This window comes from Streptomyces sp. NPDC037290 (genome assembly GCF_055603245.1).
Genome location: NZ_JBVJVZ010000004.1, coordinates 214,568 through 269,158 on the forward strand (window position 1 = coordinate 214,568; position 54,591 = coordinate 269,158).

54 protein-coding genes and 6 pseudogenes (1 of these 60 running past the window's edge) are annotated in these 54,591 nt (G+C 71.7%); 31 read left to right on the forward strand and 29 right to left on the reverse strand.

The features are described 5' to 3' along the window. Positions 1–298 precede the first annotated feature (298 nt). Positions 299–658: a DUF779 domain-containing protein gene (locus tag ACZ7HQ_RS15915; RefSeq protein ID WP_470989588.1), complete on the reverse strand. Its 360-nt coding sequence runs from the start codon at positions 656–658 to the stop codon at positions 299–301. A 142-nt stretch (positions 659–800) separates the two neighbouring features. On the opposite strand from ACZ7HQ_RS15915, the gene ACZ7HQ_RS15920 reads away from it, so the two are divergent. Further along, positions 801–1,301 carry a hypothetical protein gene (locus ACZ7HQ_RS15920; protein ID WP_470989591.1) on the forward strand — a complete coding sequence of 167 codons (501 nt, stop codon included), beginning with the start codon at positions 801–803 and terminating at the stop codon, positions 1,299–1,301. Between the two features lie 84 nt (positions 1,302–1,385). On the opposite strand, the pseudogene ACZ7HQ_RS15925 reads toward ACZ7HQ_RS15920, so the two are convergent. Then, positions 1,386–1,852 (reverse strand): annotated as a pseudogene (locus ACZ7HQ_RS15925) (nitrate reductase); the annotation flags it as partial. A gap of 159 nt (positions 1,853–2,011) precedes the next feature. Here ACZ7HQ_RS15925 and ACZ7HQ_RS15930 point away from each other — a divergent pair. Beyond that, positions 2,012–2,530 (forward strand): annotated as a pseudogene (locus ACZ7HQ_RS15930) (amidohydrolase); the annotation flags it as partial. A 26-nt stretch (positions 2,531–2,556) separates the two neighbouring features. Then, entirely contained in the window at positions 2,557–2,835 is a 279-nt protein-coding gene (locus tag ACZ7HQ_RS15935) for a hypothetical protein (protein WP_470990720.1), read from the forward strand. A gap of 63 nt (positions 2,836–2,898) precedes the next feature. Here ACZ7HQ_RS15935 and ACZ7HQ_RS15940 read toward each other — a convergent pair whose 3' ends face one another. Then, positions 2,899–3,537 (reverse strand): DedA family protein, encoded by a 639-nt coding sequence (locus tag ACZ7HQ_RS15940; RefSeq protein WP_470990675.1) that lies wholly within the window; start codon positions 3,535–3,537, stop codon positions 2,899–2,901. Positions 3,538–3,730: 193 nt separating this feature from the next. Continuing rightward, a complete protein-coding gene (locus ACZ7HQ_RS15945) occupies positions 3,731–4,189 on the reverse strand; it encodes a DUF3237 domain-containing protein (RefSeq protein WP_470989594.1) in 459 nt (152 codons plus the stop codon). 51 nt (positions 4,190–4,240) lie between these two features. On the opposite strand from ACZ7HQ_RS15945, the gene ACZ7HQ_RS15950 reads away from it, so the two are divergent. Then, complete coding sequence (locus ACZ7HQ_RS15950; RefSeq protein ID WP_470989596.1) at positions 4,241–4,621, forward strand: winged helix-turn-helix transcriptional regulator; 381 nt, start codon at positions 4,241–4,243, stop codon at positions 4,619–4,621. Here ACZ7HQ_RS15950 and ACZ7HQ_RS15955 read toward each other — a convergent pair. After that, positions 4,547–5,122, reverse strand: coding sequence for a nuclear transport factor 2 family protein (locus ACZ7HQ_RS15955; RefSeq protein WP_470989598.1), 576 nt, complete (start codon positions 5,120–5,122; stop codon positions 4,547–4,549). The genes ACZ7HQ_RS15950 and ACZ7HQ_RS15955 overlap by 75 nt on opposite strands. Positions 5,123–5,231: 109 nt before the next feature. On the opposite strand from ACZ7HQ_RS15955, the gene ACZ7HQ_RS15960 reads away from it, so the two are divergent. After that, positions 5,232–5,828: a TetR/AcrR family transcriptional regulator gene (locus tag ACZ7HQ_RS15960; protein ID WP_470989600.1), complete on the forward strand. Its 597-nt coding sequence runs from the start codon at positions 5,232–5,234 to the stop codon at positions 5,826–5,828. 118 nt (positions 5,829–5,946) lie between these two features. On the opposite strand, the gene ACZ7HQ_RS15965 is transcribed toward ACZ7HQ_RS15960, so the two are convergent. Continuing rightward, entirely contained in the window at positions 5,947–6,555 is a 609-nt protein-coding gene (locus tag ACZ7HQ_RS15965; RefSeq protein ID WP_470989603.1) for a TetR/AcrR family transcriptional regulator, read from the reverse strand. A 46-nt stretch (positions 6,556–6,601) separates the two neighbouring features. Here ACZ7HQ_RS15965 and ACZ7HQ_RS15970 point away from each other — a divergent pair, with 46 nt between their 5' ends. Further along, positions 6,602–7,093 carry an SRPBCC family protein gene (locus ACZ7HQ_RS15970; RefSeq protein ID WP_470989605.1) on the forward strand — a complete coding sequence of 164 codons (492 nt, stop codon included), beginning with the start codon at positions 6,602–6,604 and terminating at the stop codon, positions 7,091–7,093. A gap of 231 nt (positions 7,094–7,324) precedes the next feature. Next, positions 7,325–7,552 carry a hypothetical protein gene (locus tag ACZ7HQ_RS15975; RefSeq protein ID WP_470989608.1) on the forward strand — a complete coding sequence of 76 codons (228 nt, stop codon included), beginning with the start codon at positions 7,325–7,327 and terminating at the stop codon, positions 7,550–7,552. A gap of 272 nt (positions 7,553–7,824) precedes the next feature. On the opposite strand, the gene ACZ7HQ_RS15980 is transcribed toward ACZ7HQ_RS15975, so the two are convergent. Then, the gene (locus tag ACZ7HQ_RS15980; protein ID WP_470989611.1) at positions 7,825–8,559 is read right to left on the reverse strand and encodes an SDR family oxidoreductase; all 735 of its coding nucleotides are present in this window, start codon (positions 8,557–8,559) and stop codon (positions 7,825–7,827) included. 71 nt (positions 8,560–8,630) lie between these two features. On the opposite strand from ACZ7HQ_RS15980, the gene ACZ7HQ_RS15985 reads away from it, so the two are divergent. Beyond that, entirely contained in the window at positions 8,631–9,578 is a 948-nt protein-coding gene (locus ACZ7HQ_RS15985; protein WP_470989614.1) for a LysR family transcriptional regulator, read from the forward strand. Positions 9,579–9,611: 33 nt separating this feature from the next. Beyond that, positions 9,612–9,773, forward strand: a pseudogene (rpsR, locus tag ACZ7HQ_RS15990) (30S ribosomal protein S18); the annotation flags it as partial. Positions 9,774–9,820: 47 nt separating this feature from the next. Here rpsR and ACZ7HQ_RS15995 read toward each other — a convergent pair. Continuing rightward, positions 9,821–11,803: a heavy metal translocating P-type ATPase gene (locus tag ACZ7HQ_RS15995; protein WP_470989616.1), complete on the reverse strand. Its 1,983-nt coding sequence runs from the start codon at positions 11,801–11,803 to the stop codon at positions 9,821–9,823. Positions 11,804–11,899: 96 nt separating this feature from the next. On the opposite strand from ACZ7HQ_RS15995, the gene ACZ7HQ_RS16000 reads away from it, so the two are divergent. Next, a complete protein-coding gene (locus ACZ7HQ_RS16000) occupies positions 11,900–12,298 on the forward strand; it encodes an ArsR/SmtB family transcription factor (protein ID WP_470989619.1) in 399 nt (132 codons plus the stop codon). Positions 12,299–12,329: 31 nt separating this feature from the next. Here the strand turns inward: ACZ7HQ_RS16000 and ACZ7HQ_RS16005 are convergent, their stop codons facing one another. Further along, positions 12,330–13,292, reverse strand: coding sequence for an alpha/beta hydrolase family protein (locus tag ACZ7HQ_RS16005; RefSeq protein WP_470989621.1), 963 nt, complete (start codon positions 13,290–13,292; stop codon positions 12,330–12,332). 162 nt (positions 13,293–13,454) lie between these two features. On the opposite strand from ACZ7HQ_RS16005, the gene ACZ7HQ_RS16010 reads away from it, so the two are divergent. Further along, positions 13,455–14,051, forward strand: a complete 597-nt coding sequence (locus ACZ7HQ_RS16010) for a TetR/AcrR family transcriptional regulator (RefSeq protein WP_470989624.1) — start codon at positions 13,455–13,457, stop codon at positions 14,049–14,051. A 41-nt stretch (positions 14,052–14,092) separates the two neighbouring features. Here the strand turns inward: ACZ7HQ_RS16010 and ACZ7HQ_RS16015 are convergent, their stop codons facing one another. Continuing rightward, entirely contained in the window at positions 14,093–14,470 is a 378-nt protein-coding gene (locus tag ACZ7HQ_RS16015) for a winged helix-turn-helix transcriptional regulator (RefSeq protein WP_470989627.1), read from the reverse strand. Positions 14,471–14,611: 141 nt separating this feature from the next. Here ACZ7HQ_RS16015 and ACZ7HQ_RS16020 point away from each other — a divergent pair, with 141 nt between their 5' ends. From ACZ7HQ_RS16020 to ACZ7HQ_RS16050, 7 genes and pseudogenes are all read left to right on the forward strand, one after another. Beyond that, on the forward strand, positions 14,612–15,583 hold the full coding sequence (locus ACZ7HQ_RS16020) for an NADP-dependent oxidoreductase (protein WP_470989630.1): 972 nt from the start codon (positions 14,612–14,614) through the stop codon (positions 15,581–15,583). Between the two features lie 53 nt (positions 15,584–15,636). Next, the gene (locus ACZ7HQ_RS16025) at positions 15,637–15,957 is read left to right on the forward strand and encodes an NIPSNAP family protein (RefSeq protein WP_470989633.1); all 321 of its coding nucleotides are present in this window, start codon (positions 15,637–15,639) and stop codon (positions 15,955–15,957) included. Between the two features lie 23 nt (positions 15,958–15,980). After that, on the forward strand, positions 15,981–16,424 hold the full coding sequence (locus ACZ7HQ_RS16030; protein WP_470989636.1) for a GlcG/HbpS family heme-binding protein: 444 nt from the start codon (positions 15,981–15,983) through the stop codon (positions 16,422–16,424). A 433-nt stretch (positions 16,425–16,857) separates the two neighbouring features. Next, positions 16,858–19,804: pseudogene (locus tag ACZ7HQ_RS16035) on the forward strand (Tn3 family transposase). Positions 19,805–20,132: 328 nt separating this feature from the next. Beyond that, complete coding sequence (locus ACZ7HQ_RS16040) at positions 20,133–20,687, forward strand: EF-hand domain-containing protein (protein WP_470989639.1); 555 nt, start codon at positions 20,133–20,135, stop codon at positions 20,685–20,687. A 387-nt stretch (positions 20,688–21,074) separates the two neighbouring features. Beyond that, positions 21,075–21,296: a zinc finger domain-containing protein gene (locus tag ACZ7HQ_RS16045; RefSeq protein WP_470989641.1), complete on the forward strand. Its 222-nt coding sequence runs from the start codon at positions 21,075–21,077 to the stop codon at positions 21,294–21,296. A gap of 60 nt (positions 21,297–21,356) precedes the next feature. After that, on the forward strand, positions 21,357–22,079 hold the full coding sequence (locus ACZ7HQ_RS16050; protein ID WP_470990677.1) for a recombinase family protein: 723 nt from the start codon (positions 21,357–21,359) through the stop codon (positions 22,077–22,079). Between the two features lie 36 nt (positions 22,080–22,115). Here the strand turns inward: ACZ7HQ_RS16050 and ACZ7HQ_RS16055 are convergent. Then, positions 22,116–22,421, reverse strand: a pseudogene (locus ACZ7HQ_RS16055) (VOC family protein); the annotation flags it as partial. An 81-nt stretch (positions 22,422–22,502) separates the two neighbouring features. On the opposite strand from ACZ7HQ_RS16055, the gene ACZ7HQ_RS16060 reads away from it, so the two are divergent. Further along, positions 22,503–22,808 (forward strand): WCX domain-containing protein, encoded by a 306-nt coding sequence (locus ACZ7HQ_RS16060; protein WP_470989643.1) that lies wholly within the window; start codon positions 22,503–22,505, stop codon positions 22,806–22,808. Between the two features lie 22 nt (positions 22,809–22,830). Here the strand turns inward: ACZ7HQ_RS16060 and ACZ7HQ_RS16065 are convergent, their stop codons facing one another. Both ACZ7HQ_RS16065 and ACZ7HQ_RS16070 read right to left on the reverse strand, forming a co-directional pair. After that, positions 22,831–23,643, reverse strand: coding sequence for an alpha/beta fold hydrolase (locus tag ACZ7HQ_RS16065; protein WP_470989646.1), 813 nt, complete (start codon positions 23,641–23,643; stop codon positions 22,831–22,833). A 49-nt stretch (positions 23,644–23,692) separates the two neighbouring features. Further along, positions 23,693–24,151, reverse strand: coding sequence for a cupin domain-containing protein (locus ACZ7HQ_RS16070; RefSeq protein WP_470989648.1), 459 nt, complete (start codon positions 24,149–24,151; stop codon positions 23,693–23,695). Between the two features lie 137 nt (positions 24,152–24,288). Here ACZ7HQ_RS16070 and ACZ7HQ_RS16075 point away from each other — a divergent pair, with 137 nt between their 5' ends. Beyond that, on the forward strand, positions 24,289–24,906 hold the full coding sequence (locus tag ACZ7HQ_RS16075; RefSeq protein ID WP_470989651.1) for a TetR/AcrR family transcriptional regulator: 618 nt from the start codon (positions 24,289–24,291) through the stop codon (positions 24,904–24,906). 364 nt (positions 24,907–25,270) lie between these two features. Here ACZ7HQ_RS16075 and exaC read toward each other — a convergent pair whose 3' ends face one another. From exaC to xylB, 7 genes are all read right to left on the reverse strand, one after another. After that, entirely contained in the window at positions 25,271–26,794 is a 1,524-nt protein-coding gene (gene exaC / locus ACZ7HQ_RS16080; protein ID WP_470989654.1) for an acetaldehyde dehydrogenase ExaC, read from the reverse strand. Between the two features lie 57 nt (positions 26,795–26,851). After that, positions 26,852–28,159: a winged helix-turn-helix domain-containing protein gene (locus tag ACZ7HQ_RS16085; RefSeq protein ID WP_470989657.1), complete on the reverse strand. Its 1,308-nt coding sequence runs from the start codon at positions 28,157–28,159 to the stop codon at positions 26,852–26,854. A gap of 57 nt (positions 28,160–28,216) precedes the next feature. Next, positions 28,217–28,864, reverse strand: coding sequence for an N-acetylmuramoyl-L-alanine amidase (locus ACZ7HQ_RS16090; RefSeq protein ID WP_470990679.1), 648 nt, complete (start codon positions 28,862–28,864; stop codon positions 28,217–28,219). A 125-nt stretch (positions 28,865–28,989) separates the two neighbouring features. Next, positions 28,990–30,003, reverse strand: a complete 1,014-nt coding sequence (locus tag ACZ7HQ_RS16095; RefSeq protein WP_470989660.1) for an acetamidase/formamidase family protein — start codon at positions 30,001–30,003, stop codon at positions 28,990–28,992. Between the two features lie 79 nt (positions 30,004–30,082). After that, positions 30,083–31,567: an APC family permease gene (locus tag ACZ7HQ_RS16100; protein ID WP_470989663.1), complete on the reverse strand. Its 1,485-nt coding sequence runs from the start codon at positions 31,565–31,567 to the stop codon at positions 30,083–30,085. A gap of 281 nt (positions 31,568–31,848) precedes the next feature. Continuing rightward, positions 31,849–33,057, reverse strand: a complete 1,209-nt coding sequence (locus ACZ7HQ_RS16105) for an ROK family protein (protein WP_470989666.1) — start codon at positions 33,055–33,057, stop codon at positions 31,849–31,851. Positions 33,058–33,091: 34 nt separating this feature from the next. Then, positions 33,092–34,546, reverse strand: a complete 1,455-nt coding sequence (xylB, locus tag ACZ7HQ_RS16110) for a xylulokinase (RefSeq protein WP_470989668.1) — start codon at positions 34,544–34,546, stop codon at positions 33,092–33,094. A gap of 163 nt (positions 34,547–34,709) precedes the next feature. On the opposite strand from xylB, the gene xylA reads away from it, so the two are divergent. Further along, on the forward strand, positions 34,710–35,876 hold the full coding sequence (gene xylA, locus ACZ7HQ_RS16115) for a xylose isomerase (protein WP_470989672.1): 1,167 nt from the start codon (positions 34,710–34,712) through the stop codon (positions 35,874–35,876). 46 nt (positions 35,877–35,922) lie between these two features. On the opposite strand, the gene ACZ7HQ_RS16120 is transcribed toward xylA, so the two are convergent. Both ACZ7HQ_RS16120 and ACZ7HQ_RS16125 read right to left on the reverse strand, forming a co-directional pair. Continuing rightward, entirely contained in the window at positions 35,923–37,266 is a 1,344-nt protein-coding gene (locus ACZ7HQ_RS16120; protein ID WP_470989676.1) for an SWIM zinc finger family protein, read from the reverse strand. Then, positions 37,263–40,136, reverse strand: coding sequence for a DEAD/DEAH box helicase (locus tag ACZ7HQ_RS16125; protein WP_470989680.1), 2,874 nt, complete (start codon positions 40,134–40,136; stop codon positions 37,263–37,265). Before ACZ7HQ_RS16125 ends, ACZ7HQ_RS16120 begins: the two co-directional genes overlap by 4 nt. Positions 40,137–40,395: 259 nt before the next feature. Between ACZ7HQ_RS16125 and ACZ7HQ_RS16130 the strand changes: the two genes are divergently transcribed. Further along, positions 40,396–40,578 (forward strand): hypothetical protein, encoded by a 183-nt coding sequence (locus ACZ7HQ_RS16130; RefSeq protein ID WP_470989685.1) that lies wholly within the window; start codon positions 40,396–40,398, stop codon positions 40,576–40,578. A gap of 252 nt (positions 40,579–40,830) precedes the next feature. Here the strand turns inward: ACZ7HQ_RS16130 and ACZ7HQ_RS16135 are convergent, their stop codons facing one another. Together ACZ7HQ_RS16135 and ACZ7HQ_RS16140 are read right to left on the reverse strand one after the other, a co-directional pair. After that, complete coding sequence (locus tag ACZ7HQ_RS16135) at positions 40,831–41,709, reverse strand: hypothetical protein (protein WP_470990680.1); 879 nt, start codon at positions 41,707–41,709, stop codon at positions 40,831–40,833. Between the two features lie 138 nt (positions 41,710–41,847). After that, complete coding sequence (locus tag ACZ7HQ_RS16140) at positions 41,848–42,144, reverse strand: hypothetical protein (RefSeq protein ID WP_470990682.1); 297 nt, start codon at positions 42,142–42,144, stop codon at positions 41,848–41,850. A gap of 99 nt (positions 42,145–42,243) precedes the next feature. Between ACZ7HQ_RS16140 and ACZ7HQ_RS16145 the strand changes: the two genes are divergently transcribed. Then, complete coding sequence (locus tag ACZ7HQ_RS16145) at positions 42,244–43,152, forward strand: oxygenase MpaB family protein (protein WP_470989688.1); 909 nt, start codon at positions 42,244–42,246, stop codon at positions 43,150–43,152. Here the strand turns inward: ACZ7HQ_RS16145 and ACZ7HQ_RS16150 are convergent. Further along, a complete protein-coding gene (locus tag ACZ7HQ_RS16150) occupies positions 43,129–43,662 on the reverse strand; it encodes a PadR family transcriptional regulator (RefSeq protein WP_470990683.1) in 534 nt (177 codons plus the stop codon). The two genes, ACZ7HQ_RS16145 and ACZ7HQ_RS16150, sit on opposite strands and share 24 nt — an antisense overlap. Before the next feature lie 113 nt (positions 43,663–43,775). Here ACZ7HQ_RS16150 and ACZ7HQ_RS16155 point away from each other — a divergent pair, with 113 nt between their 5' ends. Continuing rightward, a complete protein-coding gene (locus ACZ7HQ_RS16155; protein ID WP_470989691.1) occupies positions 43,776–44,531 on the forward strand; it encodes an alpha/beta fold hydrolase in 756 nt (251 codons plus the stop codon). Positions 44,532–44,558: 27 nt separating this feature from the next. Here the strand turns inward: ACZ7HQ_RS16155 and ACZ7HQ_RS16160 are convergent, their stop codons facing one another. Beyond that, a complete protein-coding gene (locus ACZ7HQ_RS16160; RefSeq protein ID WP_470989695.1) occupies positions 44,559–45,158 on the reverse strand; it encodes a class I SAM-dependent methyltransferase in 600 nt (199 codons plus the stop codon). A gap of 150 nt (positions 45,159–45,308) precedes the next feature. On the opposite strand from ACZ7HQ_RS16160, the gene ACZ7HQ_RS16165 reads away from it, so the two are divergent. From ACZ7HQ_RS16165 to ACZ7HQ_RS16185, 5 genes are all read left to right on the forward strand, one after another. Then, the gene (locus ACZ7HQ_RS16165; protein ID WP_470989697.1) at positions 45,309–46,082 is read left to right on the forward strand and encodes an MHYT domain-containing protein; all 774 of its coding nucleotides are present in this window, start codon (positions 45,309–45,311) and stop codon (positions 46,080–46,082) included. A gap of 48 nt (positions 46,083–46,130) precedes the next feature. Next, positions 46,131–48,668, forward strand: coding sequence for a sensor histidine kinase (locus tag ACZ7HQ_RS16170; protein ID WP_470989699.1), 2,538 nt, complete (start codon positions 46,131–46,133; stop codon positions 48,666–48,668). After that, the gene (locus ACZ7HQ_RS16175) at positions 48,665–49,102 is read left to right on the forward strand and encodes a roadblock/LC7 domain-containing protein (protein ID WP_470989703.1); all 438 of its coding nucleotides are present in this window, start codon (positions 48,665–48,667) and stop codon (positions 49,100–49,102) included. The genes ACZ7HQ_RS16170 and ACZ7HQ_RS16175 overlap by 4 nt, the downstream gene beginning before the upstream one ends. Positions 49,103–49,121: 19 nt before the next feature. Further along, a complete protein-coding gene (locus tag ACZ7HQ_RS16180) occupies positions 49,122–49,532 on the forward strand; it encodes a DUF742 domain-containing protein (protein WP_470989706.1) in 411 nt (136 codons plus the stop codon). 218 nt (positions 49,533–49,750) lie between these two features. Then, positions 49,751–50,353, forward strand: a complete 603-nt coding sequence (locus ACZ7HQ_RS16185) for a GTP-binding protein (protein ID WP_470989708.1) — start codon at positions 49,751–49,753, stop codon at positions 50,351–50,353. A gap of 9 nt (positions 50,354–50,362) precedes the next feature. Here ACZ7HQ_RS16185 and ACZ7HQ_RS16190 read toward each other — a convergent pair whose 3' ends face one another. Continuing rightward, positions 50,363–50,791: a PPOX class F420-dependent oxidoreductase gene (locus ACZ7HQ_RS16190; protein WP_470989711.1), complete on the reverse strand. Its 429-nt coding sequence runs from the start codon at positions 50,789–50,791 to the stop codon at positions 50,363–50,365. Between the two features lie 91 nt (positions 50,792–50,882). On the opposite strand from ACZ7HQ_RS16190, the gene ACZ7HQ_RS16195 reads away from it, so the two are divergent. Both ACZ7HQ_RS16195 and ACZ7HQ_RS16200 read left to right on the forward strand, forming a co-directional pair. Then, a complete protein-coding gene (locus tag ACZ7HQ_RS16195; protein ID WP_470989715.1) occupies positions 50,883–51,296 on the forward strand; it encodes a roadblock/LC7 domain-containing protein in 414 nt (137 codons plus the stop codon). A gap of 126 nt (positions 51,297–51,422) precedes the next feature. Then, positions 51,423–52,256: pseudogene (locus ACZ7HQ_RS16200) on the forward strand (DUF6397 family protein); the annotation flags it as partial. A gap of 417 nt (positions 52,257–52,673) precedes the next feature. On the opposite strand, the gene ACZ7HQ_RS16205 reads toward ACZ7HQ_RS16200, so the two are convergent. Both ACZ7HQ_RS16205 and ACZ7HQ_RS16210 read right to left on the reverse strand, forming a co-directional pair. After that, entirely contained in the window at positions 52,674–53,540 is an 867-nt protein-coding gene (locus ACZ7HQ_RS16205) for an acyl-CoA thioesterase (protein WP_470989717.1), read from the reverse strand. A 40-nt stretch (positions 53,541–53,580) separates the two neighbouring features. Then, a protein-coding gene (locus tag ACZ7HQ_RS16210) for a DEAD/DEAH box helicase (protein WP_470989722.1) crosses the window boundary here: on the reverse strand, positions 53,581–54,591 show its final stretch. Its footprint extends 1,503 nt past the window's final position; 1,011 of the gene's 2,514 nt are visible here — the last part of the coding sequence; the start codon falls outside the window, past its right edge; it ends in the stop codon at positions 53,581–53,583.

A 54,591-nucleotide genomic window follows, 5' to 3' on the forward strand; every position in this document is an offset into this window, starting at 1 on the left:
ACGGCTGTGTTCTGTTCATCCACCCGCGCGCCGAGTGCGACGACGCTGGGGGGCGTTCCCCGTTCTGCCCCCCCTTTCCCTAGGCGCAAACCCCCCCCCCCCCCCCCCCCCCCCAGGGCCGCACCGGCCAGCACACCGAAGGCCGTGACAACCGTGAGAACCGCTCTGCCCGCTGCCGAACGCCTGCGACGTCTGGTCACCGTGCCCCCTGATGTCTCGTCAACTGTTCCCTGCCGTACGGGATGTGCCGTACGCGCTTCCAGGGCAGTGGACCAGAGTGCGGCGACCGCCGGGCCGACTAGGCGTCGACTACGCGAGAACGGGTGAGAAAACGCACCCCCTCGGGTGCTTCCAGCGAGAAGCCGCTGCCCCGTCCGGGTACGACGTCCACGATCAGCCGGGTGTGGCTCCACGCCTGGTACTGACTCCGGGACATCCAGAACGTGACGGGCTCGGTCACACCGTCCACCGCCAGCTCCGCCAGCAGCACGTCCGAGTCGCCGGTACGGAACTCGCCGTCCGGGTAGCACATGGGCGCGCTGCCGTCACAGCAGCCGCCGGACTGGTGGAACATCAGCGGACCGTGCTCGGCGTTCAGCCGTCGCACCAGGTCCGCGGCACGCGGGGTGAGTTCGACGCGGGGGACTTCCTCGTCCATGGGTCACCGTCCTGAAGAGCCGGGCACGGGGCGTCGGGCCCGACCAGTCTCACGGCTCGTCACCGCCCCGTCCAGAACACGTCGTCGCTCCACTCCGCGGCGGCGCCTGGGTGGTCCGGGGGCCGGCTGAGAGAATGGGCCCATGACCGCCTCGCCCTTCAGACCGCCCGAGCCTCGCTTCGTCACGACGGGCGAACATCCGCTCTGGGAAGGGGCGCTGGCCGCGGTCAACCGGGACCTGGCCGTGACCGTGCCCGAGCAGCGCCCGCTGTGCCTCGTCGCGTATCCGGGCTGGGAGGAGGACGAGGGAGAGGCCGAGCGGGTGTACGTGGCCCTCGCGAACGGCGACTCGCACGGCAACTCCCTGGGGCCGGAGCCGTCCGCCGCAGCAGCCCTCCGGGCCGTCGCCGAGGCCGCCCAGGACACGGTCATGGAGTTCCTCTGGCAGGCCTGGCCCGTCTGCACCCTGCACGGGCTCGGGATGCACGTGGTCGAGACCGCCGGGCTCCCGTCGTGGTGGTGTGCCGGGGGCTCCCGGCCGGGCGATCCCGCCCATGTCCGCGCCGCGATAGGGGAGATGGACACGGTCCACCGCCCCCGCCGCCCGAACCGCAAGCGTCGCAAGGGCCGGGGGCTGCGCTGACGGGCCTGGTGCCCGGCAGCGCGGCCGGCGCGAGCGCCACGCCTGTACGAGCCTGGTGACACGGTAAGTCCTCGCAGCCGCCGCCTACATCAGCAGTGCGTACGCCGTCGAGGACACCACCGGACCCGCCGGGAGGGCCAGGTCGATGCCACCGAGCGCGGCGGCCACGGGCCCGGCGCGGGATTTGTCGCCGAGGGCGGCGCCGTCATGGCGGTGGCGGCGCAGCACGATGTCGGGGCGTAGACGGCCGAGCTCGGGCCGAGCAGGACCACGGCCGGCTGCAGCACCGTGCCGACGGTGCCGAGGAAGTTCGAGACGAGCAGCGCGTACAGGGTCAGTGGGACGGAGGCGGTGCCGTCGACGAGGACGCTCGGCGACCGCCGGATGCGGACGCCGACGGCCTGGAGGGCGAGGCCCGCGCTGTAGGCGGTCAGGGCGTTCAGGGCGACCGTGCCGAGGACCGGCGCGAGCAGGAACAGCGGGCTGAACCAGCCCGGCAGCAGCGGCTGCGGCGAGGCCTCCGGGTCGCTCATGTCGACGGCGGTCGCGGCGAGCTCCTTCCGCACACCGCACTCGCCGCGGAGCACGGGCGGATCAGCTTCCTCGGCGACGGCCCGGAGGCCCGTGCCCTCGCCGGGCCCGGCAGCACGGTCGTGGACCTGCAGGGGGGCGTGGTGACCGCGGGCCTCACCGACGGGCATCTGCACCCGGTGTCCGGCGCCGAACGCACCATGGGCGTCGACCTCTCCGGCTGCCGGGACCTGGCCGCCGTACGGACCGCGCCGGCCACGGCCGTACGGGAGCTGCCGCCGGGCTCCTGGCTGCGCGTCTGGGGTCTGGACCCCAACGCCTTCGGCACCACCCCCGGTCGCGACCGCGGCCCTCGGTCCGGCCCTGGAGGGCGTACCCGTCCTCATCGACCTGTCCGACGCCCATTCCGCGCCGGCCGGCGAGCGCGCGCTGGAACCCGCGGGCATCGACGGTCCGCGCCGGTTCGAGCAGGGCTCGGAGATCGTGTGCGACGCCGACGGCCGGCCCCCGGACTGCTGCTGGAGGACGCGGCCTGCGAACGCGTCGAGGCCGTCGCACCCCGGCCCGCCGAGGCCGAGGTACGGGCCAGGACCGCCGAGGTGCTGCACGCCATGGCCGCGAACGCCCTGCCCGTGCGGCTGCGGATAGCGCCCTGGTGCCGGCCCGAGGCGGACGACGACGCCGTGGCCGAAATCATCCGGCTCCAGGGCGCCGGCGGCGCGCTGTGGCGGGTGGCCGCGTCAAGCTGTTCATGGACGGCAGCGTCGCCAACGGCACCGCCCGGCTGGAGGCGCCCGACTGCCACGGCGAGTCGGCACACGCCCACCGGCCCGACCCGCAGCGCTACACCCAGGTGATGGCCGGCGCCCGGCACCGCCGCCCCGCCGGCCTCACGGTCCTGGCCGACGATCCCCTGACGGTACGGGGCACCGAGCTGGCGGAGGTGCCGGTGGTGCTGACGGTGGTGGCGGGGCGGGCGACGTACCGGGCGGCGGGTCTGTAGGGCGGCGGCCGGTCCGGGCCGTATCCGGGGGCGCGGAGGGGTCCGGAACCGGTGCGGCGGCGGTCAGCCGGAGGACCGGCTCCGCTGCCGGCGGGTGCGGCGGGCCTCGAACAGGAGCGGCAGGATCGACAGGACGACGACCACGGCGACCAGCGGCAGCAGGTAGTCCTCGAGGTGCGGGACGGAGGAGCCGAGGCTGTACCCGGCGAGGACGAGCGTCTGCGACCACAGCACCCCGCCCACGGTCTGCCAGAGCGTGAAGGACCGCACAGGCACCCGCAGCGCGCCGGCCACGGGGTGCAGAACCGTCCGCAGCAACGGCACGAACCGCCCGATGACCAGCGCCTTCCCGTAGCCGTACCGGGCCAGCAGCTCCTCGGCCCGGGCGGCCGCCGCCTTCACGCGCGGGCTTGAGGTACGGGCCAGCAGCGCCCGTCCGCCGCGCCGCCCGATCAGGTACCCGACCTGTCCGCCGGCCACGGCCCCGACGGCCGCGCACAGCAGCACCTGCCACAGAGCCAGCCGGGGCGCCTGGTGCGCGGTGCCGGCACACAGCACGCCGGCCGGGAACAGCAGGGTGTCACCGGGCAGGAGGAAGCCGACGACCAGCAGACCGGACTCCGCGAAGATCACCACCAGGACACCGATCGCGCCGAAGGCGGCCAGCACCGAGGCGCTGTTCAGCGGATTGACGGCTATCACCTGGCCGCGCCTCCTGGCCTCCTCGCAGGGCTGCTCGTTCACCAGCATCACCCGCCCACCCCGAAAACGCCCACGGCGCCGTACACCTCGCGTACCAGCAGCAGACCTGGCAGGAGTTCAGCCGGTGGGCGTTGCAGGCTGGTCCTGCTTCCCTGAGTCCAGCCGATGCCGCGGACCGCTCAGCGGACACGGTTCATTCCACACGGTGGATCTGGTACTCGATGGCGTGCGGGCCGGCCAGGCGCCCCTCGCCGACGAACAGACTCCGGGTGAGCCAGCGGTACCGGGGCGCGCCGGTGTCGAACTGGGCGACCATCCTCATGTACTGGTCGCCGAACCGGGTTTCCCGCCCCTTCGCCAGCGCGTCCAGGAAGGCCGGGCTTTCCCGGATGAGCGCGTTGTCGTAGCTCAGCATGATCACTTCACCGTCGTCGTCGGCCAGCGTGACCCGCAGGTCCTGGCGGCGCACCCGGTCCGCACCGAGCCGGATCCAGTCCATCCCGGGAGTGACCAGCGTGGCGTCGATCCGCTCACCCGTGAGGCGCGCGGTGCTCACCCGCCAGCACAGCCGTGGCCCCGAAGGGCTGCCGGTGGTCGGACCCCATGGGCCGTCGATGGTTTCGCGGTAGATCATCTCCCGCACCAGTTCCATGCCCACCCCTCTCGACGTGGTTCGAATTCCGAACCACTATCATGGTTCGATATGCGAAGCGCAAGCGATTCCGGAGCGGCCGAGCGTGCACCGAGGCCGGGCCGGCCGGTGCGCGGGTCGAGCACCGGCCGGCCGATGATGGCCGCGCTGGACCTGCTGGGCCGCCGGTGGACACTGCGGGTGATCTGGGAGCTGCAGCAGGAGCCGGCCGGATTCCGAGAACTGCGCCGACGCGCGGACGCGATGTCCTCCAGTGTGCTGACCGATCGGCTGTCCGAGCTGACCGAGGCGGGAATCGTGACCACCGACGCCGACGGCGTCTACCACCTCACCGAACTGGGAGAGGCGCTTCGCCCCTCACTGGAGCCCCTGCGCGCCTGGGCCGAACGATGGTCGGCCGAGCTGTCCGCCCGGCAGGGAGACGGCATCTGACGACGGCCGGGGTTGAGGTCGGCGAGCCCGCAGGGCGGAAGCGGTGACCGCGCCGGTGAGACCCTGAGCGGTAGTGATCGCGGCGAGCAGTCCCTCGGCCGCGTCGAAGGCGATCGCCCCGTCGAGCGGGTTGGAGTAGGTGCGGGACCAGGTGATCAATCCGTCCCTGATGCGGGCGAACATCACCATGTCGAAGGCGAAGAGCTTCCCCGTGGCCAGCACCCGGCCGTGGAGGCGGTAGTCGGCCACGACGAGTTCGGGATCGGTCGTCTCGTGCACGTGGACGTGGTCCACGGCGGTGAACCTCTGCAGCCGTGCCCCGTCCCGCAGGTGGGATCGGAAGGCCTCCCGGCCGGGCGCCTGCGCGGGTGCGCCCGGCGGCAGGTAGGGCATCTCGAAGACGGCGTCCGTGCTGAACAGGTCGGCCATCGCGGCGCTGGGGCCCTCGGCGGTCAGGTGAAGGAGGTGCTGGAGGACGTCGCGTGGTGCGGCAGTGGTCATGGGACCCTCCTCGGGGTATAACCGGGGCGATGGCCCCGGTTGTATGGTGGAATATACGGGGCACACGCCCCGCTTATCAACACCGCAACTTCCGTCCCCAGGAGGACACTTGACCATCGAGCGACAGCGCCCTCTGCGAGCCGACGCACGTCGCAACAGGGAACGCATCCTGCAAACGGCCCGCGAGGCGTTCGCCGCCGAGGGCATCGCGGTCCCCCTGGACGAGATCGCCCGCCGGGCCGGTGTCGGGCCGGGCACGGTCCACCGCCACTTCCCCACGAAGGAAGCACTGTTCGAGGCGGTTGTCCGCGAGCACTTGGAGCAGCTGGCACACGATGTCCGCACCGCTCTGGCCGACCCGGAGGCCGGTCCGGCGTTCTTCGCCTTCCTCGCCCGGATGACCAAGGAGGCCGCTGCGAAACAGGACCTGACCGAAGCCGTCATGGCAGCGGGCGGCCCCATGAGCAGTGAGACCGAGGAAAGGGCGGCAGAGTTGGGCGAGTTGTTCGGCGCACTCCTCAGCCGCGCGCAGGAAGCGGGAGACGTGCGCCACGACGTGAACACGGCCGACGTGCAGGCCATCGTCGTAGGGGCACTCGCGGCGGAGCGCCGGCGGGATGCGCGTCACCGACCCGGCAGGCTGGCGGAGGTCGTCTTCGACTGCTTGCTCCCGCGCGACAACTGCACGGGCGGAAAAGGGGCATGAGTGGTCGGTTTGCTGAGTCGGCCCACCGAAGCCGCCGGGACACTCCACTCGCACGCCGTGGAGGGCGTCGTCCGGCCCGGCCGCTCGGCCCGGCCGCTCGGCCCGACCGGCGGCTGTGTCAGTCCGAGCCGTAGAACAGCCCGAGGAACTCCTCCATCGCCGCGTTCACACCGGCGTGGTCACCGGTGGCGAGCAGGTCGAGCAACAGACCGCGGACGGTGGCGAGCCCGAGCCTGGCGCGGTTGTGGGCCGTGGCGGGAGCTTCCCCCGCGGCCAGTCCGGCGGCCACGAGCGGGTCCAGCCAGTCCGTCACCAGCCCTTCGAGGACCTGCGCGGCCTCTGGGCGGCCCCGCAGCGCGTGCCCGCAGATCTCGAAGAAGAGCCGCTCCTGACCGGCCAGTCGGGGATCCGTCAGTTGCTGCCACAGCCGCCGCGCGACATCGGCGGGGGAGAGGCCGGGCTCAAGGGGGAGCTGGGCCAGCAGGTCGCGCCGGCGCCGTTCCGAGGTCCGGACCATCTCGACGAGCAGCTGCTCCTTGGAGCCGAAGTAGTGGATCAGCATGCGATGACTGACGCCGATCGCGGCACCGAGGCGGCGCAGGCTCAGGTCCGCGATGCCGTGCGCCGCGACGTGGTCGACGGCCGCGTCCACCAGTTGCGCGCGCCGCCCACCGTCCTTGCCGTGAGCGGCCTCGTCCTTGGGGTGCGGGTCGTCCGTAGTCACCACAACGGGAGTGTACCCATGGGTACATGGGGCATGTACCGTGTGGTACATGAAGTCTGTCACTGTGTCGATCGACCTACCGCAGACGCCCGAGCAGGTCTACGACTTCCTCGATGTCATGGCTCACCACGAGCGCTTCACCAACCACTATCTGACCGACTGGCGCTACAGCGGCCCCGTCCGCGGCATCGGAGCGGGCGCCACTGTCACCGCCACCCTGGGCGCCGTGAAGACCGACGTCACCATCGAAGTCGTCGAGGCCGAGGCGCCGCGGCGCATCGTCGAGCGCAACATCAGCGCGGCAGGCCGGCGTCTGGCCCACGGCACCTACACCATCGAACCGTTGTCGGCCGGCGGGAGTCGCGTCTCGTTCACCTACGCCTGGACACACGCGCCTCTCACCGAACGCCTGGTGGCGCCCGCGGTCCGGGCCACGATGCAGCGGGCCAACCGCAAGGTCATGCGACGTCTGGCCGCCGAGGTGACTCGCCATGTGTCCGGGGGACGAACTCCTGCCGACCCGTACGCCCACCCGGACTGAGAAGCCGCGCGAGAGCCCGCGGCGCCACACAGCGCGAAGGCAGGCAGCTCAAGGAGGTCGAGCCGATCGTCGGCCTCTGGGGAGCATTCAATAACCTGGTCCCGCTCGAGGGGAAGCCACCGCTTCTTGGCCGGGGGGACCGGTACCGCACGCCGACTGCATCCTTTGGACTACTGCGTCTTCGGCCCTGGGGAGGACGATCTTGCGGCACCGCCGCGAAAGAGTGGACCCGTGCGAACCACCATCGGATACACCGCCGAAAGCATCGGCTACGTCATAGGAGCCCAAGGGCTTGTCAGCTTCGCTTCGCAGACCTTCTTCGGCACGGAGTGGGGCTGGTTGCACAACGTGGTCGACCTTCCGACCGCCGCCTACCTCGGCATCGTCGCCGTGGGGCTGGCGCTCGTCGTCGGCGGGGTGAAGTTGCGCAAGACACCCCAGCGCCGGAAGGCCGCCTGACGGCGGCCCCTTCAGCCCGCGACCAGCGAAGGACCGGCCGCATTTTCCACATCGCCCCCGGGTGTATGCCGGAAAACTCTCGTCGTCGTGGACGACACCGCCCTGACGGCCGGCTGATCCCCGGTCCGGCCATGGGTCCCGCACGCGGAAGCCGTCCGCGTGCGGGACAGGCCGAAGTCGCGCAGGTGGCCGCGGAGACGCCACAGTGATCGTCACTGCGGAGGTTGAAGGCACCCCCGTCAGGCTTCGGGCGGAAACGGCGCGGCATGGTCTCACCAGGGAATCGGCCCGTCCTCGGCCAGAAAGGCGCCCGTCGGGCCGTCCTCGCCCACCGTCGCCAGGTCAACCGCGACGGCCGCGCCCTCCTCCGGCGTGCGTGTCCCGGTGTGGCGGTTGAGGTCGGTCGCGCAGTAGCCGGGACTCACCGCGTTGACCAGGATCCCTTCGGCGCGCAGTTCATTGGCGTAGAGCACGGTGACCGCGTTCAGCGCGCTCTTCGAGGTGCAGTAAGGCAGGAGGACCGAGGAGTAGGCGGACCACGGGCTGCCCGGGTCGGCCAGGTGGGTGAGGGAGCCGAGTTCGCTGGACATGTTGACGATGCGTGCGGCGGCGGAGCGGCGTAGCAGGGGGAGCATGGCGTGGGTCACCGCGATGACGCCGAACACGTTGGTCTCGTAGACCTGCCGGACGGTGGCGGCGGGGGTTTCACTCGGATTTTGCGGTCCGGCGGCGATCGCGGCGTTGTTGACGAGGATGTCGAGGCGGCCGAGCGTGGCGTCGATGTGCTTGGCGGCGGCCTGGACCGAGATCTCGTCGGTGACGTCCAGCGGTACGCACCGTACGTCGGCACCGTCGGCGCGAAGCTCCTCGGCCGCCGCCTCGCCACGCTCGGCGTCGCGGGCGCCGATCAGCACGGTGATGCCGAGGGCTGCGAGCCTGCGCGCCGTTTCCTTGCCGATGCCCTTGTTCGCGCCGGTGATCAGAGCAGTTTTCTGCGAAGTCGTCATGGCACCCAGCCTCCCCTCGCCCATGGGCGGCAGGGAAAGACCAGAAGACTCTGGATCTATAGTCCACAGATATGAGCGAGCTGGAGGTGCGGGAGCTGAGGTACTTCATCGCGGTCGCCGAGGAACTGAACTTCAGCCGGGCCGCGCAACGCCTGGGGATGGCGCAGCCCCCGCTGTCGAAGGCGATCGCTCAGATGGAGTCCCGGCTCGGGGTACGCCTGCTGGAGCGCACCACCCGGCAGGTGAGGCTGACCACCGCCGGTCAGGTGCTGCTCGACCAGGCCCGGATCGCGGTCGACGCGGTGCACGCGGCGGCCCGGCGCGCACGCCGGGCCGGTCAGCCGGCACCCCAGCTCGTCGTGGCGGTCAAGCCGGGAGGCGATGCCGGGCTGCTGCGGGAGATTCTCGCCGCCTACCGGGGAACGGGTTCGCATCTGCCGCCGCCTGAAGTCGTCGTCGGCGGCAGCGGGGAGCCGATCGCCATGCTGCGGGACGGCCGTGCCGACGTAGCGCTGCTGCGCAGCCCGTTCGACGGTCAAGGGCTGGATTCCCAGACGCTCGTGGTCGAGCCGCGACTGGCCGTTCTCCCCGCCGCGCACCGCCTGGCCGGACGCCGGCGACTGCGGCTGGCCGACCTCAAGGGCGAACCGATCCCACGCTGGAAAGGGGCCGTCCCCTCCGCCACCGCCTACTACACAGGATGCGACGGAGCGGAAGCAGGCGATGGCCACACAGGCTTGGCGCCGGCCGACACTCCTGAGGGGCCGCTCGTGGCCAGCGTCGAGCAGCTCCTGGAGGTGGTCGCGCTGGGTCAGGCGGTGGCGTTCCTGTCACTCTCCACCACCAAGCAGCACCAGCGCCCGGACATCGCATACCGGCCGGTCACCGGCCTCAGCCCCAGCGCGGTCATGGTCGCCTGGCCGGAGACCTCGCGATCCGCAGCCGTCGCCGCCTTCGTCCAAGCCGCCCACGACGTCGCCGCCCAGCACCCCGACCACATGACCGCACTGGCCTACTGACCGGGGGCACGCGCCCCTCGCCATGACGATCACTACGTCGACTACAAGGACACCGATCTGCTGCGGAAGTTCATCTCCGACCGCGGCAAGATCCGCAGCCGTCGGGTGACCCACGGGACGCGCCGGCAGCAGCGGCAGACAGCGCAGCCCATCAAGAACGCACGGGAGATGGCGCTCCTTCCCTACGGCTCCCGACAGGGCGGCGTGGGCATCACGCCAGGTGGGCCGGGAGCTGCGACGGCTCAGCGGCGGCCCTCCTCGCGAGCACGCATCCAGGCGGCTTCGCCCAGCAGCCGCAGGCCGTTGAGGCCGACGATGACGGTCGAGCCCTCGTGGCCGAGGACGCCGAGCGGCAGCGGCAGGGTGGCGACCAGGTCCCAGACGGCCAGGCCGGAGATGAACGCGCCCGCGACGACCAGGTTCTGCACCACGAGCCGGCGGGCCCGACGGGAGAGGCCGACCACGGCGGGCACGGTGGCCAGTTCGTCGCGGACGATCACCGCGTCCGCGGCCTCCAGTGCCAGGTCGGAACCCGCCCGGCCCATGGCGACACCGGTGTGGGCGGCGGCCAGGGCGGGAGCGTCGTTGACCCCGTCGCCGACGACCAGGACCTGGCGGCCGGCCTGCTCCAGTTCCCGGATCGCGGCCACCTTGTCCTGCGGGAGCAGTCCGGCGCGTACGTCGGTGATGCCGATCTCGGCGGCCAGGCGGGCGGCGGCACGCGGATTGTCGCCGGTGACCAGCATCGGCGGGGTGCCGGTGAGCGCGGTGAGGGAGCCGACGACGGCGGCGGCGTCCGGGCGCAGCCGGTCAGCGATGCCGAGCACCCCGGCCGGCGTGCCGTCGGCCACCACCAGGACCGCGGTGAGCCCGCTGTCCTCCAGTTCGCCGGCGAGGGCGATGTGCGCGTCGTCCGGGCTGGACGACAGCCGTGCGGGGGAGCCGACCGCGATCTTGCGACCCTCGACGGTGGCGGTGACGCCGACACCTGGGGCGGAGGCGAAGTCCTCTGCGGCGGGCAGGGCGAGGCCACGGGCACGGGCGGCGTCCAGGACGGCACGGGCCAGCGGGTGTTCGCTGGGGTGTTCGGCCGCTGCCGCGAGACGCAGCACCTCGTCCCCCGTGAGACCCGAGCCGGTCAGCGGGCGGACGTCGGTCACGCGCGGGGTGCCCTCGGTGAGGGTGCCGGTCTTGTCCAGTGCCACCGCGTCCACCTGGCCGAGGCGTTCCATCACCACGGCGGACTTCACCAGTACGCCGTGCCGCCCGGCGTTGGCGATCGCGGACAGCAGCGGCGGCATGGTGGCCAGCACCACCGCGCACGGCGAGGCGACGATCATGAAGGTCATGGCGCGCAGCAGCGAGCCGGTCAGCGCGGCGCCGAACGCGAGCGGTACCGCGAAGACGGCCAGCGTGGCCGCCACCATGGCGATTGAATAACGCTGTTCGACCTTCTCGATGAACAACTGGGTGGGCGCCTTGGTCCCGGAGGCTTCCTCGACCATCTGCACGATCCGGGCGATCACCGAGTCAGAGGCGTCGCGCTCGACCCTGATCCGAAGGGCGCCCGTGCGGTTCAGGGTGCCCGCGAACACCTCGTCGCCGGGTTCCTTCGCGACAGGCAGCGGTTCGCCGGTGATGGTGGCCTGGTCGACGTCGCTCGCCCCGTACAGCACCCGGCCGTCGCCGCCGATCCGCTCGCCGGGCCGTACCAGAACGGTGTCGCCGACGGCGAGGCCGGCGACCGGCACCGTCTCCTCGCCGCCGTCTTCGCGCAGCCGGGTCGCGGTGGCCGGGGCGAGGTCGAGCAGGCCGCGCACCGAGTCGGCGGTGCGCGCGGTGGCCAGCGCCTCCAGGGCGCCGGAAGTGGCGAAGATGACGATGAGCAGGGCGCCGTCCATCACCTGGCCGACGGCCGCCGCGCCGAGGGCGGCCACGATCATCAGCAGGTCGACGTCAAGGGTCTTCTCCCGCAGCGCCTGCAGCCCGGCGAGCGCGGGCTCCCAGCCGCCGGCGGCGTAGGCGAGCCCGTACGAGACCCCCCAAGTCCAGGTGGGAGCACCGGTGAGGTGCAAGGGCAGCGCGACCAGGAACAGCACCGTGGCCGCTGCGGCCCAGCGAGCCTCGGGCAGCGCGAACACCCGGGTCCGCCGCCGTGGTGCGGCGTCGGTGTCCGGGCGTGCGGTCGCGGCAGGCGTGGGCTGCTCGATCAGGGTGGAGGGCATGACGAAGAACCCTTCATCAGGGCAGGACGAATCGGTCTGCCCACCATACAGGTACATATGAAGAGGTCTTCAAGTATCGCTTGTATGATGGCCGCCATGGGCCATGGAGCAGCTCCCGCCGACAACCCCGTCCCGCGCACCCGCCTGGACGCGGACAGTGCCGCCCGGGTGGCCACCACCCTCCAGGCCCTGGCCACACCCTCCCGCCTGCTCATTCTCTCCCGCCTGCGGGAAGGCCCCTGCGCCGCGACCGAACTCGCCACCGAGGTCGGCATGGAACAGTCCGCCTGCTCCCACCAGCTGCGCCTGCTGCGCAACCTCGGCCTGGTCGTGGGCCGACGCCAGGGCCGCTCGGTGATCTACGCCCTCTACGACAACCACGTCGCCGAACTCCTCGACCAGGCCGTTTACCACATCGAGCATCTACGCCTCGGCCTGAGCGACGCCACCGAGGCCGAGGGCGCGGAGGAGGCCGTGCTCGGCGTCACTCGCTGACCGGCGGGGGCCGGTGCGGTGACGTCGGGGGTCACTTGGATTCAGCCTGTCCGAGCGGGTGGGGTCCGGCTGTGAGCAGCTCACGCGCCGTGTGCCAGGCGGGATCTTCGGGGTGGAGCTCGGTTCGGAGGTAGGCCCAGGTGAGTCGCTGGACTGCGGCGACTCGCTCGGGGTTCTCGTCCGTGGTCTCGGCGACGTCGTATCCGGAGATCCCGCCGAGTCCGTGGCCGGCGTCGAACAGGGTGAGCAGGGTCTTGGGGCCGGGGGCGAGGTGGTAGGGGTCGGCGTGCCAGTCCGGACCCATCTCCGTGAAGTGCCGGGAGTCGTCCTTGTCGCCGGCAACGACCAGTGCGGGGGTGGTCATCGTGGAGAAGTCCATGGTCCGGAGGAACGGCACGTTCTCGGCCATGGGCCCGTTCAGGGCGTCGCCGCCTCTGCCGGGTGCGGCCAGCAGCACACCCGCCTTGATCCGGGGCTCGATGAGGTTCGCTTCCTCTCCGGTGTCGGGGTCGGTGAGCCTGGCGCCCAGCAAGAGGCTGGTGGTGTGGCCGCCGAGCGAGTGTCCGACGGCGGCGACCTTGCTGTGGTCCATGCGGCCGGCGAGCTGCGGCACGGCGCCTTCGATCACGTCGAGCCGGTCGAGTATGTGCTTCATGTCCTCGGCGCGTGAACGCCAGAAAAGGGCTGCTCCGGGGGCGCCGGTGTGCAGGTGGCTCAGCGTCCTGGAGCTGAGGTGAGTGGGCTGGATGACGACGAACCCGTGCGCCGCCCAGAAGTTGGCGAGTGGCGCGTAGCCGTTCAGCGAGGAGAGGTGGTGGGAGGGGCCGTGGCCGTGGGAGAGGAGGATGACGGGCAGGTCGGTTCCGGTCGCGGGTGCGGAGACGCGCATGTGGAGGTCCACGGGGCGTCCGGGCGCGCGCAGCACGAGCGGGCTGAAGGAGAGGACGGGAGCGGGTGAGCCGAAGATGTCAGGTGTGGAGGTTGATCCACTCATGAGGAGGTCCCTTCGATGGCGTCCGCTGTCGGCCGGTGGCAGGAAGGCGCGCAGGAGCGCAGAGGCGCCCGGCTTCAGCTAAGGTGAGAACCGGATCGGCGTTCCGCTTAAACATACGGAACACTGTTCCGATTCGTCAACGGTCATGGGAAGGAGAGTGCGGTGTCCGCTGCACGCCAGTCCGGGGAGGTGCCGGCCCGGACCAAGCGCGCCGACGCCGTGCGCAACCAGCAGACGCTGCTTGCCGCCGCCGCCGAGGTGTTCGTCACCTCGGGCGTCGATGCGCCGATCCGTGAGATCGCGGCCAGAGCCGGCGTCGGGTTGGGGACGATCTACCGCCACTTCCCGACGCGGGCGGACCTGGTCGTCGCCGTCTATCGCCACCAGGTCGAGGCATGTGCCGAGGCCGGCCCGAGCCTTCTGGCCAGTGCGGACTCACCACTCTCCGCGCTGCGCGAGTGGATCGACCTCTTCGTCGACTTCCTGATCACCAAGCACGGACTCGCCAACACCCTGCAGTCGGACAGCAGCGGCTTCACCGCGCTGCACACCTACTTCGTCGACCGCCTGGAGCCCGTCTGCGCGCAGTTGCTCGACGCGGCGGTCGACGCGGGGGAAATCAGGCCGGGCACGCGGCCCTACGAGCTGATGCGCGGCATCGGCAATCTCTGCATCGGACGTGACAGCGACCCGCGCTACGATCCCCGCCGCGTGATCGACCTGCTTCTTCACGGACTACGGCGACCGCAGACCTCCTGATGCCGAACGACGGTGACGTACGAAGCCGGATGCGGCCTCCTTCACCGGCTGACCGACTCCCGTCCGCCGGTGCTGTCGATGTTCTCCTCGACCCACGTGCGCAGCAGGTTGAGCGGTACGGCGGCGCTCTTGCCGAGGGCGGTGAGGGAGTACTCGACATGGAGCGGCACGGCCGGGTAGACGGTCCTGTCGAGGAGTCCGAAGTCCTCCAGGCGGCGGAGGGTCTGGGTGAGCACCTTGGGGCTGACGCCCTGGAGCCTGCGCTGGAGCACACCGAACCGCTGCGGGCCTTCCTCGAGTGCGCCGATGGCCAGAGCCGACCACTTGTTGGCCAGTAGGTCGAGCAGGGCTCGGCAGGGGCACTGCGCGGCGTAGACGTCGTGGTGCGAGTGCTGGCCGGTCGGGCAGTTGGTCGTCATTCGTACGCTCCTCACCTGGATGCTTCCCAAGGGGAAGTAGTTCCCCTTGCGGGTAACTACGCCCTCGGACCTAGCGTCATTCCCGTCAGCGCGGAGACCGGGGAACGGTCCTCCGCACCATGCGATGTCGAGGGATGAGGCATGTCCGAGGAGAAGACGATGCGTGCGGTGGTCCAGGACGGTTTCGGGGGCCCGGAGGTGCTGGGGGTCCGGGAGGTGCCCCGGCCGGAGCCGCTGCCGACGGAGGTGCTGGTGCGCGTGCACGCCGCCGGCGTGAACCCGGTGGACTGGAAGACCCGTGGCGGCACCGGCATGGCCCCAGTCCTGGGCCGGCCGCCGTTCGTGCTCGGCTGGGACGTCTCCGGCGTGGTGGAAGCGGTCGGCTTCGGCGTGACCACGCTGAAGGCCGGCGACGAGGTCTACGGGATGCCGTGGTTCCCGCGCGCCGCGGGCGGCTACGCCGAGTACGTCACCGCCCCCGCCCGCCAGTTCACCCGTAAGCCCGCCACCGTGAGCCACGAGCAGGCCGCCGCCGTGCCGCTCGCGGCGCTGACCGCCTGGCAGGCTCTGGTGGACACCGCCGACGTCAGGGCCGGACAGCGCGTGCTGGTCCACGCCGCCGCCGGAGGAGTGGGCCACTTCGCGGTCCAGTTCGCCAAGCACCTGGGCGCCCACGTCATCGCCACCGCCAGCAGTGCCCGCCACGCTTGGCTCAAGGAGCTGGGTGCCGAAGAGGTCATCGACTACACCGCCGCCCGCTTCGAGGACGTCGTGTCCGACGTGGATGTGGTCATCGACCTGGTCGGCGACAGCCACGACAGGACGAGCCTGCGCTCGCTGGAGGTCCTGCGCCCGGACGGTCTCCTCGTCGCCGTCCCGGCCGGCGTCTCACCCGAACTGGCCGCCGCCGCACAGGACCGCGGGGTCCGGGTCACGCCGTTCCTGGTGGAGCCGGACGGTCCGGCCCTGGCCCGTATCGCCGGGCTCGTCGACGCCGGGGAGGTCATGGTCGAGGTCGAGGAGGTGTTCCCGCTGGAGCGGGCCGCCCAGGCGCACGCTCGGGGTGAGAACGGCCGCACCCGCGGCAAGCTCGTCCTCCGCACCGCGATCTGATCCCCTCTCACGTCCCGCAGCAGCGACCGATCCACAACGACAGGAGCACGCAGATGTTCTACGAGATCCGCCGTTACCAGAGCCAACCCGGACGCCGCGACGCATGGATCCGCTACATGGAGGACGTGGTCATCCCGTTCCAGGCGTCCAAGGGCATCGATGTCGTCGCCTCGTTCACCGACGAGCAGGACGACGACGGCTACGTCTGGATCCGGCGCTTCGACGACGAGGCCCAGCGCGAGGAGCAGTACGCGGCCGTGTACGACTCCGACCGCTGGAGGAACGAGATCGGCCCGGTGGTCCACGAACTGCTGATCCCCGAGGAGTCCCTCGTCACCCGTGCCATCCCGACCCCTGCCTCACCGTTGCAGTAAGCCCACCGTGCAAAAGGAACCCCATGAGCACCGACACCCTCCCGTCCACGTCGTCCCCGGCGTCATCGATCACCCGGGCCGCGGCCGGCGCGCTGATCGCGGCCGTACACGCGGCCGCTGAGCGGATCGGCTTCGAGGCAGCCGTCGCCGTCACCGATGCCGGCGGTCATCTGAAGGCGTTCGACCGCACCGACGACACCCCCTTCCTCACCGCCGAGGTCGCCGTCGACAAGGCGTGGACCGCCGCGTCGTTCCGGATCGCCACCCACGTGTGGAACGATCACCTGGCCAACCGCCAGATCGCACCCCTGGCCCACCACCCCCGCCTGACGGCGGTCGGCGGCGGCTACCCGATCACCGCCGGCGGTCGGTGCATCGGCGGCCTGGGCATCTCCGGCGGCACGTACGAGCAGGACCAGCAGGCTGCCGAGGAGGCCCTGTCGGCCCTCGGCTTCGACCTGCCCTGACGCCCCGTCGGCTGCCGGCCGGGCGGCAACCGACACCAGAGGGCGCGGCAGTACCGGCGATCGGCGGTGATACAAGGTCCCGCAACCGTGCCGTGCCCTGGCCGACGATGACTTCGGTCTCGCCCGGCCGTACACGTCGGTGGTGCCGACGAAGTCGATGCCCGCGTCCAGCGCCCGGTGGATCACGCGACCGCAGGAGCAGTGGCCGGGGTCGGCCACCGGGGCGGACCTTGCTTCTCGTGTGCCGGGCCGGCCGCGTCAGCCGTTGCAGGGAGCGGTGACGTCCAGGACCCAGGTGACCGGGTGTGAGTAGTTGACGTACAGGAAATCCCGGTGAGAACGATCATGGTCGGCTAGCACATGGCGTATGGCTGCCGCTGGGGTTCGAGGAAAGATCGCCGGGCAGTGAAGGGCGCTGGCTACGGTCCGCCTCGTGCCGGTGGAATTTCTGACTGATGAGCAGGCCAAGGCGTACGGGACGTTCACCGAGGCACCTACGCGCCCGGAGCTGGAGCGGTTCTTCTTCCTCGACGATGACGACCGTGATCTGATCGCGTTGCGGCGTACGGACGCGCACCGGCTGGGGATGGCGGTGCAGATCTGCACGGTCCGCTATGTCGGCCGGTTCTTGGGCGAGGACCCTCTGGCGGTGCCGCGGGAGGCGGTGGAGTACCTGGCCGGGCAGCTCGGTATCGGCGACGCCTCGTGTGTCAAGCGGTACGCCGAGCGGCGCTCGACGGTGTACGAGCACGCGGGGCAGATCCAGGAGCGGTTCGGGTACCGCGACTTCACCGACCGCGAGTGGGGGCGGGCCTTCCGGGGCTTCCTGTACGGGCGGGCGTGGACGCACGCCGAGGGGCCGGTGGCGCTGTTCAACCACGCGGTGACGTGGCTGCGGAGGAACCGGGTGCTGCTGCCGGGGGTGTCGGTGCTGGCGGGACCGCGATGGTGCGGGCGATGGAGCGGGTGGAGGAGATCTCGTCGTTCGCGCTCGGACGGGTGAACCTGTCCCGGGTGCCGGTGAACAGACTGTCCGCGCTGGCCCGGTACGGGCAGCTGAGCAAGGCGCAGACGATTCTGCGGGCGCCGCAGCCGCGGCGCACGGCGCTGCTGACGGCGGTGGTGCGGCAGCTGGAGGCGCAGGCAGTCGACGACGCCTTGGACCTGTTCTCGGTGCTGATGGCGAACCGGCTGATCAGCCCGGCCCGGCGGGCGTCTGAGCGGGAGCGCCTGGCGATGCTGCCGCAGCTGGAGAAGGCGGCCCGAACCCTGGCGAAGGCGTCGAAGATCCTCACCGAGGAGCTGGACCTGGTCGCCGAGCACGACGCGGACCTGGACGTGGCGGCGCTGTGGGCGGCGGTGGAGGAGGCCGTGCCGCGTACGGCGGTGGCCGGGGCCGTCGCCACGGTGGAGGCCCTGGTGCCGGAGGACGATGGGTCGGCGGAGGCGGCGATGCGCGAGAAGCTCGCCCTGCGCTACAACACGGTGCGCCCGTTCCTGTCGCTGCTGGGCGAGTCGGAGGCACTGGGGGCGGCCCCGGCGGGCCGGCGGGTGCTGAAGGCGGTGCGCCGTCTGCCCGCGCTCTCGCGCCGACGGGTCAAGGAGCGGCCGCTGCTGCCGCGCGAGGTCGACGCCGACCTCGTCCCTGCGATGTGGCGCCGCGCGGTGTTCTCCAACGCCAAGCTGCCGCAGGGTGCGGTCGATCGGGACGCGTACGTGGTGTGCGTGCTGGAGCAGCTGCACCGCGCCCTGAACCGGCGGGACGTGTTCGCCTCCCCGTCGAACCGGTGGGCCGACCCGCGCGCCCGGCTGCTGGACGGGCCCCGCTGGGAGGCGATGCGCGCGGATGTGCTGGCGGGCCTGTCCCTGACCGAGGACGCCGGCGAGCACCTGGCCCAGCTCACCCGCGGACTCGATGCGGCGTGGCGGCAGATGGCCGACCGGCTTGCCGAGGCCGGCGCCGAGGCGAAGGTGGAGGTCGTCGTCCCTGAGGGCGGCGGCCGGGCTCGGCTGAGCGTGGACAAGCTCGGCGCGGTGGGCGAGCCGGAGTCCCTGACCTGGCTCAAGGCCACCACCGAGGCCATGCTCCCCAGGATCGACCTGCCGGACCTGTTGTTCGAGGTCCACTCCTGGACCGGGTTCCTCGACGCCTTCGGGCACGTCTCCGACCGGCGCACCCGCATGGAGGGCCTGCTCGTCTCCCTGGTCGCGCTGCTGGTCGCGCAGAGCTGCAACATCGGCCTGACCCCGGTCACCGACCCGGAGAACAAGGCGCTGACCCGCTCGCGCCTGTCCCACGTCGACCAGAACTACGTGCGCGCCGACACCATCGCCGCGGCGAACGCCGCCAGTCCCGCATCGAGCTGGCGCAGATGTGGGGCGGCGGGCTGCTCGCCTCCGTCGACGGCCTGCGCTTCGTCGTCCCGGTCAAGAGCATCAACACCGGCCCCTCGCCCAAGTACTACGGCTACAAACGCGGCGTGACCTGGCTCAACGCGGTCAACGACCAGGTCGCCGGGATCGGCGCGATGGTCGTGCGCGGCACCCCGCGTGACAGCCTCTACACCCTGGACACGCTGCTGAACCTCGACGGCGGAGTGAAGCCGGAGATGGTCGCGACCGACAACGCCTCGTACTCCGACATGGCGTTCGGCCTGTACAAGATGCTCGGCTTCCGATTCGCCCCGCGCTTCCGTGACCTGGCCGACCAGCGGTTCTGGCGGGCCGACCTGCCCGAGGGCGACAGCACGGTCGGCGGGTACGGGCCGCTGGAGGCAGTGGCCTGCAACAAGGTCAACGTGAAGCGGATCGAGACGCACTGGCCCGACATGCTCCGGGTCGCGGGATCGCTCATCACCAACCAGGCCCGGGCGTACGACCTGCTGCGGATGTTCGGCCGCGAAGGCCATCCGACCCCGCTGGGCGCGGCGTTCGCCGAGTACGGGCGGATCGACAAGACCATGCACCTGCTCGCCCTGGTCGACCCGGTCGACGACACCTACCGCCGGCTGATGAACAGGCAACTGACCGTGCAGGAGTCCCGCCACCGGCTTGCCCGCGCGATCTGCCACGGCGGCCGAGGCCAGATCCGCCAGGCCTACCGCGAGGGCCAGGAGGACCAGCTCGCCGCCCTCGGCCTGGTCCTCAACGCCGTCGTCCTGTAGACCACCCGCTACCTCGACGCCGCCGTCGCGCAGCTGCGCGCCGAAGGCCACGACATCAAGGACGAGGACGCCGCCCGCCTCTCCCCGCTCAAGGACCGGCACATCAACTTCCTGGGCCGCTACCTGTTCAACATCAAGGCCAGCGGTCCCGGCCAGGGGCTGCGCCCGCTGCGCGACCCGGACGCCGCGCAGGAGGACGAGCCGGAAGAAGGGTGAGCGGCGGCGTTCGGCTGCCGCAGGCGCAGCCCGCAGCCGCCGGCGCGGTCGCGGTGTTCTCCTCCTGGCCGGAGCAGCGGAAGGCTCGAGCCGGTCTGGGGCCCGTAGCGGTGGCCTCGTGCCGCCGCTACGCGCGGCCGGCCAGTGCATCAGTCTGCTTCGATACCTGATCAGCTGGGGAGCGTAGACCGAAAAGTCCAAACGATCATACTATCTGGTGTTCTTTGCCCAAAAGCAGCCATTTAACAGCTCTTGTCAACGATCTTGTGGTTAGCCTCGTGGCGGGCGGGCCAGAGTGCCCCACCACCTCACTCCCGGAAGGGCAACCATGACCACTACCGCCACCGACCCGATCGCTCTCAAGCTTGAAGCGCTGTTCAAAGCGACCGACACCGACAACGACGGCTACGTCGACTGGAGCGACTACCAGCGGATCATCGACCGCTACCTCAGCGCGTACAAGATCGGCAAGAAGGACCGCAAGGCGCAGTCGCTGACGATCGCGTACCAGATGTACTGGACGGAGCTCCTGCGCCACGCGGGCGGCAACGACCGCCTGGACCGGGAGCAGTTCGCCCTCGCCAACCGCGCGTCGAGCGTCGACACCAGCCGCTACAACATGATGGAGTGCATCCCGCACGCCATCTTCGACATCGCGGACACCGACGGCGATAACTGCATCAGCAAGTCGGAGTTCAAGCAGTTCCTGGACCTGTTGTGGAACAGCAAGGCGCCGGACGCGATGGACACCTTCGCGCGGTTGGACACCGACGGTGACGGCGTCATCAGCCGCCACGAGTACATCCGCGCGATCAGGGAGTTCTTCCACTCGCCGGACCTGGACGTCCCCGGCAGCCTGTTCTTCGGGCACCTGTCCGCCTGACGCACGGTCCGCAGCCAGCACGGCGGACCCTGCCGGATATTCGCTTGCTGTGATGCGGCGCGGTCGTTGCCGTGCGCAGCCGCTTGGTCGGCGTCCACGCAGCGTTCCGGCCCGGAACCATGAATGGTGGCTCCGGGCCGGAACGCTGCGCACTGTACGGGTCTCGTCATCGGCGCAACAGCAGCGGCCCCGGCGCCGGAGGCGACCTGGACATACGCCGCATGCAGGGCGGGGGCGAGTTCTCTCACAAACGGTCCTTTGCGCGAGCAAGATCAATCACGGGCCGCCGGACCCCCGCCGACCCCGTATTCGTTCGCAGAACCTGTTCTCACTCAAAAGCGGGCCTGACCCTCTTCTGAGACTTGCATTGTGCGAAAATCCGGACCCATGACGGACCCTCAGCAACCTTCTCCGACCGGCCGGTCGGACGCCGACGATGTCGAGCAGCACGCCTGTCCGAAGTGTGACGCCCAGCCCGGCTCGCCGTGCCGCTCGCGCGGCGGCGCGGTCGCCTCCGCCTACCACACCCGCCGCTTCACGATGGTGCCCCGGCTGAAGAAGGAGCTGCGGGTGCAGACCCCGGCCGACCGGGGTGCGGGCCGGCCGTGACGGCCGGGCACCCCGCCGCTGGCGCCGATCGACCCGGGCCTACCGAGCGCGGACATCCGTATCGGGTACGCGAGGTGCTCGACCCTCGGGCAGGAACTCGACTCCCAGCTCGACGCGCTCAGCAAGCACGGCATCCCCAGGGACAAGATCTTCAGCGAGAAGATCAGCACCCGGGTACGGGTCCGCCCGAAGTTCGAGGAGGCGCTGCGGACTGCCCGGGAGGTCAAGGCGCACGCCCCGCACTGCCGGGTCATCTTCCCCGTGTACGAGATGAAGCGGCTCGGGCGGGACGCCGCCGAGCTGACCGCGCTCGCTGACCACCTCACCGCGCACGGCCTGGTGCTGGAGATGCTGGCCGGGCCCCTGCCCGGGATCTACGACCCGACCGGGCCGGGGAAGCTGCTGTTCGCGTTCTTCGCGGCGATGGCGGAGACCGAACGGGAGAACATCCGGGAGTCGACGCTCGAAGGGCTCGACACCGCGGCCCGCAAGGGCAAGCACGGAGGCCGGCCGCCCGTCATCACCGAGGACATGCTCCACACCGTGCTGCGGCGCCGGGCGAACGGGGAGTCCGTCGAGCAGATCCAGCCCGACCTGATCATCCCCACCGGCAAGCGCAAGGGACAGAACCCCTCCGTCGCCAGCATCTACCGGGCGCTGGCCGAGCACGCCAAGCGCGAGGCGTACCCCGAAGCCGTCGAACAGGCCCACGCCGACTTCGCCGCCCTCCAGACCGACGGCGTCCCCCGGCCCAGTCCGGACGCCGCGGCGCTCAGCTCGTGACCATGATCGTTCTCATCGGGATTTCCTGTACGCCAACTACTCACACCCGGTGACGCCGAAGCGGTCGGTGAGCATGCCGTACAGCGGTGCCCACGGCGCGGCCTCCAGGGGGCGCACCACCGTCGAGCCTTCCGACAGGTTCTGCCACAGGGCGCTGATCTCGCCGGCGTCGTCGCCGCGCACGGAGACGAAGAAGGGATTCTCGCCCCGGTTCCAGGGCAGCTGGGAGGGCACGTCGTAGGCCATGACGTGGAACCCGTCGTCCCCGGCCACCTCGCCCCACATCACCCAGTCCGCCTCGTTCTCGTTCTGCACGTTGCCGGCGTCCCTGTACGTGACTGGCGGACCTTCCGCGCCGACCGCATACGGCCGCGCACACCCACCGGCCCCCGCTTCACGCCACGCGAACTCCCCGGAGGCTACGTGTCCGCCTTCATCGTGAGCCGGTTCCGCGGCTCCGGCGGCACCACCGACTGGCCCTGCCAGGGCGAAGTCGTCCTCAACCTCCCTGCCACCACTGTCGCCCCCTTCGCCCATGACGGAATCGTCGAAGAACTCGGCCCCGACCGCTGCCGGCTCACCTTGGGATCCTGGTCATGGACGGGCCTGGCCGCCGCCATCGGCCGCTTCGACACCGACATCGAGGTTGTCGGCCCACCCGAACTCAACGACGCATTCGCCCACCTCGCCACCCGCTACGCCAACGCCGCCCGCACCGCCCCCTCCTGATCCCGAGTAGAAGTTCCCCTGCTCAGCCACTGGACCGGTTGGCGGCATGGGCGTCGGCGAAGTCCCATACTGCGGCGAGGAGTTGCCCGGGGGTCTCGATCTGGGGCATGTGGCCGGTGCGGAGGAGCAGTTCGAACCGGGAGCCGGGGATGGCGTCGGCGTACGCGCGTCCGTACGCGGTGTCGACGACCTGGTCGCTCTCGCCCCACGCGACGAGAACCGGGTGCGTGACCTTGGCCAGGCGCTCGCGCAGGGTGGGGTCGGCCATGGCGTGCGGGCCTGAATAGACCTGCAGTGCCGCGCGGTTGGCCACGGCCGCCGCGCGCTGCTCGTCGGAGAACGTGCTGGGGTCGACGCGGAACTTCTCGACATCGTGGAAGGAGAGAGCGGACAGTTCGGCGGGCGTCAGGGTGAAGGGGTCGGCGATCGGGTGGCCGGGGACGTGGATGCCGGCGGCGTTGACGAGGACGACACTGCCGATCCGGTCGCTGCCGAGCAGGGCCATCTCGGCGGCGATCCAGCCGCCTATGGAGTTGCCGACGACGGTGACGTCGCTCAGGCCGAGTTCGTCCAGCAGTCGTAGGTAGACCTGGGCGAGGGTGGGAACGTCGGTCAGCCAGTCGGGCCTGGCGGTGCCGCCGAAGCCGGGATGGACCGGGGTGATGACGCGGGCCGGCCGCTGGTCAGCGAGGAGTCCGGCGAACCCGGCGACGGTCTGCGGGCCGCCGCCACCGTGCAGGAGGAGGAAGGGGCGGCCGTCACCCTGCTCGTCGACGGTGAGGTCGACGTCGCCGGAGTCGAGGGTGAGGGTGAGGGTGCGGGCGGTGTTGGCCATGTAGTTCTCCGAACCGGTTACTGGAGTGTGGGATTGGTGACCTGAGCGGTTACGCGTAGTCGGTTGCCGGAACGGTGGCGTACCGGCTCATCACCTCGACCGTCGCCTGCGGGGTCAGCTCCTGGCCGCCGGCGATCATGTCCCGCAGGTCGCGGAAGTACTGCACGTAGAGGTCGGGTGTGAAGGTGTTGAGCATCACCGCGGGCTCGTCGCCGGGGTTGGCGAAGGTGTGCGGGGCGCCTGGCGGGATCATCGCGAGCGTGCCGGCGGGTGCGACGTGGGTCGTCTCGCCGATGGTGAAGTGCACGGTGCCAAAGACGACGTAGAAGCCCTCGTCGTGCTGGGCGTGGCGGTGTTGCGGGGGTCCTTCGGTGTGCGGGGCGAGGGTGATCTCGGCCATGCCGATCCGGTGACCGGTGGTGCTGCCGTCTTCCAGGATGCGGATCTGTGCCGGTCCGAGGCGGATCGTCTCGCCGTCGTCCGGGCCGACCAGGGAAGCCTCGTTCATTGCCCTCTCCTTCATGAGAGTCAGCTCTCACGAAGGAGCGTAGAGAGTCGATTCTCTTTATGCAAGTGAACTCTCATGATGAGAGTCGGCGATGATAAAGTTGCCGCGGACGCACGGGCACGAAAGGGGAGGGACCGATGGCGACGACGACGCAGACCGGCACCGGCCGCAGCAACCAGAAGAGGCGCACGCGCGCCGCGATCGTCGAAGCAGCTCGCGAACTCATCGCCTCGGGCGGCGAGGTGACCATGCCCGCGATCGCACGCGCCGCCCTGGTCTCCGAGGCCACCGCCTACCGCTACTTCCCCGACCTCCCCTCGCTGATCGGCGAGGCTCTGGCCGGTGCCTGGCCACCCCCCGCCGAGGCTCTCGCCCCGGTCGCGGACTCCACCGACCCCGCCGAACGAGTCGCCTTCGCCTGCGAGTTCCTGCTGCGCGGCATACTCCGGCGCCAGGGGGCGGTGCGCGCCATGATCGCGGCCACCATCACCCGCCCCGAGGCGGCGACCGCGAGGCCCGGTATCCGTTTCGGGCTGATCGACCACGCGCTCGCCCCTCTGGAGGAAACGCTGGGGGCGACGGACCCTGAATCCTTCTCCCAGCTGAAGCGGGACCTGGCCGTGGTCGTCAGCGCCGAAGCCCTGTTCACCCTCACCGATTTGTGCGGCCTCGCCCCCGACGTCGCCATCGCGAGCGCGGTACGCACGGCGACCACGCTGACCGAAGCCGCGGTGCGCGCGGTCGCGCGGGGGTGAACCGGCAACCGTCGCCGTGGTCGGTGACTCCGCGGATGCGGGCCCGGCCGCGCCACTGCTGGTGTCCGCCCGCGACTACCGGGGCACAGCCGACGCTTCGGATCCACAAGATCTCCGAGATCGGCGCCCGCCCCGACGGCAACATGGCCGCCAACAGCCGAGAAGCCCTCGCCTGGACTGCCTGGCTGGCCACGGCGGGGCGTTGGTCGGCAGCCTGTCGAAGGCGGGGCCGTGCGGCGCCTTCAGACCGGGGCCACCGCGATGGTTCCGAGGGTCGGCCATCAAGAGCCGCAGCTGCTCCGAGTGAATCGCGTACAAGGCGCCTGACCCGCAAAAGGACCGGGCAGGCGCCTCTTCCTGGCCTCTAGAAGAAGCCGAGCCTCTTCGGCGAGTACGACACCAGCAGGTTCTTCGTCTGCTGGTAGTGCTCCAGCATCATCTTGTGCGTCTCACGGCCGATCCCGGACTGCTTGTAGCCGCCGAACGCCGCGTGGGCCGGGTAGGCGTGGTAGCAGTTGGTCCACACGCGGCCCGCCTGGATCGCGCGGCCGGCGCGGTAGGCGGTGGTGGCGTCCCGGGTCCAGACGCCCGCGCCGAGGCCGTACAGCGTGTCGTTGGCGATCTTGATGGCGTCGTCGAAGTGGTCGAACGAGGTCACCGAGACGACCGGGCCGAAGATCTCCTCCTGGAAGATCCGCATACGGTTGTCACCCTCGAAGATGGTCGGCTGGACGTAGTAGCCGCCCTTCAGTTCGCCGTCGTGCTCGATGCGTTCGCCGCCGATGAGGACCTTCGCGCCTTCCTGCCGGCCGATGTCCAGGTAGGAGAGGATCTTCTCCAGCTGGTCGTTGGAGGCCTGGGCGCCGATCATCGTGTCGGTGTCGAGCGGGTGCCCCGGCTTGATCTGCCGCGTCCGTTCGACCGCCGCCTGGAGGAACTCCGCGTAGTGGCCGCGCTGGACCAGTGCCCGGGACGGGCAGGTGCAGACCTCGCCCTGGTTGAGCGCGAACATGGTGAAGCCCTCAAGCGCCTTGTCGCGGAAGTCGTCGTCGTGGGCCCACACGTCGTCGAAGAAGATGTTCGGCGACTTGCCCCCGAGTTCCAGGGTGACGGGCTTGATGTTCTCGGAGGCGTACTGCATGATCAGCCGCCCGGTCGTGGTCTCCCCGGTGAACGCGACCTTCGCCACGCGCGGGCTGGACGCCAGCGGCTTACCCGCCTCCACCCCGAAGCCGTTGACGATGTTCAGCACACCCGGCGGCAGCAGATCAGCGATCAGACCGACCCAGTAGTGGATGGAGGCGGGCGTCTGCTCGGCGGGCTTGAGGACGACCGCGTTGCCCGCGGCGAGCGCCGGCGCCAGCTTCCACGCCGCCATCAGGATCGGGAAGTTCCACGGGATGATCTGCGCGACGACCCCGAGCGGCTCGTGGAAGTGGTAGGCCACCGTGTCGTCGTCGATCTCGCTGAGTGAGCCCTCCTGCGCCCGGATCGCCCCCGCGAAGTAACGGAAGTGGTCGATCGCCAGCGGAATGTCGGCCGCCAGCGTCTCGCGGACCGGCTTGCCGTTCTCCCAGCTCTCCGCCACCGCGAGGGCTTCGAGGCTGGCCGCCATGCGGTCGGCGATCTTCAGCAGGATGTCGCTGCGCTCCGTCACCGACGTACGGCCCCACCCCGGCGCGGCCTCGTGCGCCGCGTCCAGTGCCCGCTCGACGTCCTCCGCCGTGCCGCGGGCGATCTCCGTGAACGGCTGTCCGTTGACCGGCGACGGATTCTCGAAGTACTGCCCGCGCCGCGGCGGCACGTACTCGCCGCCGATGAAGTGGTCGTAGCGCGCCTGGTAGGAGACGATCGCGCCCTCGGTGCCCGGCGCCGCGTAACGAGTCATGCTGGGTCTGCCTCCCGGTGCAGCGCTGCCCGCCGTTGGGCAGCTCTCGGCGCGAGGCTAGGCGGACGGACGTTGCAAGTACGTTGCGCCGCGGGTCCGCGGCCATGCCCGGCCGGCCGGTGCCGTCAGCTCGGCCTCCAGCGCGGCGAGCCGTGCCCGCACCGGCGCCGTGGGCCGCAGCGCGGCGAGCGCCCGCCACACCTCGACGTCGTCCTCGCCCCACGGCGTGCGCACCCAGTCCGCCAGCAGGTCCGGGTCACGGTGGGCGATCAGCGCCGTCCGCAGTCCACCGGCGAGACGGTCCCGCAGCCGTACGATCGCCGGGGCCTGCGAACCGGGCAGCAGCGGACCGGTGTACGCCTCGGCCGCCGCCGTGACCGCTCCCGCCCCCAGCCACCGCTCCACCGCGGTCACGTCCGACTCGACCGCGGCCGTGAGCCGGTACGGTCGCGAGGCGAGCAGGCCGGGGTCCAACAGCTTGCGCAACCGGGCCAGTTCGGCACGCAGGGTCACCGGGGTCACCGACTCGTCCGCGTAGAGGGCGCACAGCAGCTCGTCACCCGTCAGTCCCTCGGGGTGCCGGGCGAGGAGGACGAGGATCTCGCTGTGCCGGCGGCTGAGCCGGGTCTGTCGGCCGGCCAGGACGATGTCCGCCTCGTCCCGGCCCAGCGCATCGAGCAGGAGCGTGTCCGCGGTGCCCCGCGCCGGTGCGAGCAGTGCGAGCTGCGCCTCCGCGGCCCGCGCCACCGCCTGCACGAAGCCCAGGCTGTGCGGATGCGCCAGCCCGTCCCCGCCGGTGATGTCCACGGCGCCCAGGACCCGGCCGGTGCGCGGATCGTGCACCGGGGCCGCCGCGCAGGTCCACGGCTGCACCCGCCGTATGAAGTGCTCCGCGGCGAACACCTGCACCGGCCGGTCCACGGCGACCGCGGTGCCGGGCGCATTGGTGCCGACCGCGCTCTCCGACCAGCGCGCCCCGGGTACGAAGTTCATCCCGTCAGCCCGGCGCCGGGTCGCCCGGTGACCCTCGACCCACAGCAGCCTGCCCTGCGCGTCGCACACCGCCAGCAGATGCTCCCCGTCGGCGGCGAACGTACCCATCAGCTCCCGGAACAGCGGCATCACCCGGGCCAGCGGGTGCTCCGCCCGGTACGCGCCGAGGTCGGCCTCGGTCAGCTCCACGCCGGCGGTGCCGTCCGGCCCGACACCGGCCCGCGCACTGCGCCGCCACGACTCCGCCACGACCGACCGCACCGGGCGCGGCACCGTGCCCGCCGTGGTGAACGTCTCGTGCGCCCTGCGCAGCACACGGACCCGCTCGGCGGGATCGGCTCCCGGCTCCAGGGCCACCCACGGATCGGTCAACTCGGCCTCCCCGGACCGCGAAACGGTGTTGTCGGTCCTGCGACCATCGTCTTCCCGCTAGGCGAAGTTGACCAGTCTCAGGTAGCGGACCCAGTCCCAGCCTGGGCCGGGGTCGGTGTGGTCGGTGCCGGGCACCTGATAGTGGCCGATGATGTGCTCCCTGTCCTTCGGGATGCCGTACTTGGTGCAGATCGCCGCCGTGAGCTTCGCCGACTGCTCGTACAGGGCATTGGTGAAGTAGGCCGGCTGGTCCACCCACCCTTCGTGTTCGATGCCGATGCTGCGGGTGTTGTAGTCCCAGTTCCCGGCGTGCCAGGCGATGTCCGCCTCGTGCACGCACTGGGCGACGTGTCCGTCCGCCGAACGGACCAGATAGTGCGCGGACACCTTCTTCTGCGGGTTGCCGAAGATCGTCAGCGTGTTGGCGTACGTCTCCTCCGTGACGTGGATGATCACGCGGTCGATGGTGTAGTCGCCCGGGCGGTCGGACGCGGTGTAGTTGGAGGTGCTCGCCGGCCGCCACTCGGCGGGCGGGTAGTCGACGGCCTCGGGCTGTGCACCGGCGCGTGGGACGGGAGGCAGCGTGCCGGGGACGGCGGCGAGCGCCGCGCCCTTCAGCAGCCGGCGTCTGCTCAGGCGCGGCTGCGCCGTGTTCGCTGGGGGTGGTGCCGCGTCTCTCGGCTGTGCGGGGTCGGCGGGGCACATATCCATCGGCGGTGCCTTTCAGGTGTGGGGGGCGTCAGGAGTCGTAGAGCGGCAGGCCCAGAGGCAGTGGGGGGCGCCTGTGGGGACCACGGCCGCGCGGATCGGGATCGGGAACGTTGCCGACGTCAGACGCGCAGTGCACGCGCGGTCTCCCGCAGCCGGGCGTGCACGCCGCGGTACGTCTCGCGCGTCGGCAGCCACTCCTTGCGGAGCTTGGCCACGCACGTGTAGTTCGTGTCGCACACGTTGGCCAACGGTGATTCGACCGCCTGGGTTGCGAATTGGTACGCGTCCGGCTCACTGAACCCGTAGTCGCGCACCAGCCACTGCACCAGGTCCAGCTGCGATATCCGGAACGCGTCCTCCAGCGGGCGTGCCGAGCCGGTCGAGATGATGTGGGTGTCCGACTCCAGCCGGGGCCACGCAGTGGCGACGTCCTTGAGGAGATCCACGATCACCACGGTGTTCATCGCGCACTCCACGGCCACGCCGCAGGTCTCGCCCTCGCCCTGTCGGGCGTGCCCGTCGCCGAGGCTGAACAGGGCACCTTCGACGTTCACGCCCAGGTAGCAGGTGACGCCGGCACGCATTTCGGGAGTGTCCATGTTGCCGCCATGGGCGTCCGGGACCAGGGCGGAGCGCACCTCCAGATTGGCCGGCGCCACGCCCACCGTGCCGTGCATGGGGTCCAGGGGCAGCTCGGCCTCGATGTCGCTGTCCTGCGCCCGGAACAGCGCGGTGCGCCGCGCACGGTCCAGTTGCCAGATCCAGACGCGCTCCGGCAGCGGGGGCTGCAGCGTGGCCGTGGTGTGGGTCGAGGTGAGCGCGCCGAAGAGCGGGACCGTCGTCGACGCCGCCCAGTCCCGGGCCGGTTCGATCGACACGAAGTGCACGGCCACGGTGTCGCCGGGCTCGGCGCCCTCGATGTGGAAGGGGCCGGTCTGCGGATTGAGGAACGGGAACTCGCACACCTCGGAGACGAGGTCCTTCTCGGAGCGTACCCGCCCGGCGAAGCAGTCCTCCGTGTACAGGTCGAGAACGGTGCCGGGCGCGATCCGCGCCACCGGCGGCGCGCCGCCGAACGTCCAGGCGTAGTCGTCCGGTTCCGGGCGCACGGTGAGGATCCGGGGGTCGGTCATCGTGGAGGTGGTCCCTTCTGACGGGCGGTCGTGGGACGGGGTCTGCGCCGGCGCGGCTCTGCGGGGCGTGACGGCTGGGTCAGCGGGGTACGGTCCCGTCCCGCCGGTCGCCGGCCGGGTCGTACGCGTCGAGGTGCACCCGAGCGGTCTCGGCCAGGCGCTCTGGGTGACGCCGTATCAGCAGGAGCAGCACCACCACGCCCCCCGTCATCCAGACGCCGACGACCGGGCCCGCGTAGGACACCGGGGCGGTCAGTTCGGTGACGAAGTCGAAGACGGGGATGCCGGCGGCCGTCAGCAGGGCGGGTATGAAGGCCACGATGCCGAGCACCGGGAACAGCAGGTGCCGTACCGGCTTGAGGGCCGCTCTTCCGGCGCGCAGGAAGTAGCCGGCGCAGGCGAGGTTCACGACGACGTAGACACCGACGACGACCGTGACGATCACCGTGGCGAGCAGGAGGAACGCGGTCACGGGGCCGTAGCCGAAACCGAGTCCCAGTACCGCCGCGACCGCCACGAGGGTCTGCAGCGCCACACCGGCCACCGGGGAGCGGTGCCGGGGGTGGAGCGTGGCGAGCAGACGGGGCAGCACCCGGATCCGGGCCAGGGCGAAGGCCGTACGGGTCGAGACGTTGGCGCACGCGTTGGCATTGGCGATCGTGGAGTTGATCACCGCAAGGAAGACCAGCACCCAGAAGAGCCCGAAGGACGCCCGGGCGACGCCGTCCCAGGATGCCGGACCCGAGGCGCCGAACTCCGCGAAGCGGTCCGGGCCGAAGTAGACGCTCATCGCATAGGTCGTGATCACGTAGAACAGACCGATCCCCAGGGCCGCTCCGAGGACCGCGCGGTGCATCGTCCGCCGGGGATCGCGTGTCTCCTCGGCGAGCGGCGCCGCCGCCTCGAACCCCGCGAACGCCAGCACCGTGTACACGGACCCGGCGAACACGCCACTGAGCCCGGCGTAACCGTCCGCGGTGTGCGAAGTGCCGAACACCGACAGGGTGTTGGCGCCGCCGGCCTTGGCCGTGAGCAGGACCGCGAACACCAGGAAGACGAGGATCTCGAAGACGCCGAGGACGGTGCCGAAGCGGGCCGAGGCACGAACACCGAGGTAACCGGCGACAGCGATCACGCCGGCCCCCGCCAGGGACCACGGCCACCACAGGCCGGCCGGATACGAGGACCATTCCTCGTGCAGCGTGCCCGCCGCAGTGAAGCCCAGCTGCAGGAGGAGCAGTGGGGGGACCAGCATCTCCACGAAGACGTAGGCCCAGCCGACGAGAAAACCGACGGCGGGGTGCAGCCCCCGCGCCGCGTACGTGGCCACCGAGCCCGCCGCGGGCAGCTCCCGGGCCAGCTCGGCCACACATGACGCGGTGAACAGACAGGCCACGAGGGCGATCAGCACCGCCAGCGGCAGGCTGCCGCCCGCGAAGGCGGCACCGGCCGGGATCGACGCGGCCACCGCGGCGGCCGGCGCCATCGCCGTGACGCTCTGGAACAGCACCTCGCGCAACCCGACGGCGTCGCGCCGCAGCGCCCCGGTCGTCCCCTCGTGCATGTCCGTCCCCCGGTGTCTGTCAGTCCACTGCCGCCCGACGTGTGTGAAATACGGTCAACCGTTCGGCACCCGCGGACTTTGACGAACCGTCGGCTGCCTCGCGTGAATCACGGTACGGCGCGGGCCGGTTGGGCAGAAGAGTGCGCGCCGGTTCCGTGGAGAAGCCCCCCACTTGTGGAAAACCGGGCCACCCGATCGGGTGAACACCGGCCGCCGCCACGCCCCGGAGGCCGGTCGAACGGGGTCCTCGCCACCGCGGACCGAGGACGCGATGCGTGACGTCAGGGGCGTTCCGCCACCATGGCCGGATCGTCCAGCACGCCCCGGACGACCGAGTGCGCCGCTCCCAGCAGGGGGCCCTCCGGGCCCAGCCGGGACACCGTCACCGGGCAGGGCGGGCCCGCCGTGCGGCCCGTCAGCTCCGCCTCAAGGGACGGCAGCAGCCAAGGGGAGAGGCCGGCCAGGGCGCCGCCGAGAACCACCTTCTCGGGGTCGAGCAGATTCACCGCCCCGGTCAGGGCGATGCCGAGCGCCGTACCGGCGTCCCGCAACGCCGCCCGTACGCCCTCGTCGCCCTGCTCGGCGCGTCCGGCGAGCAGGCCCACCAGATCCTCGCCCGGCTCCAGCCCCGCCGCACGCAGCACCGCCTCCTCGCCCGCGTACTGCTCCAGGCACCCACGGCCGCCGCACGGACAGGGCGGCCCGTCCGGCCGTACGGGCACATGGCCCAGCTCGCCCGCGAAGCCGCGGGTGCCGCGCAGCAGTCCACCGTCCACGACGACCGCGGCACCGATGCCGATCTCGGCCGACACGTGCAGGAAGTCACGCGGGGTGCCGTCACCGAGCCACAGCTCCGCGAGTGCACCGAAGTTGGCCTCGTTGTCCACGGCCGGCGGCCACGCGTCCGGCAGCAGGGCGCCGAGGTCGGTGTCGTGCCAGTCGAGGTTCGGGGCGCGCACGACCGTACGGCCGTCCCGTGCCACCAGCCCCGGCACGGCGACCGCGAGCCCGGCGGGCCACAGCGCCTCCCGCTCCGCCTCCGCGACGACCCGGTGCACCAGCTCGGTCAGCTCCTCGACCACGGGTGCGGGTGTACGGCCCCGGTTCGCTCCGTGCCGCACGGCGCGTGCGCGAACCACGCCGCGCAGGTCGACCGCGCACACCGCGAGGTGGTCGACGCCGATCTCGGCCCCGATCCCGGCCGGACCGCGGCCGCTCACCGCGAGTGCCGACCCGGGCCGGCCCACCCGGCCCGGTCGCTCCGGGCCGAGCTCCTCCAGCAGCCCCCAGCGGATCAGCTCGTCCACGAGTGTCGACACGGCCGCCCGCGTCAGCCCGATGCGGGAGGCGACCGCGGCCCGCGACAGCGAGCCCTCCGCGCTGACGGCGTGCATCACACGGGCCAGGTTGCGCCGGCGCATGCCCTGCTGGGTGTCCGGCAGGGCGCGGCCGGCGCCCGGAGGGCGGGCCTCGTGCGGCGGTGCGGTCATGCTGAAATCAGTCCCCGGTGTCTGCCGCCCCGCTTCATGGGCGCGGCGTGGTTTCCGTCCCGCGATCCAGCAGCGGGGCCGCGTCGGAGAGTACCCCGGTGATCCGCTCCAGCGTCTCCTGGTCCCGTTCCACGGCGTCCAGCACCGGGCCGGCGGTCGTGTTCCAGCGGCGGGCCACCGCGGCCGGGTCCTCGCCGGTGAGCAGGCCGGCGGCCTGTGCGGCAGCCCCGAGGGCGACCAGTTCGCGGGCCTCCGGGACCTGGACCGGCCGCCCCGACAGCCGCCGTACCGTCTGCTGCCACGCCGCCCCGCGCGCCCCGCCGCCGATCAGCAGCAGCGGGCTGCCGCGGTCGGCGTCCTGGTCCAGGACCAGGTCGAGCGCGCCGAGCAGCGCGTGCACGGCGCCGTCGTACGCGGCCTGCAGCAGCTGCCCGGCCGTCGTGTCGTGGCGCAGGCCGTGCAGCAGGCCGGAGGCGTGCGGCAGGTTCGGGGTACGTTCGCCGTCCAGGTACGGCAGCAGGGTCACCGAGCCGCCCTGTTCCACGGCCTCGCGGTCCAGGCCCACCAGCGCCGCGACGCGGTCCACGGCGAGCGTGCAGTTCAGCGTGCAGGCCAGGGGCAGCCAGTCCCCGTGGGCGTCGGCGAACCCCGCCACCGTGCCGGTCGGATCGGCCGGGCGGTGCCTGGAGACCGCGTACACCGTGCCGGACGTGCCGAGGCTGAGCACCGGGGTGCCGGGCCGCAGACCGAGGCCCAGCGCCGCCGCCGCGTTGTCGCCGGTGCCCGGGGCGACCAGGGTGCCCTTGGAGAAGGGCAGGTCGTGGCTGTCCCGCACGGTGCCGGCCACCTCGCCCGGCCGCACCACGCGGGGCAGCAGCGCCGGGTCGAGGCCGACGTGCGCGAGGGTTTCCGCGTCGTACGCCTCCGTACCGGACGCCCACCAGCCGGTGCCGGACGCGTCGCCGCGGTCGGTGGTGCCCTGCCCGGTCAGGCGCTCGGTGAGGTAGTCGTGGGGGAGCCGTACCGCCCTGGTCGCGCGGACCGACTCCGGCTCGTGCTCGGCCAGCCAGGCCCACTTGGTGACCGTGAACGACGCGCCGGGCACGCTGCCGGTGCGCTCCGCCCAGGCCTTCGGCCCGCCCAGTTCCTCCACCAGCCGGCGGGCCTGCGGCGCCGAGCGCACGTCGTTCCACAGCAGCGCCGGACGCACCGGCTCGCCCCGCTCGTCCAGCGTGACCAGGCCGTGCTGCTGACCGCCGATCGACACCGCGGCCGCCTCGTGCGCCGCGTCACCGCACTGGCTCAGTGCCTCGCACAGCGCGCCCCACCACTGACGGGGATCGCTCTCGCGGCCCGCGCCGGAGGACACGGTGTGCGGTGCCTGGCCGCGCGCCACCACCTGGCCCGTGGACGCGTCGACGACCAGTGCCTTCGTGGACTGGGTGGATGTGTCCACGCCGACGACGAGCGGACCCTCGGCTGCTGACATCGGGCTCTCCCTTTTTCGCGACGTTCGTGACGTTCCGCCACGTTCCGTGATTTCCGCGACTCTGCGGGACAAGGACATCTTGTCTCTTCCCTGAGGTGCGAGTGCATACTAATTTGTAAACGGCCATGACGAAATAGTCGCAACGCAAGCAAGGAGCCGCGGCATGAGCTATCAGCCCACCCCCGAGGACAGGTTCACCTTCGGCCTGTGGACCGTCGGCTGGCAGGGAAGGGACCCGTTCGGCGATGCCACCCGCCGTGCCCTCGACCCGGTCGAGACGGTGCGGCGCCTGGCCGAGCTAGGCGCCCACGGGGTGACCTTCCACGACGACGACCTGATCCCCTTCGGATCCTCCGACACCGAGCGCGAGTCGCACGTCAAGCGGTTCCGCCAGGCCCTCGACGCGACCGGCATGACCGTCCCGATGGCCACCACCAACCTGTTCACCCATCCCGTCTTCAAGGACGGCGCGTTCACCGCGAACGACCGCGACGTGCGCCGCTACGCGCTGCGCAAGACGATCCGCAACATCGACCTGGCGGTCGAGCTGGGCGCGAGGACGTACGTCGCCTGGGGCGGCCGTGAGGGCGCCGAGTCCGGCGCCGCCAAGGATGTAAGGGCCGCCCTCGACCGCATGAAGGAGGCCTTCGACCTCCTCGGCGAGTACGTCATCTCCCAGGGCTACGACCTCCGCTTCGCCATCGAGCCCAAGCCGAACGAGCCGCGCGGCGACATCCTGCTGCCCACCGTCGGCCACGCACTGGCCTTCATCGAGCGCCTGGAGCGCCCGGAGCTGTACGGCGTCAACCCCGAGGCCGGGCACGAGCAGATGGCCGGCCTGAACTTCCCGCACGGCATCGCGCAGGCCCTGTGGGCGGGCAAGCTCTTCCACATCGACCTCAACGGCCAGTCCGGCATCAAGTACGACCAGGACCTGCGCTTCGGCGCCGGCGATCTGCGGGCGGCGTTCTGGCTGGTCGACCTGCTGGAGAGCGCCGGATACGAAGGCCCGCGGCACTTCGACTTCAAGCCGCCGCGGACCGAGGACCTCGACGGGGTGTGGGCGTCGGCCGCGGGCTGCATGCGCAACTACCTCATCCTCAAGGAGCGGGCCGCCGCCTTCCGCGCCGACCCGGAGGTGCAGGAGGCACTGTGCGCCTCACGCCTGGACCAGCTGGCCGAGCCGACCGCGGCCGACGGCCTGCAGGCCCTGCTCGCCGACCGTGCGGCCTTCGAGGACTTCGACGTGGAGGCGGCCGCCGCGCGAGGCATGGCCTTCGAACGCCTCGACCAGCTCGCCATGGACCACCTGCTGGGTGCGCGGGGCTGAACGCGAGAAGGGCCGGGACTGCTCGCGCAGCCGTCCCGGCCCTCCGTCAGCCGGCTTTCCTGACCGACCAGTTCGGGGGCGTCACAGTTCCTCGGGGAGCCGGACGTACGTCACGGTCAGGCTCCGTCTCGGCGCCGAGACGTGCCCCGGCCAGCGCCGTCGCCGGATCAGGGGCCGGCCCGCCCGCGGGCAGCCAGTGCCCGGCCTCGTCGCGATACGGCCACCACCGGCCGTCCCGCCCGAGGCGCAGCTGGACCCCTTCGCCCGGGACGGTCCACCGGTTGCCGCTGCTGCGGAACGGCGGCCGCTCGTCCGCCTCCCAGGCCGCGTCGAGCGCCGCACGCGCGCGTGCCAGTGCCACGCCCTCCACCTGCCACTCCTCGTCGCACACGGCCAGGGCCGCCACACCCCCCGCACGCCAGGCGCGGACGGCCGCCGCCAGCCCCTCGCGGCCGCGGCCCGACCCCTCGGCGAGCCGCTCGACGACGGCGTCCGAGGGCGCCCCGCACGCAAGTCGCACGGCATCCTGGGCGGCCGTGGCGCAAGTGCCGTCCCACACACCCGAGCGGAGGACCTCCCCAAGGAGCCGGTACGCCTCCACCGAGGTGCGGCCCGCCAGGTGCTCCACGGCCCCGGGATCGATGCCGGGCGCCTGTGCCGTCTCGGCGGTGAGGGACGGGGGCATGCCCGGCGCCTGCGGGAGCCCTGGCAACTCGGGCAGCGCAGGCAGGATGTCCCCGGCCGCCCATGCCTCCGCCGCGTCCACGCCGCCGACGGCGGACGGGGAGGACTCCGACCCGGGTGCCGTACCGCGCACATGCAGTTCCGCGAGGAACGCGTCCTTCTCGCGCCCACGCAGCAGCAGAAGCAGAAACGGATCCTCATCCAGCAGCCGTGCCACCTGGTGGCACAGAGCGGCGGTGTGCCCGCAGTGGTCCCACGTTCCGCAGGCGCACTCGGGCTCCAGATCGCCCAGGCCCGGCAGCAGCTCGATCCCGCCGACCTCGGCGTCCTGGACCAGATGCGGTGGCAGCTCCCCGTCGAGGAGCGCGGCCATGTGCCCGGCCTGCTCCACGGTCACGTCCAGGAACCGCCGCCACTCCTCCTCCGACAGCTCCGGCACGAGGACATCGGCCCGGTGTGCCGCGCCTGCGGGTTCGCGTACGACGGCGGTGACCCGCCCCGGCCGCACCGTCACCGCGCCCACTGCGCCCGCTCGCGCAAGCCTGCGGCCCGTCCTGACCGCAGCCCCGTCCAGGGCCGCTTCCTCCAGGGCCCGCAGCCAGGCGCGGCCCCACCAGCTGCGTGCGAAACCACGCCCGCGCACGGGCGGCAGTGCGGCGAGCGTGCGCCCCGCTTCACGCCCGTCCTCGTCGTCGTAACGGCTCATCGTGCCTCCCCGCGCAGTTCCACCAGCGTGGCCAGTTCCGCGTCCGTCAGTTCCGTCAGCGCGGTCTCGCCGGTCCCGAGCACCGCGTCCGCCAACTCCTGCTTGCGGTCCAGCAGGTCCGCGATGCGGTCCTCCAGGGTTCCCTCGGCGACGATCCGGTGCACCTGGACCGGGCGGGTCTGCCCGATGCGGTACGCGCGGTCGGTGGCCTGCGCCTCGACCGCCGGATTCCACCAGCGGTCGTAGTGCACGACATGCTCGGCCCGGGTGAGGTTCAGGCCCGTCGCGGCAGCCTTCAAGGACAGCAGGAACATCGGTGCCTCGCCGCCCTGGAAACGCCGCACCAACTCCTCGCGGACGCCGACCGGGGTCCCGCCGTGCAGGAGCAGCGAGGGCACCCCACGGGCCGTCAGATGCCGTTCGAGCAGCCGGGCCATGCGCACGTACTGGGTGAAGACGAGTGCACCCGAACCCTCCGCGAGGATGGTGCCGAGAAGTTCGTCGAGCAGTTCCAGCTTCCCCGAGCGGCCGGCGAGCCGCGGCTCGTCCTCCTTGAGGAACTGCGCCGGATGATTGCAGATCTGCTTCAGGCCGGTCAGCAACCCCACGATCAGGCCCCGCCGGGCCATGGCGTCGGCTGTGGCGATCCGGTCCAGCGTCTCGCGGACCAACGCCTCGTACAGGCCCGCCTGTTCGGGCGTGAGGGCCACCGGGTGATCACTCTCGGTCTTCGGCGGCAGCTCGGGCGCGATGCCCGGGTCCGACTTGCGCCGCCGCAGCAGGAACGGCCGGACGAGCCGCGCGAGGCGCTGGGCGGCGGCGGGATCGAGGCCGCCGCCCTCGGCCGGTTGCCCGTAGCGCGCGCGGAAGGCGGTGAGGCGGCCGAGCAGTCCGGGAGTCGTCCAGTCGAGGATGGCCCACAGTTCGGTGAGGTTGTTCTCCACCGGGGTGCCGGTGAGCGCCACGCGCGCGCGTGCCCCGAGGGAACGCAGCGCCCGCGCGGTCGCCGAGTAAGGGTTCTTCACGTGCTGCGCCTCGTCGGCCACGACCATGCCCCAGGGCAGAGCGGCCAGCCGCTCGGCGTCCAGGCGCATGGTGCCGTACGTCGTCAGGACGAACTCCCCCTCCGCGACGGACCCGAGGGCGCGCTCGGGTCCGTGGAACCTGCGCACCGGCACCCCGGGAGCGAACCGCTCGATCTCGCGCTGCCAGTTGCCGAGCAGGGAGGCAGGGCAGACGACGAGCGTGGGACCGGCGGCCGAGGGGTCCGTCCGCCGGTGCAGATGCAGCGCGATGAGCGTGACCGTCTTGCCGAGACCCATGTCGTCGGCCAGGCAGCCCCCCAGGCCGAGGGAGGTCATGCGGGCCAGCCAGCCGAGACCGCGGAGCTGATAGTCGCGCAGGGTTGCGGCCAGTCCAGGGGGCTGCTCGACGGTGCGGGCCGTCCCGGTGTCCATGAGCTGCTTCCTGAGCCCTTCGAGCCACCCCGAGGACCGCACGTCGATCTGCCGGCCGTCGACCTCCGCGGAGCCGGTCAGCGCGGCGGACAGCGCCTCGACGGGGGAGAGGGCGCGGCTGCGGCGGGTACGGGCGCGCTGCGCCTGCCAGGGGTCCACCAGCGCCCAGCCGTCGTGCAGCCGCACCAGGGGACGCTTGGCCTCCGCGAGCCGGTCCAGCTCCTGCCGTGACAACTCCCGGCCGCCCACCGCGTACCCCCAGCTGAACGTCAGCGTGGCGTCCGACGCGAGCAACGACGAGGGCGCCGAGGCGTCCCGGAGCGCGGCGGCGCCGTCGTCCGGCGGCCCGATGGTCGCGTGCGTCGTGAGGTCGCGTGACAGTTCCTCCGGCCAGTGCACGTCGACTCCCGCCGCGCCCAGGGCCCGCGTGCCCTCACCGAGCAGTTCGGCGATCTCGTCGTCGGCGAGGGCCACGGCGTCGGGTACGGCGGCGGAGAGCAGCGGCGTCAACGGCGGCCACGCGTCGGCGGCGCGGCGCAGCGCCAGCAACGCGTCCGCACGCGCGCGTGGACCGACCGCCTCCTGCACGGCTCCCGCCCCGGTCCACAGGGCAGCGGCGTCGATCACGTCCGCCGCCCCGGTCACGCCGTGCACCTGCAGCACCGCACGGAACCTGACCGGAGCGTCGTCCCGCTCAACGGCGTCCTGGAGCCCGGAGACCTCCATGCGCAACGACAGCCGCACGCCCGCGTCATGGCCGGCGGCGATCTCGTCGGCCCAGGCCCGCAGGGCGGGCAACCGCTGCCGCTCAACAGCCGCGTACGCGGGGCCACCGGTCACCGCCGGGGCGGCGGGGGTGCGCGGGAGTACGTCGGCGACCGCGTCCAGGAAGGCGCGCAGCAGCCGCTCAGGGTCCGGGAGCCGGGGCGGCCCCTCGGCCGGGAGGGGTACCGCGTGGGCCTCCGGGGGCATGGCGGCGGCGACTTCGCGGACCAGCCCCGCGTCCCGGGCGGAGAGCGGGCCCACCCGCCAGGCGTCGTGATCACCCGGGGAGAGACCCGGCAGAAGGAGGCCACGCGCCAGGAAGGACAGGGCCAGTTGGCAGGCGGCGCCCCAGAAACAGGCCGAGCGATGGCCTTGCTGCAAGGCACGCGCGCGGGTGAGCAACGGAAGGGCATCGCGGACGGGCAGCAGCAGCGCGGGCGTACGGACCGGCACGACGCCCTCGCCCGCCATGGGCATCACGATGTCCAGCTCGGCGGGGGAGCCGTCGGTCACAACGGGAGGTGCCTCGCCGTCCCGGCGCCAGAAGGCGATACTGCCCGTGCGAGCGGGGTCGGACGGCAGGAACGCCGCGCAGCAGTGGGCCAGTTCGGAGAGTTCGGAAGGCGGTGCCGTGGGGATGGTCTGCACAGCTCTGCCGCACTCCTCAAATTTGACTACTGGGGTCGGAGTCGCCGAGGATACAGCACGGGGAGCGCCGCCCCGGCATACTGGCGTCGTGATCCGGGCCACTTCACAATCTGTTCGAGAGGTGGCCGTGGGGCGGGGGCGCCCTCGGCCACCAGGGACCGGCCTCAGGGTTGTCTCAGGGTCGAGTTCCGGAACCGCGGCGAGCGGGTGGCCGTTTTCAGAGCAGAGAGCGGCAGTGGCCGCGAAGGAGGCGACGCTCATGTCCATCAACGCGAAGATCGCCGTCGGGGGTGCGGCGGTCGGGCTGCTCCTGCTGATCTGGCTGCCCTGGTGGGTGGCGTTCCTGATCGTGGTCGGGGTCCCGGTGGCCGCGTATCTGGCGCTGGACCCCTCGCAGCGGCGCAGGCTCCGCAGGGTCACCCGCAAGGAACTCGGCCGCTGACGCGACGGCGGACGCCCCGGCGAGATCCGCCGGGGCGGCTGCTGGGACGGACCGGCCTCGGTCTCGGGGCCGAGGGGGGAAGCTCTTGTCCCCCGGAGCCTGCGTGCGTGCCCTGGGGCTCGCGCGCCCGTCCTCGGGGGTGTGCTGCCTGTTCTGGGCGCTGTGCGCCTGCCCTCGAGGGCGTGCCCGGGCCCGCGGTACGGCTCGGCCCTTCCGGGGCCGCGTCCGGCTCGGAGGCGGCCCTCATGGATCTCAGAGGGGACGTACGGCCATCTTGTCGAGGGCCTCCAGCAGACTGGGCAGTTCGGGCCCCCGGCCCACCGGCAGGACCTCGCCGGGCTCGTCGTCGAGCAGGACGAAGGCGATGTCGTCGGTGCGGGCGATGATCGACCACCCTGGGCCGTCGGCGCGCAACGTGCGGGCATCACCCGGGGCGAACGACGAGCGCACCCGGCCGAGCGGCGGCGGCGAGTCGACATAGGCGCGCGCCTCTGCGAGCACCCGCCTGACTCCCTGGTGGCCGCTCTGCGGCACGCCCTTCGCGCCCGCGGACGACGGCTCCTCGGCGTTCTCCCGGCCCTTGGGCTCTTCCTGACCCTTCGGCTCCTCATGCCCGGCCGGCGTGGAGAATTCCGCGTCGTTGATCTGCTCCCGCCACGTCGCCCACTGCAGCGCTATCTCGTCGGCGCCCAGGCGGCGCTGGGCCGGCCCCCAGGAACTGGTGTCCGGCGGGCGCAGCGCGGGCCGGTCCGCCACGTCCGGAGCGGGGTCGTGCGGGGCGGGGACACCCGGAGCGGCGACGGCGACTGCCAGAGGCCAGCCCGGCAGGGCGGTGACGACCGCGCGTTCGTCCGGAGAGAGTTCGTACTCCATGCCGCAGTCCCAGGACGCGATCGCCACGGCGACCAGCGAGACGTCGTCGATGACGACCGTCCAGCGGGCGCCCTCGCCGTCCTGCCCCAGCACCAGGCCGTACCCGTCGGCGAGGGGCGCGAGTCCGAGCGCCGCGCACGCCTCCGGATAGTCGTCGCCCAGAACGCTCGGAAACTGCGCAGGTGTCAGCAGCACCGCCGTCAGAACGTACAGCGCGTCGTCCGCGGCGGCGACGGCCTCATCGGCGGTCCCGGCCATCCCTGCCTCCAGTGGTTCGTCCATCGGCGCGCACCCTAGTGCGAGCGGAAGCCGCTTGTCACGACTCCTCACACCACGCGGAGCTGCAGGTTTCCACCTGGACGTGGGCGAAACGACCACGGCGGACGAGGGCCTTTCTCAGTCCGTGGGCAGCCCGAGGAGATCACGGGCCACCGTCGCCGGCGACTCGTCGCGCTCCCGGGCCAACGCGACGACCGCCCGGCAGGCGAGTTCACTCACCCCGAACGACAGTGCCTCCGGCGACACCCAGGCCGCCGCCTCCTCGACACGGTCCTGATCGTCCTCCGCCCGGGCGACGACATAGTGCGCGGCCGCTTCGAACAAATTGTGTGTACGTCTCTCCCGGGTACTGGCCGGCTGCGCCTGCGCGGAGTCGCGGAGCCTGGCGGCGTACCTTCGTATCTGGCCGAACACGCGGACCACCTTCCCCCCGAACGGGGTCGTCGTCGATCGTTTCATCTGCTTTCCCTCAACGTAGAGTTGTACCTCCTGCGGCAGAAGGGGGACGACGCGGTGAAGCGCTTCGAGCGGCTGCGGCAGATCCGGCGGCTGGACCCGGTCGCGGACGCCCTGGAGATCTACCGGCTCAGTGCGACGTTCGAGTTCCCGTGGGACTACACCCGTGCACTCGAACTGGCCCTGTACCGCACATACGCGGTGCCGAGCATCGGGCGGCTGCTCGCGCAGACCGCAGAGCTGACCGAGAACAGCCAGAAGCGGTACGACGACACCGCGCTGCTCCTCGACGCCATCGTGGAGTACGGCTTCGCCGCCGAGGAGGGCCGTGCCGCGGTCCGCCGCATCAACCGGATACACCGCAGCTACGACATCAGCGACGACGACATGCGGTACGTGCTGAGCACCTTCGTCGTGGTGCCCAGGCGCTGGATCGACACCTATGGCTGGCGGCGGCTGTCCCGGCACGAGGTCGTCGCCGCCACCGAGTACTACCGCACCCTCGGCCGGCACATGGGCATCCCCGGCGTTCCCCAGACCTACGAGGAGTTCGAGACCCTCCTCGACGCCTACGAACGGGAACACTTCGGCTGGGACGAGCAGGCCCGGCGGGTCTCCGACGCCACGCTCGACCTGATGGCGTCCTGGTATCCGCGCCCTCTGGCGCCGCTGCTGCGCACGGCGACGCTCGCGCTGCTCGACGAGCCGCTGCTGCGCGCGTTCCGTTACGCCCCGCCCGGGCCGGCCACCTCCGCGTTGGTGCGGCGGGCCGTACACGCGCGTGGCCGGCTCGTCCGGCTGCTGCTGCCGCCGCGCCGCTCCCCGCACTTCGCGCGCCAGAACCGGGAGATCAGGAGTTACCCGGGCGGCTACCGCGTCGCCGAACTGGGCACCCACCCGGTCCCCGGGTTGTGTGGTTGCCCGGTGCGGCACCCGGACATCTCAGCGGGCGGCGTCGTCGAGTGACGCCAGGGTGTCGCGCAGCCAGGCCAGTTCCGCCCGGCTCGTGGCACGCGCGATGGTGAGGACACCGCGCCGGAACGGGTCGTCCAGCTCCTCGGCGGCCAGTGGCCGGTCGCCGTTGTAGAAGAAACTCGCCGGCTCCTCCAGGAAGGCCAGCCGGCGGCGCAGTACGGCGGCCTGGGCGGCGGGGTCCTCCAGATGCCGCAGGAACGCGAGCAGAGTGAACCAGTGGTTCTCGTCGGTGATCTCGCGCTGCGCGGGCTCGGCCAGGCGGCGTTTCAGCTCGCGGCCGCCCTCCTCGGTCAGCCGCAGTACGTGGCGTGGCGCCGCCGCGGCGCCGGGCTCGGTGGCCCGGACCAGCAGGCCCGCCTTCTCCAGCCGCTTGATCGCCGGGTAGAGCGTGCTCTCGGCGACGGGCCGCACATGGCCGGTCAGGGCCGCGATGTGCCGGCGCAGGACGTATCCGTGCAGGGGGGCGGCGTAGAGGAAGCCGAGGATGGCGAGTTCGAGCACGGCCGCATTCTCGCGCACAGACGTAATACATCGCCACCCGGATACTTCCTTGAAGTTATACATCGGAGACGAGGTATAGTGCGGCGCGTCGGAGGACGTGAGGGAGGGGCATCGTGAAGCAGGCCGTGTTCGACCACGAAGGAAGCCGGATTCGCTGGACCGAGGTGCGAGGGGCGGAGCCCGCGCGCGTGTACTTGCACGGACTGGGCTCGATGTCCGCCGTTTACCACGCCCACATCGCGGCCCGGCCCGAGCTCGCGGGCCGACGCAGCCTGTTCCTGGATCTGCCGGGACACGGCCTCAGCGACCGGCCGAGCACGTTCGGGTACACGCTGGAGGAGCATGCCGACGCGGTGGCGGCCGCGCTGGACGAAGCCGGTGTCCGCGGTGCCGAGTTGATCGCCCACAGCATGGGCGGCGCCGTGGCCGTCGTGCTCGCCCACCGGCGGCCCGACCTCGCCTCCCGGCTCGTCCTCACGGAGGCCAACCTGGACGCATTTCCGCCGCCCACAGCCGGAAGCAGCGGAATCGCCGCCTATGAAGAGGACGAATTCGTCGAAAGGCAGCACGCGCGCGTGCTGGAGGCCGTCGGCCCGCTGTGGGCGGCCACCATGCGGCTGGCCGACCCGCGTGCCCTGCACCGCAGCGCCGTCGGCCTGCGCCGGGGCTCGGACCCGGTGATGCGCACGATCCTCGAGGAGCTGCCCGTCGAGCGGGTCTACCTGCAGGGCGAGCACAGCGGCGAACTGCCGGGCCAGGACGGGCTGGAGGCCGCGGGGGTGCGCGTGGTGACCGTGCCCGGCGCGGGGCACAACATCATGTTCGACAACCCCGACGCCTTCGCGGCGGCCGTCGCCGGAACGGACTGACCCGACCGGCCTTCGGTGCTCCGACGGTCAGCCCGCGCGCACCGCGAGCGCGAGGAAGCGGGCGTCCTCGTCGACGTACGAGGTCATGTTCCATCCCGAACGGGCCAGCAGCGGGCGGAGGTTGTCCTCGGCTCGCAGGTCGTCGGAGGTGATCTGCCGCCCCTGCCGTGCCGCCAGGGCCGCGCGCCCGATGGGATGGAACAGCGCGAGACGTCCGCCGGTCCGCACCACGCGGGCCAGCTCCCGCAGGTTGTCCTCCGGGTGGGGCAGATGCGCGATCAGACCGGCCGCGAACACGGTGTCCAGGGACCCGGACCGCAGCGGCAGCGCGGCAACGTCCGCGAGCAGCAGCCGCCCGTCCCGGTCCCGGCCCGCCCGTACGGCGGCGCCGAGCATCGCGGGGGTCAGGTCGGCACCCAGCACCACCCCGGACGGCCCCACGGCGGCCCGCAGCGTGGGCAGGGCGCGCCCCGTACCGCAGCCCGCGTCCAGCACGCGGTCGCCCGGCCGCAGCCCGAGATCGCCGACGGCGGCCGTGTAAGCGGGCCCGTCGTCGGGGAACTTGCGGTCCCAGTCGGCCGCACGGGCGGTGAAGAAATCCTGGACATGTGTGTGGTCGTCGCTCACGTTCCGCATGATTCCTCACCGTTCAGAGGGACAAGTAGGCGCACATGTTCGGGCTGGACCCGATCGTTCCGTCGCATCTGTGTGTCATATTCCAACATCTTTCGAAATGCGCCCCCTTTGTGCGCCCGTGCCCCCTAGCGTCCCGTGGCCATGGGACACCTGGACCACGCCGCCTTCGGCTGGCTGACCCCCGTACTGTCGTACGTCATGGCCTGCACGGGCGCCGCGCTCGGACTGCGCTGCACCGTCCGCGCGCTCGCCACCACCGGCCGCTCACGCCGCAACTGGCTCGTCACCGCGGCCTCCGCCATCGGGACCGGCATCTGGACCATGCACTTCGTGGCCATGCTCGGCTTCCGCGTCAGCGGCACCGACATCCGCTACGACGTGCCGCTGACCATCCTCAGCCTCCTCGTCGCCATGGTCGTCGTCTGCGCCGGTGTCTTCGCCGTCGGCCACAGCCGCGACCGCAACCGGGCGCTTCTCCTCGGCGGTCTCACCACCGGGCTCGGCGTCGCCAGCATGCACTACCTGGGCATGGCGGCGGTCCGGCTGCACGGCGACATCAGATACGACCCCGTTCTTGTCGGAGTGTCGGTGCTGATCGCCGTCGTGGCGGCCACCGCCGCCCTGTGGGCCGGCCTCAACATCAAGTCCCCCCTCGCGGTCACCGTCGCCTCCCTCGTCATGGGAGCGGCCGTCAGCAGCATGCACTACACCGGGATGTTCGCGGTGAGCGTGCGTGTGGACCCCTCCGGCGAAACCCTGCCCGGGGCCACGGCGATGCAGTTCATCTTCCCCCTCGCCGTCGGCCTCGGGTCCTACCTGTTCATCACCTCGGCCTTCGTCGCCCTCTCACCCACGCCCGACGAGCGGGAGGCGTCCGCCTCCGCCCAGCGGCCCGTCGAGAGCATCGCCCGCTAGCGGGAGCCCGCCCCGAGCGTCCCGACCCACGTCCCGAGCGAGGAGGCCATGCGCCCACCCCGTACCAGCCCGAAAGCCGGCGCCCCGGCGCACCCGCCACGAGGCCGCCGCGCGCACGCCGGACCGCCCGCCGACGAGGGCACCGACCACCCGCTCGGCACACCACCGGCCACGGCACGCGCGCGTGGAAGCCGCCGGCACCTGCGCCCCCGCACCGTGCGGGCCAAGGTGGTCAGCCTGCTCATGGTGCCCGTGGTCTCCCTGCTCGCCCTGTGGGCGTACGCCACCGTCACCACCGCCCAGGACGTGGCCCGGCTGCGGCAGTCCCAGCAGGTCGACGCCGAACTGCGTACCCCGGTGGCCACGGCAGTCGCCGCCCTCCAGGCCGAGCGCACAGCGGCCGTGCGCTACGCCACCGCGCCGGGCGCCGCCGACGACAGCGACCTTCGAAGCCTGGCCGCCCGCACCGACCGGGCCGTGGCCCAGCTGCGGCTCGGCCGCGACAACACCGTCGCCGACAGCCAGGAGTTGCCCGCCGGAGTCTCCGGACGCCTCGGCGCCTTCGTCGCGGGCGCGGAGCACCTGCGCGCACTGCGTACGGCCGTACTCGATCACCGGACCGGCTGGGAGACGGTGTACGCGCAGTACACGAAGACCATCGGCTCGGCCTTCGCCGCTGACGGCGCCCTCACCGGCATCCAGCAGGCGGACGTCGGGTCTGACGCGCGCGTACTGCTCGAATTCAGCCGGGCTGCCGAGGCACTGGCCCAGGAGGACACCGTCCTCGCCGGCGCACGGACCGCCGGGCAGCTGCAGGGTGCGCGGCTGCGGCTGTTCAGTACCGCCACCGGCGCGCGCCGTACTCTCACCGAGACGGCCGTCGCCGATCTGCCCGCCGCCCAGCGCGCCGCCTGGCAGGACCTGGCCGACAGCGACTCCTACACCGCTCTCGGGGCAGCCGAGGACAAGATCCTCGCCGCCGGACCGGGCGCCAGGCCGGCCGACGCGGCGCCGCAGGCCACCTGGAGCGCCGCCCACGCGCGCGTGCGGGACGGCATGCGGGACATCGCGACGGACACCGGCCGGGCCGTCGCCGGCCGTGCCGATCCGGTCACACGCGGCCTGATCAGCCCCGCGGGCGCCGCCGTGCTGCTGGGCCTGGCCGCCGTGGCCGCCTCGCTCGTCATCTCCGTCCGCATCGGACGCGCGCTCGTGGTCGAACTCGTGAGCCTGCGCAACGACGCCCTGGAGATCGCCCGCCGTAAACTCCCCGAAGCGATGCGCAGACTGCGCGCGGGCGAGGAGATCGACATCCACGGGGAGGCGCCCGCCGGACCGCCCGCCGAGGACGAGACCGGGCAGGTCTCGGAGGCCCTCACCACCGTCCACCGTGCCGCCCTGCGCGCCGCCGTGGAACGCGCCGAACTCGCCAGCGGCATCTCCGGCGTCTTCGTCAACCTCGCCCGGCGCAGCCAGGTACTGGTCCACCGCCAACTCAGGCTCCTGGACAGCATGGAGCGCCGCTCGGACGACCCCGACGAACTGAGCGACCTGTTCCGCCTGGACCACCTCACCACGCGCATGCGACGGCACGCCGAGAGCCTGATCATCCTCTCCGGCGCCGCACCCGGCCGGGCCTGGCGCATGCCCGTCTCCCTGACCAATGTCGTACGGGCCGCCGTGTCGGAGGTCGAGGACTACGCGCGCGTGGAGGTACGCCAGCTCCCCGCGGCCCATGTCATCGGCGCCGCCGTAGCCGACCTCACCCACCTGCTCGCCGAACTCGTGGAGAACGCCGCGCAGTTCTCGCCGCCCCACACACGCGTGCGCGTCACCGGCGAACCCGTGGGCAACGGTTACGCCCTGGAGATCGAGGACCGGGGACTCGGCATGGGCGACGAGACCCTCGCGGAGGCCAATCGCCGTATCGAACAGTCCGAGTCCCTCGACCTGTTCGACAGCGACCGGCTCGGGCTCTTCGTGGTCAGCCGGCTCGCCTCCCGGCACGACGTCAAGGTGCATCTGCGGCCCTCCCCGTACGGCGGCACCACAGCCGTCGTGCTGCTGCCCACCGCCCTGCTGCACAGCGGTGTCGAGGAGCGCGCCTCCCACCCGAATGAGCAGGTCCGCCCCGAGCAGGAACACGAGTACGCGCGCGTACGCGGCGCGGCGCCGCCGCAGGAGGCCGTCGCCGCACGGTGGGACCGGCCCGCCCTCGCGGCCCCCGCTCCCGGACCCCACGGCTCCGCCGACGAGCCGGGCCCGCACGGAACCGTCGACGACACCCCGCCCCCCGGAGTCACCGCCTTGAGGCTGCACCGACCGTCCGACGACTCCCAGACCGACGACGACCTCCCCCGCCGGGTGCGCCAGGCGAGCCTTGCCCCGCAACTGCGGCAGCGCCCCGAAGCACAGGCGCCGGACAGCGCAGGGCACGGCGACGAACGGCGCACCCCCGAGCTGGTACGGGACCGCATGGCGGCCTACCGCGACGGCTGGACTCGCGGCGGCGGCAGAAAGCCCGGCCGCGGCGCCGCCCCGCAACCCCCAACGGGCAGTGACAGCAGTGAAGGAGACCCGGCATGATCCAGGACCCGAACACGAGGGCGGGCCAGCGCTCCGGCGAACTGGACTGGTTGCTCGACGACCTGGTAATGCGCGTGAGCGAGGTACGGCACGCCGTCGTGCTCTCCAACGACGGGCTGGCCGTCGGCGCCTCCAGCGACCTCGCGCGTGAGGACGCCGAACATCTCGCCGCCGTCGCCTCCGGCTTCAACAGCCTCGCCAAGGGGGCGGGGCGGCACTTCGGAGCGGGCGGCGTGCGCCAGACCATGGTCGAGATGGACGACGCGTTCCTCTTCGTGGCCGCCGCCGGCGACGGTTCCTGCCTCGCCGTCCTCACCGCCGTCACCGCCGACATCGGACTGGTCGCCTACGAGATGGCGCGCCTGGTCAAGCGGGTCGGCGAGCACCTGTACACACCGCCGCGAGTCGCAGCGCAGCCGCCCGCAGCCGGATGACCCCGAAAAGGCGGCATCGATGACCGAGAACCGGACCGGCGGCCCGCGGGAGCCCGGCATCCAGTGGTACGACGGCGAGGCCGGACCCCTGGTCCGCCCGTATGCGATGACGGGCGGACGCACCCAGCCGGGACCCACCGGGGTGCGCTTCGACCTGATCGCCCTCGTCACCCTCGACCCCGCGGCACCGGCACTCGGCGACGCCGCGCTCGGCCCGGAGCACCGGACCCTGATCGAGCTGTGCCGTACGGAGACGCAGTCCGTCGCCGAGCTGGCGGCGGACGCGGACCTCCCCGTCGGCGTCGTCAGGGTGCTCCTCGGTGACCTCCTGGAACTCGGCTGCGTGGTCGTCAGCCGCCCCGTGCCCCCGGCGCACCTGCCCGACGAACGGATTCTGCGCGAGGTCATCGAGGGACTGCGAGCGCTGTAGATGAACGTTCCCAGCCCGCCGTACGCCGTGCCGCCCCCCGAACCCAACCTGTCGCGGACCGATCCGCACGCGTTGCGCCCCCGACCGGGCGCGAGCCGGTCACATCAGGTGCGTTTCGGTCCAACCGCCCGTCCGCGCGGCCGCGTCGTCATGATGCTGACTTCACCGCCGGAACAGGCGGACGCCGACCGAAGCCGGTCCTCCAGAGAGAAGTGATCATGGTCACCGAGCACTCCGACGCCGTCGGCGACACCTCCGCCCTGGCGCTGAAAATACTGGTCGCCGGCGGGTTCGGCGTCGGCAAGACGACCCTGGTCGGGGCCGTGAGCGAGATCCGGCCGCTGCGCACCGAGGAACTTCTCAGTGAGGCCGGCCAGTCGGTGGACGACACCGACGGCGTGGACCAGAAGGTCACCACCACGGTCGCCATGGACTTCGGACGCATCACCATCCGCTCCGGACTGTCGCTGTACCTCTTCGGCACACCGGGGCAGGACCGCTTCTGGTTCCTCTGGGACGAGTTGTCCCAGGGAGCCCTCGGCGCCGTCGTCCTCGCGGACACCCGGCGCCTGGAGGACTGCTTCCCCGCGGTCGACTACTTCGAGCACCGGCACATCCCGTTCGTGGTCGCCGTCAACTGCTTCGCGGGCGCCCGCGGCTACGGCGCCCAGGACGTCTCGCGGGCCCTCGACCTCGATCACGGCACACCCGTGGTGCTGTGCGACGCGCGGGAGCGGGACTCCGGCAAGGAAGTCCTGATCCGGCTCGTCGAGTACGCGGGGCGGATGCACACCGCCCGACTCCTGAACTCGGTGGGCTGAGCCCGCCGTTCAGGCCGCCACATCCTTCACAGCGACCACCTGGTCGATGGGGACCCGGACCAGCAGTTCACCCGGAACGCCGTTGCGGGCGCCGTACTCCTCGGCGCGGTCCTCGCCCATGTACCGCGCGGCGATCCGGGCGGCCCAGTGACGGACCTGGTCCAGGTCCTCCGACAGCCTGGCGCGGCCGTTCAGCACCACGAAGTGGAACGGCGGCCGATCGTCGTCCACACAAAGGGCGATGCGTCCGTCACGGGCGAGATTGCGCCCCTTCACGGTGTCTTTACCGGTATTGAAGACCAGTTCGTCGCCGTCCAGCAGGAACCAGATCGGGGCGAGATGAGGGCTCCCATCGGCGCGAACGGTGGACAGCTTGCCGGTCCGGGTGCCGTCGGAGACGAACGCCCGCCATTCGTCGTCGGTCATCTTCTGTGCCATGCGCCCATCCTGCTTGCCCGGGCGCCGGTCGTGGGGAAGGCTGGCGGGGAGTTCCTCCGGCCAGGGGGAGACATCACACGGGGAGAGGGAAATGGGGCAGAACCAGGGACTCGGCTGGCTCCTGGACGATCTGACCGAGCGGGTGGACCACGTGCGACACGCGCTGGTCCTGTCCAACGACGGACTGGTCACGGGGGCCAGTACCGGCCTACGCCGCGAGGGCGCCGAGCATCTGGCAGCCGTGGCGTCCGGGCTGCACAGCCTGGCCAAGGGATCCGGACGCCACTTCGGCGCGGGCCGGGTACGCCAGACCATGATCGAGTACGACGACGCCGTGCTGTTCGTGACCGCGGCCGGCACCGGCAGTTGCCTGTGCGTGCTCAGCGGTGCGGAGGCCGACATCGGCCAGATCGCCTACGAGATGACCCTGCTGGTCAATCGCGTCGGCGAACACCTCGGCGTCGATGCCAGGCAACCGGAGCGAACCCCTACCGCAGACGCCTGACCTGCGATTTTCTCCTTCGTGGCGGAGTTATCCACAGGCTCGGCACGTCACGCGCCGGATTGGCTACGGTGAGTGCACGGCGAACGCACAAGGCGTGAGCCACCGACTCCACGGGGGAGTACGACCATGTCGGCAAGCACCTTGAGCCCGCCCCGGCCCGTCACCTGCAGTCCGAGCCATTCCGCTCGCGAACTGGGCCTCAAGCGCGGCGAGTTCGACCTCGCCGTGCACCTCGGCCTCATCCGCACCGTGCCCGACGAGGGCTGGGGCGGAGGCCGGAGGGTGGAGCGCGCGGAGATCGACCGCCTTCGCACGCAGGAGGGCCGCCTGGAGACCGTGCGACACCGCGTGCGGGTGGTGGGTACCACCGAGGGCGCCGCGCTCATGGAGATTCCGGCGGGACGGTTCATCCGCCTCGCCCGGCTGGGTCTGCTCGTGCCGGCGAAGTGGTATCTGAACCGCTATCGGGCCGTCGTCTGGCTGTATCTCGCGGACGACCTGCGGAACTTCACCTCGGACACCAAGAACGCACCCCTGTTGAAGGGGCGTACACCCGAAAACCTGCGCGGTCAGCTGACAGCCGGGGTGGACCTGCGCGCCCGCAACTGGCGGGGTCGCCACCTCGGGTTCCTGCTGCGGCAGGCCGACGATCCGTGGGCCCGTGCCGGAGCCGTGGCGGCCTTCCTCTCGCCCGTCGAGATCGCCGACGCCGTCAAGGATCCGTACGAGCGCTCCTACCTGAACCGGTTCCGGCCGGCGCCACCCGGTCAGGGCACTCCGGGGTCCCCTGCCGCACACCTGGCCGAGCGGATCGCGTTCGCGCAGGACGCGGACGAGATCGAATGGCTGCGCAGCGAGCTGGTCCACGTGCTGGAGGAGGCCCGCGCCTTCTGCAAGGCCCCGCGTCCGGCCGCCCGCCGTGCAGCACCGACCCTGCGAGTGGCCGCACAGCCGATTCCGCCGATGGCCCGCACGGTCACGCGAATCGCCGAGCCGACGGTACGGGCATCGCCGGAGGCCGGCGAAGAGCCCGAGCCGCGGGCCGGGTCGGTGGCTGGAGTGTCCGAGCCGGGGAGTGGGCTGGCGGCTGGGGTGTTCGGGCCGGGCGGGGGGCCGCGGCTTGGGCCGCCGGAGTCGCACCGTGGGACGCTGCTTGGACCGCCCGGGCTCACCGATGAGCCGGTGAACCGAGCGTCCGAGCGGCAGTGCGCGCCGGTGGTGCGGTCGGTCTCGTCGTCATCAGTGCGCCGCGGTCACCGTCGGGCCGAGCAGGCCTCGGCACAGTCGCATCGCGGACTGCGTGCCTGGCTGCGGCGGAGAAGCTCCCGGCCTGTGCGCGTCTGAGCTCCCCGGCCCCGGCTCCCGGCCGTCAGGGCACTACAGGGTCCTGAACAGGCCCTCCTGCACCACGGACACGATCAGTTGCCCTGAGAGGTTGTAGATGCGACCCCGGGCAAGACCTCGCCCACCCACCGCGATCGGCGACTCCTGGTCGTACAGGAACCACTCGTCCGCGCGGAACGGCCGGTGGAACCACATCGCGTGGTCCAGCGAGGCCATGTCGAAGTTCCGCGTGTCCCAGAGGGGTTCGACCGGGATACGGACCGCGTCCAAGAGGGTCATGTCACTGGCGTACGTCAGCGCGCACGTGTGGACGAGAGGGTCGTCACCGAGCGGCCCGACCGCGCGCATCCACACGGCGCTGCGCGGCTCGGCCCCCTCGATCTCCTCGGTGCTCCAACGCAGCCGGTCGACGTAGCGGATGTCGAAGGGCTGGCGGCGTGCCATCCGTTCCCACTGCTCCGGCAGCGCCCCCAGATGCTTGCGGATCTCCTCGGAGACCGTCGGCAGGGACTCGGGGTCCGGCACCTCGCGGGCCGGCGGCAGCTGGTGCTCGAACGGTCCTTCCTCGGGCTTGTGAAAGGAGGCGGTCAGATTGAAGATCGTGCGGCCCTGCTGCACGGCCGTGACCCGGCGCGTCGTGAACGACCGGCCGTCACGGACCCGCTCCACCTGGTACACGATCGGCACCCCGGGACGGCCCGGGCGCAGGAAGTACGCGTGCAGAGAGTGCACCGGACGGTCTCCGTCCGTGGTGCGGCCGGCCGCGACCAGCGCCTGGCCCGCCACCTGGCCGCCGAACACCCGCTGCAGCGACTCCTGCGGGCTGCGGCCACGGAAGATGTTGACCTCGATCTGCTCCAGGTCGAGCAGGTCGACCAGTCTCTCGGCCGGGTTCGTCATCGGTGGGATTCTCCTTGGCTCACAACTGGCCGGCAGCGGCTTACAGCTGGCCGACATCGGTGACGCGGACGACGGCGCGGCCCTCGGCGTCGGAGGCGGCGAGGTCGACCTCCGCGCTGATGCCCCAGTCGTGGTCGCCGTTCGGGTCGTCGAAGATCTGACGGACACGCCAGAGCCCGTTCTCCGGCTCCTCCTTGATGACCAGCAACTTCGGGCCGCGGGCGTCCGGACCGGTGCCGAGGTCCTCGTACTCGTCCCAGTACTTGTCCATTGCCTCGCCCCAGGCGTCGGCGTCCCAGCCGGACTCGGCGTCCATCTCGCCGAGCTCCTCGACCTGGTCGAGGGCGGCCAGCTCCACGCGGCGGAACATGGCGTTGCGGACCAGAACCCGGAAGGCACGCGCGTTGGTGGTGACCGGCTTGACCTCGTCGGCCTTCTCCCGGGCCTCCTCGGCGGTCATCTCCTCCGGGTTCGCGAGCTGCTCCCACTCGTCCAGCAGGCTGGAGTCCACCTGGCGCACCATCTCGCCGAGCCACTCGATGAGGTCCTGCAGGTCCTCGGACTTCAGGTCGTCCGGGATGGTGTGGTCGAGGGTCTTGTAGGCGCTGGCCAGGTAGCGCAGGACGATGCCCTCGGTGCGGGCCAGCTCGTAGAAGGACACCAGCTCCGTGAAGGAAAGTGCCCGTTCGTACATGTCCCGGATGACGGACTTCGGCGACAGCGGGTGGTCGCCGACCCACGGGTGACTCTTGCGGTAGGTGTTGTACGCGTGGAAGAGCAGCTCTTCCAGGGGCTTGGGGTAGGTGATGTCCTGGAGGCGCTCCATGCGCTCCTCGTACTCGACGCCGTCCGCCTTCATCGCGGCCACGGCCTCGCCACGCGCCTTGTTCTGCTGGGCGACGAGGATCTGCCGCGGGTCGTCCAGGGTGGACTCGACGACGGAGACCATGTCGAGGGCGTAGGACGGCGACTCGGGGTCGAGGAGTTCGAACGCGGCGAGCGCGAACGTGGACAGCGGCTGGTTGAGCGCGAAGTCCTGCTGCAGATCGAC

Coding starts and splice junctions, on each gene's coding strand:
- ACZ7HQ_RS15915 (WP_470989588.1), bottom strand. CDS start 658: ATGGACGAGGAAGTCCCCCGCGTCGAACTCACCCCGCGTGCCGCGGAC.
- ACZ7HQ_RS15920 (WP_470989591.1), top strand. CDS start 801: ATGACCGCCTCGCCCTTCAGACCGCCCGAGCCTCGCTTCGTCACGACG.
- ACZ7HQ_RS15945 (WP_470989594.1), bottom strand. CDS start 4,189: ATGGAACTGGTGCGGGAGATGATCTACCGCGAAACCATCGACGGCCCA.
- ACZ7HQ_RS15950 (WP_470989596.1), top strand. CDS start 4,241: ATGCGAAGCGCAAGCGATTCCGGAGCGGCCGAGCGTGCACCGAGGCCG.
- ACZ7HQ_RS15955 (WP_470989598.1), bottom strand. CDS start 5,122: ATGACCACTGCCGCACCACGCGACGTCCTCCAGCACCTCCTTCACCTG.
- ACZ7HQ_RS15970 (WP_470989605.1), top strand. CDS start 6,602: ATGAAGTCTGTCACTGTGTCGATCGACCTACCGCAGACGCCCGAGCAG.
- ACZ7HQ_RS15980 (WP_470989611.1), bottom strand. CDS start 8,559: ATGACGACTTCGCAGAAAACTGCTCTGATCACCGGCGCGAACAAGGGC.
- ACZ7HQ_RS15985 (WP_470989614.1), top strand. CDS start 8,631: ATGAGCGAGCTGGAGGTGCGGGAGCTGAGGTACTTCATCGCGGTCGCC.
- ACZ7HQ_RS15995 (WP_470989616.1), bottom strand. CDS start 11,803: ATGCCCTCCACCCTGATCGAGCAGCCCACGCCTGCCGCGACCGCACGC.
- ACZ7HQ_RS16000 (WP_470989619.1), top strand. CDS start 11,900: ATGGGCCATGGAGCAGCTCCCGCCGACAACCCCGTCCCGCGCACCCGC.
- ACZ7HQ_RS16005 (WP_470989621.1), bottom strand. CDS start 13,292: ATGAGTGGATCAACCTCCACACCTGACATCTTCGGCTCACCCGCTCCC.
- ACZ7HQ_RS16015 (WP_470989627.1), bottom strand. CDS start 14,470: ATGACGACCAACTGCCCGACCGGCCAGCACTCGCACCACGACGTCTAC.
- ACZ7HQ_RS16020 (WP_470989630.1), top strand. CDS start 14,612: ATGTCCGAGGAGAAGACGATGCGTGCGGTGGTCCAGGACGGTTTCGGG.
- ACZ7HQ_RS16025 (WP_470989633.1), top strand. CDS start 15,637: ATGTTCTACGAGATCCGCCGTTACCAGAGCCAACCCGGACGCCGCGAC.
- ACZ7HQ_RS16030 (WP_470989636.1), top strand. CDS start 15,981: ATGAGCACCGACACCCTCCCGTCCACGTCGTCCCCGGCGTCATCGATC.
- ACZ7HQ_RS16040 (WP_470989639.1), top strand. CDS start 20,133: ATGACCACTACCGCCACCGACCCGATCGCTCTCAAGCTTGAAGCGCTG.
- ACZ7HQ_RS16045 (WP_470989641.1), top strand. CDS start 21,075: ATGACGGACCCTCAGCAACCTTCTCCGACCGGCCGGTCGGACGCCGAC.
- ACZ7HQ_RS16065 (WP_470989646.1), bottom strand. CDS start 23,643: ATGGCCAACACCGCCCGCACCCTCACCCTCACCCTCGACTCCGGCGAC.
- ACZ7HQ_RS16070 (WP_470989648.1), bottom strand. CDS start 24,151: ATGAACGAGGCTTCCCTGGTCGGCCCGGACGACGGCGAGACGATCCGC.
- ACZ7HQ_RS16075 (WP_470989651.1), top strand. CDS start 24,289: ATGGCGACGACGACGCAGACCGGCACCGGCCGCAGCAACCAGAAGAGG.
- exaC (WP_470989654.1), bottom strand. CDS start 26,794: ATGACTCGTTACGCGGCGCCGGGCACCGAGGGCGCGATCGTCTCCTAC.
- ACZ7HQ_RS16090 (WP_470990679.1), bottom strand. CDS start 28,864: ATGTGCCCCGCCGACCCCGCACAGCCGAGAGACGCGGCACCACCCCCA.
- ACZ7HQ_RS16095 (WP_470989660.1), bottom strand. CDS start 30,003: ATGACCGACCCCCGGATCCTCACCGTGCGCCCGGAACCGGACGACTAC.
- ACZ7HQ_RS16100 (WP_470989663.1), bottom strand. CDS start 31,567: ATGCACGAGGGGACGACCGGGGCGCTGCGGCGCGACGCCGTCGGGTTG.
- ACZ7HQ_RS16105 (WP_470989666.1), bottom strand. CDS start 33,057: ATGACCGCACCGCCGCACGAGGCCCGCCCTCCGGGCGCCGGCCGCGCC.
- xylB (WP_470989668.1), bottom strand. CDS start 34,546: ATGTCAGCAGCCGAGGGTCCGCTCGTCGTCGGCGTGGACACATCCACC.
- xylA (WP_470989672.1), top strand. CDS start 34,710: ATGAGCTATCAGCCCACCCCCGAGGACAGGTTCACCTTCGGCCTGTGG.
- ACZ7HQ_RS16120 (WP_470989676.1), bottom strand. CDS start 37,266: ATGAGCCGTTACGACGACGAGGACGGGCGTGAAGCGGGGCGCACGCTC.
- ACZ7HQ_RS16130 (WP_470989685.1), top strand. CDS start 40,396: ATGTCCATCAACGCGAAGATCGCCGTCGGGGGTGCGGCGGTCGGGCTG.
- ACZ7HQ_RS16135 (WP_470990680.1), bottom strand. CDS start 41,709: ATGGCCGGGACCGCCGATGAGGCCGTCGCCGCCGCGGACGACGCGCTG.
- ACZ7HQ_RS16165 (WP_470989697.1), top strand. CDS start 45,309: ATGGGACACCTGGACCACGCCGCCTTCGGCTGGCTGACCCCCGTACTG.
- ACZ7HQ_RS16170 (WP_470989699.1), top strand. CDS start 46,131: ATGCGCCCACCCCGTACCAGCCCGAAAGCCGGCGCCCCGGCGCACCCG.
- ACZ7HQ_RS16175 (WP_470989703.1), top strand. CDS start 48,665: ATGATCCAGGACCCGAACACGAGGGCGGGCCAGCGCTCCGGCGAACTG.
- ACZ7HQ_RS16180 (WP_470989706.1), top strand. CDS start 49,122: ATGACCGAGAACCGGACCGGCGGCCCGCGGGAGCCCGGCATCCAGTGG.
- ACZ7HQ_RS16185 (WP_470989708.1), top strand. CDS start 49,751: ATGGTCACCGAGCACTCCGACGCCGTCGGCGACACCTCCGCCCTGGCG.
- ACZ7HQ_RS16190 (WP_470989711.1), bottom strand. CDS start 50,791: ATGGCACAGAAGATGACCGACGACGAATGGCGGGCGTTCGTCTCCGAC.
- ACZ7HQ_RS16195 (WP_470989715.1), top strand. CDS start 50,883: ATGGGGCAGAACCAGGGACTCGGCTGGCTCCTGGACGATCTGACCGAG.
- ACZ7HQ_RS16205 (WP_470989717.1), bottom strand. CDS start 53,540: ATGACGAACCCGGCCGAGAGACTGGTCGACCTGCTCGACCTGGAGCAG.